The organism is Paenibacillus sp. 10L310 (assembly GCF_056395745.1).
In genome coordinates, this window is sequence record NZ_JBFTKC010000002.1 from 288,358 (window position 1) to 346,028 (window position 57,671).

Annotated in this window: 52 protein-coding genes (2 of these 52 only partly in view); 3 read left to right on the plus strand and 49 right to left on the minus strand. The window is 44.2% G+C overall.

The window, feature by feature from the left end; all coding sequences use genetic code 11:
• From AC1DE7_RS06885 to AC1DE7_RS06930, 10 genes are all read right to left on the minus strand, one after another.
• Positions 1 to 797, minus strand: the 5' portion of a protein-coding gene (locus AC1DE7_RS06885) for a sensor histidine kinase (protein WP_101314053.1). 565 nt of this gene lie to the left of the window's left edge; only the first 797 of its 1,362 coding nucleotides appear in the window; its start codon is at positions 795 to 797; its stop codon lies off the left edge, out of view.
• Entirely contained in the window at positions 794 to 1,468 is a 675-nt protein-coding gene (locus AC1DE7_RS06890; RefSeq protein ID WP_024634381.1) for a response regulator transcription factor, read from the minus strand. Before AC1DE7_RS06890 ends, AC1DE7_RS06885 begins: the two co-directional genes overlap by 4 nt.
• 162 nt (positions 1,469 to 1,630) lie before the next feature.
• Positions 1,631 to 3,718 (minus strand): serine hydrolase domain-containing protein, encoded by a 2,088-nt coding sequence (locus tag AC1DE7_RS06895; RefSeq protein WP_477533994.1) that lies wholly within the window; start codon positions 3,716 to 3,718, stop codon positions 1,631 to 1,633.
• A gap of 32 nt (positions 3,719 to 3,750) precedes the next feature.
• Positions 3,751 to 5,208: an alpha/beta hydrolase family protein gene (locus tag AC1DE7_RS06900; RefSeq protein ID WP_101314051.1), complete on the minus strand. Its 1,458-nt coding sequence runs from the start codon at positions 5,206 to 5,208 to the stop codon at positions 3,751 to 3,753.
• A 39-nt stretch (positions 5,209 to 5,247) separates the two neighbouring features.
• The gene (locus AC1DE7_RS06905; protein WP_477533995.1) at positions 5,248 to 6,168 is read right to left on the minus strand and encodes an alpha/beta fold hydrolase; all 921 of its coding nucleotides are present in this window, start codon (positions 6,166 to 6,168) and stop codon (positions 5,248 to 5,250) included.
• A gap of 193 nt (positions 6,169 to 6,361) precedes the next feature.
• Entirely contained in the window at positions 6,362 to 7,348 is a 987-nt protein-coding gene (locus tag AC1DE7_RS06910; RefSeq protein ID WP_477533996.1) for an alpha/beta fold hydrolase, read from the minus strand.
• A gap of 216 nt (positions 7,349 to 7,564) precedes the next feature.
• Positions 7,565 to 8,935: a sensor histidine kinase gene (locus AC1DE7_RS06915; RefSeq protein WP_477533997.1), complete on the minus strand. Its 1,371-nt coding sequence runs from the start codon at positions 8,933 to 8,935 to the stop codon at positions 7,565 to 7,567.
• Positions 8,932 to 9,606 carry a response regulator transcription factor gene (locus tag AC1DE7_RS06920; RefSeq protein ID WP_282321525.1) on the minus strand — a complete coding sequence of 225 codons (675 nt, stop codon included), beginning with the start codon at positions 9,604 to 9,606 and terminating at the stop codon, positions 8,932 to 8,934. The genes AC1DE7_RS06915 and AC1DE7_RS06920 overlap by 4 nt, the downstream gene beginning before the upstream one ends.
• Before the next feature lie 73 nt (positions 9,607 to 9,679).
• Positions 9,680 to 10,213 carry a GNAT family N-acetyltransferase gene (locus AC1DE7_RS06925; RefSeq protein WP_282321526.1) on the minus strand — a complete coding sequence of 178 codons (534 nt, stop codon included), beginning with the start codon at positions 10,211 to 10,213 and terminating at the stop codon, positions 9,680 to 9,682.
• Positions 10,214 to 10,258: 45 nt separating this feature from the next.
• A complete protein-coding gene (locus tag AC1DE7_RS06930) occupies positions 10,259 to 10,864 on the minus strand; it encodes a TetR/AcrR family transcriptional regulator (RefSeq protein ID WP_047842851.1) in 606 nt (201 codons plus the stop codon).
• Between the two features lie 282 nt (positions 10,865 to 11,146).
• On the opposite strand from AC1DE7_RS06930, the gene AC1DE7_RS06935 reads away from it, so the two are divergent.
• Positions 11,147 to 12,586 (plus strand): DHA2 family efflux MFS transporter permease subunit, encoded by a 1,440-nt coding sequence (locus AC1DE7_RS06935; RefSeq protein ID WP_076249946.1) that lies wholly within the window; start codon positions 11,147 to 11,149, stop codon positions 12,584 to 12,586.
• A gap of 98 nt (positions 12,587 to 12,684) precedes the next feature.
• Here the strand turns inward: AC1DE7_RS06935 and AC1DE7_RS06940 are convergent, their stop codons facing one another.
• The 3 genes from AC1DE7_RS06940 to AC1DE7_RS06950 all read right to left on the minus strand — a co-directional run bounded on the left by AC1DE7_RS06940 (position 12,685) and on the right by AC1DE7_RS06950 (position 15,562).
• Positions 12,685 to 13,920, minus strand: coding sequence for a cytochrome P450 (locus tag AC1DE7_RS06940; protein WP_477533998.1), 1,236 nt, complete (start codon positions 13,918 to 13,920; stop codon positions 12,685 to 12,687).
• Between the two features lie 215 nt (positions 13,921 to 14,135).
• Positions 14,136 to 14,423: a hypothetical protein gene (locus AC1DE7_RS06945; protein WP_477533999.1), complete on the minus strand. Its 288-nt coding sequence runs from the start codon at positions 14,421 to 14,423 to the stop codon at positions 14,136 to 14,138.
• Positions 14,420 to 15,562 (minus strand): NAD(P)/FAD-dependent oxidoreductase, encoded by a 1,143-nt coding sequence (locus AC1DE7_RS06950; protein ID WP_477534000.1) that lies wholly within the window; start codon positions 15,560 to 15,562, stop codon positions 14,420 to 14,422. The genes AC1DE7_RS06945 and AC1DE7_RS06950 overlap by 4 nt, the downstream gene beginning before the upstream one ends.
• Positions 15,563 to 15,857: 295 nt before the next feature.
• Between AC1DE7_RS06950 and AC1DE7_RS06955 the strand changes: the two genes are divergently transcribed.
• Positions 15,858 to 16,673, plus strand: coding sequence for an AraC family transcriptional regulator (locus AC1DE7_RS06955; RefSeq protein WP_339286765.1), 816 nt, complete (start codon positions 15,858 to 15,860; stop codon positions 16,671 to 16,673).
• Here AC1DE7_RS06955 and AC1DE7_RS06960 read toward each other — a convergent pair.
• From AC1DE7_RS06960 to AC1DE7_RS07010, 11 genes are all read right to left on the minus strand, one after another.
• Positions 16,670 to 17,311 (minus strand): HAD family hydrolase, encoded by a 642-nt coding sequence (locus AC1DE7_RS06960; RefSeq protein WP_127548321.1) that lies wholly within the window; start codon positions 17,309 to 17,311, stop codon positions 16,670 to 16,672. The two genes, AC1DE7_RS06955 and AC1DE7_RS06960, sit on opposite strands and share 4 nt — an antisense overlap.
• 39 nt (positions 17,312 to 17,350) lie before the next feature.
• Positions 17,351 to 17,944, minus strand: a complete 594-nt coding sequence (locus AC1DE7_RS06965; RefSeq protein WP_477534001.1) for a DUF1349 domain-containing protein — start codon at positions 17,942 to 17,944, stop codon at positions 17,351 to 17,353.
• A 94-nt stretch (positions 17,945 to 18,038) separates the two neighbouring features.
• Positions 18,039 to 19,283 (minus strand): MFS transporter, encoded by a 1,245-nt coding sequence (locus AC1DE7_RS06970; protein WP_101314042.1) that lies wholly within the window; start codon positions 19,281 to 19,283, stop codon positions 18,039 to 18,041.
• An 80-nt stretch (positions 19,284 to 19,363) separates the two neighbouring features.
• Entirely contained in the window at positions 19,364 to 20,395 is a 1,032-nt protein-coding gene (locus AC1DE7_RS06975; RefSeq protein ID WP_036608226.1) for a zinc-dependent alcohol dehydrogenase, read from the minus strand.
• A gap of 42 nt (positions 20,396 to 20,437) precedes the next feature.
• Positions 20,438 to 21,745 (minus strand): aminotransferase class III-fold pyridoxal phosphate-dependent enzyme, encoded by a 1,308-nt coding sequence (locus AC1DE7_RS06980; RefSeq protein ID WP_036670800.1) that lies wholly within the window; start codon positions 21,743 to 21,745, stop codon positions 20,438 to 20,440.
• Between the two features lie 37 nt (positions 21,746 to 21,782).
• Entirely contained in the window at positions 21,783 to 22,937 is a 1,155-nt protein-coding gene (locus AC1DE7_RS06985) for a glycosyltransferase family 2 protein (RefSeq protein ID WP_315372923.1), read from the minus strand.
• A 346-nt stretch (positions 22,938 to 23,283) separates the two neighbouring features.
• On the minus strand, positions 23,284 to 24,897 hold the full coding sequence (locus AC1DE7_RS06990) for a DUF4179 domain-containing protein (RefSeq protein ID WP_477534002.1): 1,614 nt from the start codon (positions 24,895 to 24,897) through the stop codon (positions 23,284 to 23,286).
• Positions 24,881 to 25,399: an RNA polymerase sigma factor gene (locus tag AC1DE7_RS06995; RefSeq protein ID WP_036670797.1), complete on the minus strand. Its 519-nt coding sequence runs from the start codon at positions 25,397 to 25,399 to the stop codon at positions 24,881 to 24,883. The genes AC1DE7_RS06990 and AC1DE7_RS06995 overlap by 17 nt, the downstream gene beginning before the upstream one ends.
• 243 nt (positions 25,400 to 25,642) lie before the next feature.
• On the minus strand, positions 25,643 to 26,209 hold the full coding sequence (locus AC1DE7_RS07000) for a TetR/AcrR family transcriptional regulator (RefSeq protein WP_036608234.1): 567 nt from the start codon (positions 26,207 to 26,209) through the stop codon (positions 25,643 to 25,645).
• Between the two features lie 201 nt (positions 26,210 to 26,410).
• Complete coding sequence (abc-f, locus tag AC1DE7_RS07005) at positions 26,411 to 27,889, minus strand: ribosomal protection-like ABC-F family protein (protein WP_477534003.1); 1,479 nt, start codon at positions 27,887 to 27,889, stop codon at positions 26,411 to 26,413.
• A 391-nt stretch (positions 27,890 to 28,280) separates the two neighbouring features.
• Positions 28,281 to 29,120: a MerR family transcriptional regulator gene (locus AC1DE7_RS07010; RefSeq protein ID WP_477534004.1), complete on the minus strand. Its 840-nt coding sequence runs from the start codon at positions 29,118 to 29,120 to the stop codon at positions 28,281 to 28,283.
• A gap of 139 nt (positions 29,121 to 29,259) precedes the next feature.
• On the opposite strand from AC1DE7_RS07010, the gene AC1DE7_RS07015 reads away from it, so the two are divergent.
• A complete protein-coding gene (locus AC1DE7_RS07015; RefSeq protein ID WP_405159266.1) occupies positions 29,260 to 30,765 on the plus strand; it encodes an MFS transporter in 1,506 nt (501 codons plus the stop codon).
• 157 nt (positions 30,766 to 30,922) lie between these two features.
• Here the strand turns inward: AC1DE7_RS07015 and AC1DE7_RS07020 are convergent, their stop codons facing one another.
• The 25 genes from AC1DE7_RS07020 to AC1DE7_RS07140 all read right to left on the minus strand — a co-directional run.
• Entirely contained in the window at positions 30,923 to 31,306 is a 384-nt protein-coding gene (locus AC1DE7_RS07020; protein WP_477534005.1) for a hypothetical protein, read from the minus strand.
• Between the two features lie 142 nt (positions 31,307 to 31,448).
• Positions 31,449 to 32,054 carry a pentapeptide repeat-containing protein gene (locus AC1DE7_RS07025; protein ID WP_340029586.1) on the minus strand — a complete coding sequence of 202 codons (606 nt, stop codon included), beginning with the start codon at positions 32,052 to 32,054 and terminating at the stop codon, positions 31,449 to 31,451.
• 252 nt (positions 32,055 to 32,306) lie between these two features.
• The gene (locus AC1DE7_RS07030) at positions 32,307 to 32,915 is read right to left on the minus strand and encodes a GNAT family N-acetyltransferase (RefSeq protein ID WP_076327706.1); all 609 of its coding nucleotides are present in this window, start codon (positions 32,913 to 32,915) and stop codon (positions 32,307 to 32,309) included.
• A gap of 32 nt (positions 32,916 to 32,947) precedes the next feature.
• Positions 32,948 to 33,310, minus strand: coding sequence for an Asp23/Gls24 family envelope stress response protein (locus tag AC1DE7_RS07035; protein ID WP_076327707.1), 363 nt, complete (start codon positions 33,308 to 33,310; stop codon positions 32,948 to 32,950).
• 163 nt (positions 33,311 to 33,473) lie between these two features.
• The gene (locus tag AC1DE7_RS07040) at positions 33,474 to 33,950 is read right to left on the minus strand and encodes a hypothetical protein (protein WP_477534006.1); all 477 of its coding nucleotides are present in this window, start codon (positions 33,948 to 33,950) and stop codon (positions 33,474 to 33,476) included.
• The gene (locus tag AC1DE7_RS07045) at positions 33,947 to 35,965 is read right to left on the minus strand and encodes a S9 family peptidase (protein ID WP_477534007.1); all 2,019 of its coding nucleotides are present in this window, start codon (positions 35,963 to 35,965) and stop codon (positions 33,947 to 33,949) included. Before AC1DE7_RS07045 ends, AC1DE7_RS07040 begins: the two co-directional genes overlap by 4 nt.
• 21 nt (positions 35,966 to 35,986) lie before the next feature.
• Positions 35,987 to 36,916: an ABC transporter permease gene (locus AC1DE7_RS07050; protein ID WP_036670788.1), complete on the minus strand. Its 930-nt coding sequence runs from the start codon at positions 36,914 to 36,916 to the stop codon at positions 35,987 to 35,989.
• A 16-nt stretch (positions 36,917 to 36,932) separates the two neighbouring features.
• Positions 36,933 to 37,850: an ABC transporter permease gene (locus AC1DE7_RS07055; RefSeq protein WP_017688654.1), complete on the minus strand. Its 918-nt coding sequence runs from the start codon at positions 37,848 to 37,850 to the stop codon at positions 36,933 to 36,935.
• A 102-nt stretch (positions 37,851 to 37,952) separates the two neighbouring features.
• Positions 37,953 to 39,518, minus strand: a complete 1,566-nt coding sequence (locus AC1DE7_RS07060) for an ABC transporter substrate-binding protein (protein ID WP_477534008.1) — start codon at positions 39,516 to 39,518, stop codon at positions 37,953 to 37,955.
• On the minus strand, positions 39,515 to 40,726 hold the full coding sequence (locus tag AC1DE7_RS07065; RefSeq protein ID WP_282321539.1) for a M20 metallopeptidase family protein: 1,212 nt from the start codon (positions 40,724 to 40,726) through the stop codon (positions 39,515 to 39,517). The genes AC1DE7_RS07060 and AC1DE7_RS07065 overlap by 4 nt, the downstream gene beginning before the upstream one ends.
• Positions 40,723 to 41,475, minus strand: coding sequence for a FadR/GntR family transcriptional regulator (locus AC1DE7_RS07070; RefSeq protein WP_127545888.1), 753 nt, complete (start codon positions 41,473 to 41,475; stop codon positions 40,723 to 40,725). Before AC1DE7_RS07070 ends, AC1DE7_RS07065 begins: the two co-directional genes overlap by 4 nt.
• 188 nt (positions 41,476 to 41,663) lie before the next feature.
• Positions 41,664 to 42,377 carry a glycosyltransferase family 2 protein gene (locus AC1DE7_RS07075; RefSeq protein WP_477534009.1) on the minus strand — a complete coding sequence of 238 codons (714 nt, stop codon included), beginning with the start codon at positions 42,375 to 42,377 and terminating at the stop codon, positions 41,664 to 41,666.
• 151 nt (positions 42,378 to 42,528) lie between these two features.
• A complete protein-coding gene (locus AC1DE7_RS07080; RefSeq protein WP_036608277.1) occupies positions 42,529 to 43,626 on the minus strand; it encodes a Gfo/Idh/MocA family protein in 1,098 nt (365 codons plus the stop codon).
• A 14-nt stretch (positions 43,627 to 43,640) separates the two neighbouring features.
• On the minus strand, positions 43,641 to 44,564 hold the full coding sequence (locus tag AC1DE7_RS07085; RefSeq protein WP_477534010.1) for a helix-turn-helix domain-containing protein: 924 nt from the start codon (positions 44,562 to 44,564) through the stop codon (positions 43,641 to 43,643).
• A gap of 24 nt (positions 44,565 to 44,588) precedes the next feature.
• Positions 44,589 to 45,593 carry a Gfo/Idh/MocA family protein gene (locus AC1DE7_RS07090; protein ID WP_477534011.1) on the minus strand — a complete coding sequence of 335 codons (1,005 nt, stop codon included), beginning with the start codon at positions 45,591 to 45,593 and terminating at the stop codon, positions 44,589 to 44,591.
• A gap of 493 nt (positions 45,594 to 46,086) precedes the next feature.
• Complete coding sequence (locus AC1DE7_RS07095) at positions 46,087 to 46,611, minus strand: DUF5412 family protein (protein ID WP_405132432.1); 525 nt, start codon at positions 46,609 to 46,611, stop codon at positions 46,087 to 46,089.
• Positions 46,612 to 46,709: 98 nt separating this feature from the next.
• Positions 46,710 to 47,357 (minus strand): restriction endonuclease, encoded by a 648-nt coding sequence (locus tag AC1DE7_RS07100; RefSeq protein ID WP_157116112.1) that lies wholly within the window; start codon positions 47,355 to 47,357, stop codon positions 46,710 to 46,712.
• Positions 47,358 to 47,527: 170 nt separating this feature from the next.
• The gene (locus AC1DE7_RS07105) at positions 47,528 to 48,604 is read right to left on the minus strand and encodes a hypothetical protein (protein ID WP_477534012.1); all 1,077 of its coding nucleotides are present in this window, start codon (positions 48,602 to 48,604) and stop codon (positions 47,528 to 47,530) included.
• A 75-nt stretch (positions 48,605 to 48,679) separates the two neighbouring features.
• Entirely contained in the window at positions 48,680 to 49,471 is a 792-nt protein-coding gene (locus AC1DE7_RS07110) for a hypothetical protein (RefSeq protein WP_074094931.1), read from the minus strand.
• Between the two features lie 284 nt (positions 49,472 to 49,755).
• Positions 49,756 to 52,548 carry an alpha-mannosidase gene (locus AC1DE7_RS07115; RefSeq protein ID WP_477534013.1) on the minus strand — a complete coding sequence of 931 codons (2,793 nt, stop codon included), beginning with the start codon at positions 52,546 to 52,548 and terminating at the stop codon, positions 49,756 to 49,758.
• Positions 52,549 to 52,566: 18 nt separating this feature from the next.
• Positions 52,567 to 53,391 (minus strand): carbohydrate ABC transporter permease, encoded by an 825-nt coding sequence (locus AC1DE7_RS07120; protein ID WP_036608291.1) that lies wholly within the window; start codon positions 53,389 to 53,391, stop codon positions 52,567 to 52,569.
• 22 nt (positions 53,392 to 53,413) lie between these two features.
• Complete coding sequence (locus tag AC1DE7_RS07125) at positions 53,414 to 54,280, minus strand: carbohydrate ABC transporter permease (protein WP_477534014.1); 867 nt, start codon at positions 54,278 to 54,280, stop codon at positions 53,414 to 53,416.
• 67 nt (positions 54,281 to 54,347) lie between these two features.
• On the minus strand, positions 54,348 to 55,727 hold the full coding sequence (locus tag AC1DE7_RS07130; protein WP_315372530.1) for an extracellular solute-binding protein: 1,380 nt from the start codon (positions 55,725 to 55,727) through the stop codon (positions 54,348 to 54,350).
• Positions 55,728 to 55,805: 78 nt separating this feature from the next.
• Positions 55,806 to 57,107, minus strand: a complete 1,302-nt coding sequence (locus AC1DE7_RS07135) for a glycoside hydrolase family 125 protein (protein WP_282321549.1) — start codon at positions 57,105 to 57,107, stop codon at positions 55,806 to 55,808.
• Positions 57,108 to 57,330: 223 nt separating this feature from the next.
• Positions 57,331 to 57,671, minus strand: the final stretch of a protein-coding gene (locus AC1DE7_RS07140; protein WP_477534172.1) for a GntR family transcriptional regulator. 832 nt of this gene lie beyond the right edge of the window; 341 of the gene's 1,173 nt are visible here — the last part of the coding sequence; the start codon falls outside the window, past its right edge — the gene reads right to left on this strand; it ends in the stop codon at positions 57,331 to 57,333.

Here is a 57,671-nt window from a genome sequence, read left to right on the forward strand (position 1 = left end):
TCGCTTCTTTCGTCATCCGGGAGGTCTACCTGCTTGAGCGCTATAGCAAAACCGGAAATGGAAGTGAGCGGAGACTGAACTTCATGGGACACGTTTGCTACGAATTCCCTACGCATCTGCTCAAGCTGCTTTAGATCGTGCATCATTTCTTCGAAACTACGAGCCAGAGCACCTATCTCACCCTTTTGTTTAATATTAAGCTTGACATTGAAATCTCCGGCAGCTATAAGCCGGGTCGCTTCTGTCAGCTTTTTGATCGGTCTCACCAGAAACATAGCCGCAATTAGTATCAATAGGCTTCCTGCTATTAACGAACAAATCATAAAAGTTAAAACAAACTTGATGAGAAATGAGGTGGAAGAGGAAGTGAGGGGCTCTACAAACATTGCTTTGCTTCCCATTTCAGTTTTTATCGGCAATCCCAAGAAGAACGTATCGATCCCATTGAATTGGACCCTTTCCCCATCCAGCACTTTCTTCACTTGTTCCGTCGTCACCGGGAAAGGATGTTGTTCTTTAAGTTCTCCGTAGGATTGGAATTGATCCGTTGCTTTATAGATTCGAATGTGATAGGAATTGAGTTGTTTCATTTCACTTATAAACATTTCTGCTTCATGTAACGGCAATGTCTCGTAGATGCGGACGATATCCTGGCCAAAGTCAAGCAAGGAGCCTTGTAAGTTTTCGTTTAATTTATCTTGAAATATCCAGGTTGTAGCAAGAAAAGAAAGGATTGTGCCCCCAATCACGGAGACCAGAAAGGTCAGGACTACACGTGTATAGAGGGAGCCGGTCACTCTTGCACCTCTAGCCGGTAGCCAAGTCCCCGCACCGTTTCGATACGAAAATCGGAGATATCGGCAAAACGTTCGCGTAGACGTTTAATATGCACGTCTATCGTTCGATCATCGCCAGTATAATTAATTCCCCAAACTTGATCGATTAATTGCTCCCGCGTATAGACTTGTCCCGGTAATCCAGCAAGTTTATACAATAATTCGAACTCTTTAAGCGGCAAGGTGAACGACTCTGTACCCCTCAGGACCTTATAAGTCTGCCGGTTCAAAATAACGTTTCCTAATTGGATGGTCTGCGTTAATCCTATACGGTATCGTTTCAACAGTGCCTTGACGCGAGCCATCAACTCAAGCGGATCGAATGGCTTCGTCATATAGTCATCTGTCCCGAGCTGAAATGCTTGTACTTTCTCCCAGGTCTCGTTTCTTGCCGTCAACATTAGTAACGGAAGATCCGGATTGGCTCTTCGAAGTTCCTCACATAATGCCCAACCGTCCATGACTGGCATCATAATATCAAGAATAACCAAATCGACTGGCGTGGAGGTATAGATAGCCAGGGCTTCCTTTCCGTCTACGGCGTTGATGGTTGTAAATCCGTCGTTGCGCAAAAATAAACAGACGAGTTTGCGAATGTTCGCATCGTCGTCAGCAACCAATATCGTAGGCAACGTTTCCACTCTCCTAAAAAAGAATAATTCTTCAGTTGAGCAATAGCGAAGAATTCTAACTGAAGTGACAAACTAATTATAGTTAAATTGAACAAAAGCAGCCGATTACTTTGATCGGCTGCTTTCTTAGTTTCTTTCATAAAACTAACTACGGCACAACATCTATTTTAATGAAATTTCAAATGTGGAATCCACGTCACCTGCAAATACAATGCGGCCGTTCTCTGGTAAAACAACCTCGTTCACACCGCTGACTACGGTGTGATTAATACAAATACCCTTCTGATCATATACGGCAAAGGCGCCAGTTGCAGGCATTTTAACCGTCATGACTTTCCCTTTCACCGTTGCTGGTATCGAAAACCATCTGGCATATCCGTCTGCTTGAATCGTTGCTAGAGATTGTTTACCCGAATAGAGTGGTTGTACCATTTCCTCACTGGCGTATATGCTACCAACGGCTGTAATGTACTCTACTCCGTTCTTTTTAGCAAAATAAATCTCCTTTGTATCACGTCCAGCCAGGCCAGGGATTTGCAGCTCCGTGACTGCTTCGTTTGCTCCAATAATCTTAGTATTGGATACATACCCAGGCGTCTCTTTGTCCAAATGAATAGGGAGAATTGGTGCCGAATTGAGATAAACCGTTGATGTATATTTCTCATTCAGAAGGTAATATTTTTTACCTTCACGTTTCTCCCATGAGGCCGTAATATCCTGGGATAATTCATTGGCTTCCAGCTTTTCCATTTTATATTCGGAGAAAGCCAATTGTCCAAGTCCTGGTAAGGATATATAAGATCGATACCACAGATAAGTCATTCCATTCTTCTCCTTAACAAATTTCAACTTTTCCGTGCCTTCATCGTTAACAAAAGTACCATCTGCTGTATAGGTGTATTTTTGAACCGGATCACTTGGAGCTGAAGGTGTGGATACAGTCATTTGTCCAGCAGTATTCATTTCGATCTTCTTAACCGAATTATTGCCGCCATATATACCTGCATTCGTGGCTATTTCTTTAGGTATATCTGCCTTCACTGGAACACCAAACGATTTTTCCGGCTTCCGTTCTGTAATAATGCCCTTTTCCTCAAGTGCGCTGAGTAATAATTCACTCGCAATGAACTGATCTTTGGCACTTGTCCCACCTGATGAGGTAACGGCTGCAGCCAGATTATATTCCGGCAGTACGACTAATGATGAGTGATACGATATGGTATCTCCACCTTTTGTTACTGCCTTGATACCGTATTCACTGAATGGGTACAGATTTACACTATCCCACCCTAAACCGTAAGATATAGACGTATCGCCACCCTCTGGCCACATGCCTTTTTTGTATTCTTCTTGCGCCATGGCTTCTACAGACTTATCGGTAAGAATGCCTTGGACCTCTCCCGTGAAGATTTGTGAAAACTTCGCAAGATCTTCAGCGGTGGAATAAATGCCTCCAGTAGCGATAACATTATAATTCTCTTGTGGAAGCTGACCCTCATACATAGGAGAATAGATTCCCGCCATTGCTGCCGTGTCAACCACATCCTGTGGTGTTTTGGTATGTTTCATGTCCAAAGGTTCCGTAAAATATTGGTGTATAAAAGCTGTAAAACTCATGCCGCTAACACGTTCAACCATAATCTCGGATAACGTAAACCCATCGTTACTATACACCGAGAACGCGCCCGGATCTGCCTTCAGGTTTTGACTTGCCAATTGATCCAGAAACGTATCATGTGAGTACGTATCATTATCCCCGTACAATGTGGCATTGCTGCCCGTGCCTCCCAGCAGACCGGAAGAATGATTCAACAGCATGCGTGGTGTGATTTGTTTGTAGCGATGATCTTTCATTTGAAAATCAGGTATATAGTTCACAACAGGCAGATCCAAATCCACCTTGCCTTCTTCAACTAACTTCATAACAGAAGCTGTGAGGAACATTTTACTCGTTGATCCTATGCCATAGATTGTATCGGGCGTAAGAGGCACCTTGTTGTTGTTATCGTTCTTGCCTGTCTGACCGGACACCACAATCTCGCCACCATCGATAAGGGCATATTGCAGGCTTGTGATTCCATGCTTCTCAGTGAGTAACTTGGCTTTCTCCATCACCGTTTTCTTGGTTGGTTCATACGTATGATCACTGCTACTTGTAGTAGGCGCAGCCATTGCAGACATTGGAGCTAACATCGTTAATGCCAGCGTTAACACGGCGATTGAAGTGCGTTTTCCCTTTTGTCGTCCCATTCACATCATCTCCTGAATTTTAAGTGTTTTGGTTATTTGATTTCTTCTGGGTCTACAAATTTCACCTCCGGATACAAGTCGTTTGGTCCCTGAATCAGATCTCCACCCGTTCCTTTCAGTTGCTTGTTAAAGAAATCGAGTACATATTGATTTACGATGTTTGATCCTCTTTTACCATTGATGTCTCCTGTAATGCCCGACAGTTTAACCAGCTCTGAATAGAACTGAAGGTCCGTGAAATTGAAGTGCTGGGTTCCTTCTACATAGATCACTTTTCCCCCATGATTCATAACATTTTTCATAATGTGCAGCTCATCTGAAAGAGATTTAGTTACTTCATCATCCGAATTTCTATCTATTTCAAAGTTGGCGAACCACTCTTCAAAACTTCCCGATCGGATGAACATAAACGGCTTGTTTATATCATCTCTATTTTCCACTTCATATAGTGATCCATCCATATTAACTCCGGCCTTGATTCTCTGATCTAAATACGTTGCATTAAACGCGGTTGCACCCCCGAAAGAATGCCCCATCGCGCCGATGTGATCTAGATCGATTTTTCCTTTAAACTGACTTTCGATTGCACCTGAATTCAACTTTTCGATTTGATCGATTACAAACTCCACATCTTTCGTCCATATACTCCCTGTTTTTGTACGTTCATCTAGTGTAGTCGTACTTTTTTTGTAATCCGTTACACGGCCATCTGGAAAAAGGGTAGCGAAGGTGCTATACGTATGATCGATGGTGACCACGATATACCCATGACTGGCCAGATTCTCGGCCTGTGATACATGTAGAACTCTACTGGTTCCCATACCATGAGATAGTAGTACCACGGGATAAGGACTTGTAGAAGGTAATATTTCAACATTTTCATAAGAGTTGGTTTGACTATACTTCAAGTAGTCGAGCAAAAATTCGGGCAGTTTTAAAGAATTAGAGAAGCTCTGAATATACTTTTTGAACATTTCTTTATCTTTTGGAAACAGCGTGTCACGCTTGTTATTATTGCTGTTTTCAGTTGGGTACCAAACTTGAACCATTAGTTCTCTCTTATCGCTTTGATCTTCAGTGAAGATTTCGTCTCTGTTCTGGTCTGTTAAATGAAATGTTTGAGTACCCACCTTCTCTGGACCATCAAGCTTCGGCAGATTAAAAACAGGTAAGTATACAGACAAGACGGTAGAACCAACAAGCAGAATAACGATTAAGGAAGATAAACTATATTTCAAGAACTTCCCTATTTTAAGATTCGCCATCTTATCGGAATGTCTGAATAAAACGATGATTATGAATAGAGCCGTCATGATATATACCAGCAGCAACTGCCATCTGTATCCCTCAACAAACAATTGAACTAATAATATAACGCTACTTCCTATACCCAAACCCAAACCTATTTTCTTTGCACTTCTTTTAATAAATAGTAGGTCTATGAGTAACGCGAAACAGGATAGTACTAACAGTATCTCAAATAATCTCAATTGAATTCCTCTCTCTCATCACGGACTTTTACAGAATTTTCACTTCGCTTCGTTCATGAATGCTCTAACATCTTTTGCTATTTCTTTGAATAACGTATGGTGCAAGTAATGTTCGCCATCCATGGTGATTACTTTCCCATGTACTGAATCTTTGATCTGCCCTTCATGCAGCGGTATCCATCCTTCTACACCTTCATTATTCGCTTGTACAAAGAGAAGAAGTGGCAGGTCTTTAGGGAAGGTTAAACCTTGGGCTCCTTTAAAATTGGAAGCAATATGGTCCATTTCATTCAAAGTCGTGGAACTGTTCGAGTTTTTATTCGACAGCATGTTCATCTGCTCTACGGTATGTTTATCAAATGCGAGTCCAGCATAGGGGTCACTACTAAATTTGACCACCAATCTTTGGAGACCTGATTTTTTAAGAAATGCGAACGTTTTAGTAGGTAATTTGGCATCCATACCCGGTTGTGTTGAAACACTGCTATCAATTCCGACAAATGCCGTGACCTCATCCGGATATTTGTTCACATAATCAATGCCATAAATGCCTGCAATGGAGTGACCCATGAGCATGTACTGATGAATATCGAGTTGCTGCAGAGCTTCATGAACTTCACTTACGATATTCTCTGTGGTTCGTTCTTTTTCAGTAGCATCACTTAACCCATACCCGAATGGCTCAACCGCCACAACTTTGTAATATGGTGATAGTTCGTCAATGAGCAGTTTAAAATCAAGCGCTGGTGCTGCTGTTCCAAAACCAGGCAGAAGTACAATCGTTTCCTTGCCTTCACCTTGAATGAGTACATTCATATTTTTCCCGTCTACAGATACATGCTGACCATAGGAATCTATTTTCTTGGCCTCTGAATTACTACTGATCACATTGGTGATATAAACAATACCTAGAAATAGAATAATGGCGATTACGATTGCTCCTACTATTTTCAGTATCATGTTTCTCACTTTTTTGGCCTTTGATCTATTCTTTGTTTTCTTTTCCGCTGGCTGCGTCGTCAGTGTTATCTTCTCCTGTCTTGAACTGATAGTTCGATTGTCTTTTTTGCTGCTAATGAAATCTTATCCAATGAAAATGTACTCCCCGTGACGTCAATATGAACTGAATATGAACAAGCCAATTCATTTATATTTACTGCTGCGTCATAAATCCCCTGAATTTTTCAGCAATTTCTTTGGGATGGGAACGATACAAATAATGATTTGCTTCCAGCAGCACCACTTCACCACGCACAGAGTTCTCTATTAACTTCTCGTGTTCCGGAACCCAATTGTCTGCTGCCGGATGATTCTTTTGAACAAAGAAAAGAACTGGAAGATTAACAGGGAAAGTTAGTTGTTCAGATGTTTTAAAGTTGGAATACATACTTTCTGCCTCATTTAATTGCGTGGTATTATACATATTTTTGCGTATCAGAATGTTCAATTGTTCTTTCGTTTGCTCATCATAAGGCAGTCCATCATAAGGGTCAGCACTCAGTTTCAGTTGCACTCGGGCGAAACCCAAGTTGCGGAACCATTTAATCGGTTGTGTATCTGATGAATCAATCTTCTGTTCACTTATCGCTGGAACACTGCTATCCAGCCCAACATATGCACTTATTTCATCTGCATACTTGTTCACGTAATCCAGGCTATAGATCCCCGAAATGGAATGACCCATGAGGATATAACGATCAATATGTAGACGCTGTAACGCTTCATGAATTTCACTGACGATATTTGCTGTGCTGCGTTCCTTTTTGGTCTGATCACTCAATCCGTAACCAAAGGGCTCAACAACGACAACTTTATAATATGGAGATAACTCGGAGATAAGAGGTTTAAAATCAAGCGCTGGTGCCGCTGTTCCAAAACCAGGCAGAAGCACAATCGTTTCCTCGCCTTCGCCTTGAATGAACACATTCATATTTTTTCCGTCTACGGATACATGTTGACCATACGGTTCCATTCTTTTTTGCTCCGAATAACTGCTGATTTTATTGACGGTATATACGATAGCTACAAAAAGTAAGATTGCTATAATGATTGCGCAAAGTACTTTAAACAAAATGCTTAACACTTTCTTGGTTTTGCTTTTACTCTGGACTCCTCTGTCTGCTTGTAGATTCACATTCATCTGCTCCTATCCTCATCTTTATATTGGCCTGGCAGGCCGCTTAAGAAATCCTAATCAAGAAAGATGTACTCCCCATGACCGGAATATGAACGGAGTATGAACAAGCAAAAAAAATGTCCTATGTAACATACAAGGAAGCTTGCATGTTACATAGGACATGAACATTCGGTTTAGATAATCCGATGGATATTCTATTCATTGGCCTAACCTGTGAGCCTAACTATCCGTTGGTGGATGGATGGGCAACGTAATCATAAAGGTCGTGCCTTGACCAGGTTCGCTTTCCACTTGGATGTCACCCTGATGAAGGGAGACGATCTGTTTAACGATAGCAAGTCCCATACCACTCCCGTCATATTTGCGGCTGTGGGAACGATCTGCCTTGAAAAAACGGTCGAATATACGCTTCTGATCTTCCAGGGGAATTCCAATGCCCGTGTCGGATATTCGAACATTCACATTTTTGAAGTCCTCTTCGATACTGACTTTAATCATACCGCCATCCTTGGAAAACTTGATGCTATTTCCGATGATGTTTGTCCATACCTGATTTAACTGATCGTGATCAGCCGTAACCTTCACGTTCTCCAAATCAAGCTCGAAATGAATGTTGCGCCCAGACCATTGCGGCTGAAGCGCCACGATGACCCGCCTGATCTGTTCATCAAGGCTTAAGGTGGTGAGCCGTAGTTGCTGTGACTGCGATTCAAGCAAACTCAGCTTCAGCAGGCTATCGCTCATTTTGGACATTCTTTTTGCTTCTGAGATGATAATATCCAGGTAACGGTTTCGTTCTTGTTCTGAGAGATTTACTTGCTTCAGTGCCGAAGCGTAACCGGATATCGAGGTGAGCGGAGACTGAACCTCATGCGAAACATTGGTAACGAATTCCCTGCGCATCTGCTCCAACTGCTGAAGATCATGCATCATTTCTTCAAAGCTGCGGGCCAATGTACCAATCTCCGTCGTTTGTTTAATGTTCAGCTTGACGTTGAAGTCTCCAGCTGCAATCCGTTTGGTCGCTTTGGTCAATTTTTTGATCGGTCTAACCAGATATACAGAAGCAACCACAATCAACAAACTTCCTACAATCAAGGAACAGCTTGCAAAAATCAAGCCAAACTGGACCACAAAAGAGGCTGAGGGCGGTGAGAGTGTTTCTAGAAACATCGCTCTTGTACCCGTTTCCGTCTTGATCGGTAGCCCCAAAAGAACGGTAGCGATACCTTTAGGTGTGTCCTGCACAACCCCTCCGTTTAACACCTTCTTGAGTTGATCCGTCGATACGGGGGATGATTTATGTTCGTTAAGCTTCCCATAAGACTGGAACTTGCCCGTTGCATCATAAATTCGAATATGATACGAATCAAGTTGCTTCATTCTACTAACGAATGATTCTGCTTCATCAGCAGGCAGCGTCTTATAAATCTGCACAACGTCCTGGCCAAAGTTGCGTATGTTAATTTGAGCATTTTCATTCAATTGATCTTCGAATATCCAGGTTGACATAAAAAATGAAATAATCGTGCCTGTGATGACTGACACCAGAAAGGTCAGAACAACACGAATATATAAGGATCTGATCATTCATAGACCTCAAGTCTGTACCCTAGCCCACGCACCGTTTCAATCCGAAAATCAGGTGTAGTGGCGAATCGTTCGCGCAGGCGTTTAATATGTACGTCTATTGTTCGATCATCTCCCGCGTAATCAATACCCCATATCTGATCGATTAATTGCTCACGTGTATAGACTTGTCCTGGTGTTCCAGCAAGCTTATACAGCAATTCGAACTCCTTAAGTGGTAACGTAAGCGACTCTGCACCTCTCATCACCTTATACGTCTGACGGTCCAGAATGACGTTGCCAAACTGGATTGTGTGTGTGGAGCCGATTTTGTATCGTTTCAGTAATGCTCGGACACGAGCGGTCAGCTCTAATGGATCAAACGGTTTGGTCAAATAATCATCCGTACCCAGTTCGAATCCTTTCACCTTCTCCCAAGTCTCTCCTCTCGCCGTCAGCATGAGTAACGGGAGGTCGGGATTGGCTCTTCGGAGTTCTTTGCACAGTGCCCAACCATCCATGACAGGCATCATAATATCAAGGACGACCAGATCCACTGGAGTTTCGCCATATATAGTGAGAGCTTCCTTACCGTCCGCAGCTTCCACTGTTGTGAATCCATCGTTTTTGAGAAATAGACAGACGAGTTCACGAATGTTCGCATCGTCGTCTGCAACGAGTATAGTAGCCATATGTTTTTTCTGTCCTCTCCGTTACGTTTAAATATATAGTCCAACTTGTATAGTAAATATTAAAACATCTTGCTTATAGTATATCCACAGCAAACATCGTATGTTCTTTCAACGTTCCCTGGATTGGCACAGGCTGTGACCCATTCTCCTTGAATCCTGCTTTTTGAAGGACACGAATGGAACCTGTATTATCGGGTACAGCGCCAGCTTCGATTCGAGTAATTTCAGTTTCGTGTTTGGCAAATTCCAGTACACATTGCAGGGCTTCGCTCATATATCCTTTTCCTTGATGCAGAGTATCCGTCACATAACCAACGATCCATTTTGGGGTAGAATCCAGTATGATCTCGAACAAAGAAATTTCACCGACGAGTTCATCCGTTGTATGTAGAAAAATACCAAAAGAATAGCGATTTCCTTCTTCTCTCTTCTTGTTCCAGCTCTCAATGAGTGACCTTTGCCCTTCCAAGCTGTAGAAAGACTCGTCCCGATCACTTGCTGATATGTTCTCTATTTCCCCACGGTTGCGAACCTGTAGATCCAGAAGCAATGCGGCATCATCCACATTCCAAAATCTCACATAGATACGTTCTGCACTATATTTCATCACATTATTCCTCCTCTATTAACGTTAGGTGCAATTGTAGCATGATTATATCAGGTCATTATAAGAGTACGAGCGGATCAACGAGAATTGTTTCGCCAGAAAATGCGGGGAATATGGCATATCATTACGCAACCAGGCAACGATGGTTCCAATCAGAGCCGAAGAACCGTACCATATTGCGATTTCTTTGTGAATGCCGGATTCTTCGAGTTCATCTTCCATCTCTACCCGATCAATTTTGGCTTTGACCAGCGTACTCAACAATTTAAGCAGTCGTTCGGTAAAAATCGGTGTGCGCTTTGTAGCAAGAACCACTTGATAGAACGAGGCGTTCTCTGCAAAATGCTCCAGTAACTTGACTAGAACAGGCCAAGCCTCTTCCGTTCTTTGTTTCTCAAAATGAGGGGCATATTCATCCACGATCCGTTCAATATTCTCAATCATCTCATCCGCCATCTTCTCCATCATATCCGTAATATCACGATAGTGCAGGTAGAAGGTTACCCGATTGATCGTCGCTCGTTCGGCAATTTTGTTGACTGACAACTTCTCAATATCCATTTCCTGCAGCAATTCAACAAATGCACCTCGAATTAACTGACGTGTTCGCAATATTCTTGGGTCCACGGCTGATTTCTTCTCGTCTTTCACGTGTATCCCTCCCATCAAATTTTAAACATTACAATTTTAAACAAACAGTCGTTTATTTTTGATTTACACAACAAATTCATTTTATTTGTAAAATAAACAACGAAAACACGTCATAACGTAAATTGTAATCTGTCCGAATATGTATATAATTCAATAAATACAATGCAAACTATACAACACGTTGTAAATTTAGTCACGTGTGGATTGAAAGGATGAAAAGGATTGAGTCAGGCTAGAGTACAAGAAGAATTATCCGTAAAGAAAGGCCCCATCCTGTTTATCATGATTTTGGGAGCCTTCCTTGCAACGTTGAATCAAACGATCATGAGTGTCGCTACACCGGAACTGATGGGTGATTTTAACATCTCCGCCGCAACAGCACAATGGTTAACGACAGGTTACATGCTGGTGAACGGGGTGCTTATCCCAATCACGGCCTACTTTATGCAACGCTTTTCAACCAAGCAATTATTCCAAGCTTCCATGTTTATTTTCCTGATTGGTACCATCGTATCTGCTCTTGCAGATAACTTTGGCACATTGCTGACAGGACGTATGATTCAGGCAGCGGGTGCCGGCATTATCATGCCGCTCTTGATGCACGTTATTTTGACCTTGTTTGCTCCTGAAAAACGAGGATCTGCAATGGGTATGGTTGGTTTTGCCATCATTTTTGCCCCTGCAATCGGGCCTACCCTTGCCGGTTATATCCTCGAGAACTACTCTTGGCAAACGATGTTCTATGGCATGATTCCATTAACTCTTATTGTCATTGCCTTTGCGTTTGTATACCTGAAGAATGTATCCGAACGGGTCAACACAAAGTTCGACACAATCAGTGTGGTGCTGTCCACGATCGGATTTGGCGCATTGCTCTATGGTTTCAGCAGAGCAGGAAGTCTGGGATGGTCAAGTGCAGAAGTTCTTATCTGCATTGCGGCTGGGATTGTTTCTCTTGCCCTGTTTACATGGCGTCAGCTCGTGTCTGAAACTCCGCTGCTTGATCTGCGGGCTTTCAAGTACAATATGTTCTCCCTGACAACGGTCATTAGTATCGCGATTACAATGATCATGTATGCTGACATGATGTTGCTTCCCTTGTATCTCCAGAACGCACGTGGTTACACTGCACTGGAGTCCGGATTATTACTCCTTCCGGGTGCGCTTGTCATGGGCTTCCTGATGCCAGTAGCCGGAAAATTGTTTGACCGATTTGGAGCGAAATGGCTCGCTGTTATCGGGATGGTGATCACCATCGTGACGACAATTGGTTTCATCGACTTAACGGATTCAACCAGTTATGGTTACCTGGTATTAATGTCTACCGGCCGCCGAATTGGTATGGCTCTGCTCATGATGCCGATTCAGACTGCGGGACTTAACCAACTGCCACCAAGACTTGGTGCACACGGTACAGCTATCTCCAACACCGTCAGACAAGTGGCTGGTGCTGTAGGTACTTCATTACTCGTAAGTGTCATGACCTCCCGTACAACGGCACACGTACAGGATATGATGGCGACTGGTGCAGCCAATGGTCTCAGTCAAAAACAGCTTGCTACAGAATCCATGATCCAGGGTATCAATGATGCTTATGTTGTTATCATCGGTATCGCTGTTGTGGGATTGGTCCTTTCCTTCTTTATCAAACGCACCAAACAAGCCAAAGAGGAAGAAATCAAACAAGTGGTAAGACAAAAAGTTTCTATGAATTCAAATTAAGGTGTCCAGCCTCATACTTGCTTCCATAACAAAGCGGCAGATCAAGACGTTTACGTCTGGTCTGCCGCTTTTTAGGTTGTGTCCCGTATGATTCCTTCTCACTCCGCAACGATCTTCACTGGCAGATGGGTCAATGACTGTCCCGGAGCTGAAGTGGCCAGATTATTCTCCAGATCAAAGGACTCCACCGGTTCAATCCGAGCAATCTTCTCCACAAATGCTGTCAAGGCAATGCTTAGTTCCATTCTTGCCAGCGGGGCCCCTAGACAAAAGTGTGGGCCATTACCAAAGGTAAGATGTCTTTTGTTATTACGACGATGAATATTCAGCTCAAAGGGGTCTTCAAACATCTGCTCATCCATATTGGCTGCACTCATCCAGGAGATGACAACATCTCCTTTTTTCAAATCCACTCCGAGCAGTTGATTATCCTGCTTTACTGTCCGATGCCGCTTGGCATTATGGAACCTATAACGAAGCATTTCTTCCACTGCGAGCGGAACCCATTCGGGGTTCTGCCTGAGTTGGCCATACAAGCTCGGGTCATCGTAGAGGAAGGAATAGAACGTATTTGAAACCATATGACTCGTTGTCTCTATACCGGCTCCAAGCAGAAGCATGGTCGTGCGAACAACCTCATCCTTCGTGAACTTCTCCCCCTCAACATCCACGTTCAACAGATCGGTAATGATATCCTCACCAGGATGAGTCCGTTTATGAACCACAATAGGATACAGGAATTGATAATACTCTTGAGCTGCAGTTTGCTTTTTCAGTTCACTCTCCTCAGCCGTCTTGGGATTGATGGGTTGAAACAGAATATCTACCCAGTTCTTGAATCGATGGCTGTCTGTAAGGGGGATGCCGAGCAGATCGGCCATAACCATCGAAGGCAGTGGAGCGGCCAACGCTTGAACAATATCAATGGTCGTATTTGGCTCAATATCGGCTACCAGCTGTTCTGCAATGTTGCGAATTCGTGGCTCCCAGTTTTTCAGACTACGCGGTGTAAAAGCAGCGGATAACAACGAACGACTTTTTTGATGACGGGGAGGATCGATACTTGATATGTTTAATTTGTCTGGAGGTGTGCCTTCATTGTTCTTTGCTCCAACGGCAATGGTCGTCCGGGTTCCTTCGGCCGAAAAATACTCATGATTACTGAGAACCTGCTTCACATCATCGTATCTGAACACATTCCATGTGTCTGTATCTTCGTGATAGTACACTGGTTGCTCAGAAAGCATTTTTCGAAACCAGTGAAGTGGGAAAAACTCTTCAGATCTCGACTGAAACCCCGTGATGTCCTCAACACGTATCACTTCTTTATACATTTGGAATCCACCTCTCAGCATAGTTTCGTGATTGGTTACATGGGTACCTGAATTGACAGTTCAGCACCTGATTCCATTTTATACCATTCGTTCATTTATTGATATAAACCATTTGAACTAAATCAGAAAAACCCCTTAATATAAGGGGTTTTCGTTTTATACGTATCGTATATTATTTCTGTCGATGTCTCAGTGAGATAAGCCATACGAGCCGATCAATCGCCTAGTTTCGCCAATGCTTCCTGTAGTTGCTCCAGTTGTTCAGACAGGGTTTCAATCAAGTTCTTCGTTTGGCTTACCTTCTCCATTAAGACTTGCTCTTCAGAACTGTCTTCCGATGCATTCCTGATTGGTGATGACTTCAATTCCGACAATTCGCTTTTGTATGTTTCTTGTTTCTCCAAAGCTATGCGCAGTTTTTCTTTTGTCGTACCGATCTGATGCTCCAGATATACGATATCGGACGAGTTCGCTCCATCGGATACACGTTGTGAATATGTCATGACTCACCTCTTTCAATTTCATCCATTGCTTTGCCAACAGTGTAGGACTCAATATCGATATCCAGCTCCATGCCGAGAGCTAGTTTCGCCAGTTGACTCCCGATAAAAGGACCCATGGTCAATCCAGAGGCTCCAAGTCCATTCGCGGTAATCAGACCTTGCCAGCCTGGGACAGCCCCCATTACTGGCAGAAAGCCAGGTGTGAACGGACGGAACCCAACTCTTACCTCCTGGAATGTGCTATTGGCTAGCCCCGGCGCCAGTTCCAGACCTTTATTCAAAACTTCCTGCATGCCCACTGCAGTGATTCTTGTATCATAACCCTCCACATCATTTTCATGAGTGGCACCAATCACGATCTTCTGTTGATCAAAGGCCAGCAGATATTGATCAGAAGGTGGCATGATCACAGGCCAGCGGCCTGTATCCTCCCCATCCGTGACATGTAGATGCATAATTTGTGCCTTTTGATAATGCACTTTAAAGTGTATGCCGAGTGGCTTCAGCAGTTCGTTGGCCCATGCACCTGCACAGACAACGACTTCATCTGCCAGGAAACTCTGATCATTAACACTCACACCAATGACCCGATCTGCTTCGAATTGAAGCGTGGCGTCTCCATGGATCACTTCCGCTCCATTTCGCTGTGCAGACCGGATCAATGCATCGCGCAGCGCTCTTCCATCTATACGTGCAGCACCACTGATATGTACCGATTGATAACGTTCATCCAGCAATGGAAAACGTTCACGGGTTTCTTTGTCATCTAGAGGTGTAATGTCGCCAATCTCCGGCGCATCTGCTTTGCGAAGACGGGCCCGCTCTTCCATCTTGTTGATTTTGTCCACGTCCGTATGAATACTAAGCGCGCCCACTTGAGCATAACCGGTTTCCGTTTCTCCTTCGGCTTTAAGCTCCGCTATGATGCCAGGATAGAACCGCGCACCTGCCTTGGCGAGCTGATACCAGTCCTGATTGCGACGCTGTGACAGCCATGGACAGATGATACCGGCAGCTGCATCCGTTGCCTGTCCTATATCTTTTCGATCTACGATGATGACCTCTGCGCCATGTTTGGCTAATTGATAGGCTGTTGATGCCCCCAGAATACCCGATCCGACTACGATGACTTTCTTCATGTTTGCATCCCTTTCCTTAATCACTCATTCGTTATAGCGTATACCGTTTCGCATTCTGTTGGCAAGGCAGGCGTACTTTTAGATCCATAAATAGAGGCTGATCAGACTACAGTTCATACTCATTCATCCAATTAATAATCGTTGAAGCATTTATATGAAAACGTTTTATATATTGCTCGTCATTAAATTAAAATTATTCCATTTATGTAATATAATTCTTTCTAGGTTTCTTTTAACACTGTAACCACGCCACTTACGCACATGATCCTTTAACGAAAAGAGGAATAACACGACGATGCCGAAACCTAGTATGGGGAATCCGCTGGATACCGATATGCCGCTCATGATTACAGGGCAAAACCAGTTGACCGTTGATGAATTGATGAATTGGAGCGACCATTCGCGGGATTACAGCATTGTACAGTGCATCGGAGGAACAGGGCGAATCGCAGCAAAGAATCATGAATTTTCGATCAAAAAAGGGACCGCTCTCATTTTGTTCCCGGAGGTAACCTACCGTTACCACAATCTGAGTGATTCATTACGATTTGATTGTCTGTCTTTCAATGGCTATTTATTGCCACGGTTCTTGCATACCTTGCAGATCGGGGAGCTGCGCGCCTTCAAGCCGGATGGAATGCTTCATATCCTGTTGCGTGAAATTACGTTGGCGCTGCAGTCCCGGCACAAGGATCAGATCTGGCACGTATCCGCATTACTGTACATGCTTTTGGTCAGATTAACCATTGAAGGTGAACGCTATAGTGCTTACGAACGTTCTGATGCCCGATTAAGATTGGATGAACTCATTACTTTTATCAAACAAAATTATCATGAGGATATTTCTCTCCCCTTGTTGGCTGAGCAGATGGACGTTACCGAGCAGCACCTCAATCGGATATTCAAAAAAGAATTTCAAATGACTCCATTGGAGTATCTGATGCGATATCGGTTGTTGAAAGCCAAGGAAATGCTCATCGAAAATAACGCTACGACCGCTCATGAAATAGCCAAAGCCGTTGGTTTCAACAGTGCCAGTTACTTTGGATCAGTGTTCAAAAAATACGAAGGGATCTCCCCTATCGAGCTACGCAAGCAGTATCTGGATTAAAGCGCCTCCATATCGATCTCGGCCAGCGAGGATAACCGCAGTTCATGCATGGCGAATTCCAGACCACGCGTTACCTCGTTAGGTACGATGATACAACGAATACCTGCCGCATTGGCTGCCTTCAAGCCATTAGGTGAGTCTTCGAACACAATCGCTTCGGAAGCCTCGATCCCAAGACTCTGGAGAGCAAGAAGGTACAGTTCAGGGTCCGGTTTCACTCGTTTCACATCCTCGGATGTATGAACGACTGTGAAATAATCGAAAATGCCTAATTTCTGCAAGTAACCATGCACCCAGTCCCGTGTGGAGCTGGAAGCAACCGCTAGCTGAATCCCCTTTTCCCTCGCAGACTGAAGCAATTCATATACCCCCGGAAGAATGGCAGCCTGTCCCAAATAGACTTCGTATTTCTGTTCAGAGAGAAGTTTGATATGATCATGATCTATCTTTTTTTGGAGCGCTTGCTCCAGATACAGAAATGGATGAAACTCCTCAAAGGATGTCCCCACATTTTTCGACCATAGCTCCAGACCAAGTTCCACTCCGTGCTCTTCATAAATATCCCGAAACGCATAATACCAAGGTGTCTCTGTATCAACAATGAGTCCATCAAAATCAAATATAAATGCTTTTACCATGAACCTGTTCTCCCTCCAGTGATCGGCCAGGGGAGCGGATTAGAAACGTGCGGTCAAGTCCGGATGAGTAACGTTCACGGATAAAAAGTGACACGTACAGCCCGTTCCAGTCGGCGACTGAACAACTAATCCAGCTCGAAGTTCCCCTTGTATCGGCATGCCGAAATAACGAATTAGTTTCCACTCATCCCCATCGGGTGAATAAAAGAATGATATGCAGCCCTCTACTTTGCGTATACGCAAATAGGGATTAGGTATGGAGACTTCCACCGAATTACAATCATCGGATGAACCATCACGTGTCACCACCGACACGATGGTAGGCACTTTTCCATCATACTCAAAACAAATTTTGCACCAGTTACGATCATCCGCCATCACCATCAGGCATCCGGAATCATATTGATTTTTCATATCAACGGTTAATTGGGTTGTGATTTCGAAATCGCCAGGCACAGGCATGGACAGAAATGGTGCGGTTGCACGAATGTGCTTGCCCGCAGGGTCTTGGAAAAAGTCGGTGTCCGCCTTCGCTTCCACCAGCACACCTCCCTGATCGGTATAGGACCAGCTTTCGGGTTCGTTCATCCAGCTCCATTGCTTCCGCGCTTCTGTTGTCATTACGTTAGTCATTTGTTAGTAGCCTCCCAAGTTAAAATATGTTCTAGAGGTAGTTCTATTTTTTTCTGTACTACATATTCGCTCCAGATACAGTAAACCCCTTTTTCTACATATTTTTGTAAGGTTCCAGCACTTGGGAGTGCTTTTGCGGATCTGGCAGGAAGAACATAATGACCATGAGTACGACATATAGACCAAGAATGACACTGAACAATAGTGTTGGATTGTGATGGTAGAGCAGGCCCGTCAGGTAACCGGATGGAATGGCTGTAAGCGTCATGACGGTCTGCACGGCCGAGAACATATCGGCTTTCTCATGCGTACCCAATCGGTTCATCAGCAGGGAATCCCGGTACGTCTGCAAAATGAAGTTCCCCGCAGCAAGCACGATTAGCGTGAGAAACAACATGCCTATATTCCCCACAGGGATCAACAGAAACAGAATGGCTCCGGCCGTGCTAAGCACGATGGAAAAACCAACATACTTTTCTTCCGAACGCCGTTTCAATCGCGGAATGATGACCAGATAGAGCAGCATGACGGTTACCGCAGTCACTACTGGGATAAACGAAATAACACGGTCATCAAATTTCAACTGTTCCTTGAAGAAAATGACCTGGAAGAAATTCAGCTGTAAAATCAGATTGGATAACACCGTGATCAGAATAATCGGAAAAAGTCTTCGTTTGTAGAACGATTTTCCAAACAGGCGCAGACTGGAACCCAAGCTCTGAAGCACGCGGGTTTTACTATGCAATCCCATAAGTTCCTTGCCGACCTCGGTCTCATCCGTGTATCGGTTACGAATGAAGAACATGGCGGTCATGAGGATGCCCCCGACAAAGTAAATAGTGGCGAGTGTAGGCACAATACCATAATCAGCAATGACCACCCCGGCAATTGGCGTGAGTACCCCAGCCCCTGTAATAATCATGTTGAGAATGGCAAATACCTTGGAACGTTTGTGTTCCTCCACATCCTCTATGATCAGACAGTTAAAGGCGACCGTTACAAACTTGGATGTTGCGTTCAGTAAGTAGGCGATCAGGAACAGCCAGAAGTTCTGGGAGAAGGCCCAGATGAACATGGGAACACTCCAAGCAAGCAGATCAAAGATCAGTGTTGTTCGTTTCCGGCCCAGCTTATTCGTAATGGAACCCGCAAACAATTGAAAGATAAAGGCAAAATAAAGATTCACCGAATTGATTAAACCGATTTCTATGTCCGAAAGTCCGGCTTCCTTCATATATAAAGGAGCGTAAAAGAGAACGATCGTGCCCGGAATGGCCCATACCGGTTCGAGTAAAATGGAGTAGCGTGGATTCTTCGGCAAATCTTGAAGCAATTTCAATCGATATCCCTTCCTTCTGCGGTTTTCACCGCTGCGAATTCAAACTTCTCGCAGCGGCAAACCCGCTAATGTCTACATGCTTATAGGATAAGAGCTGTTTTGACCGAATTCATCGGCAACTTCTCTCCAGTGTGCATGTCATAACCAATCGTTCCATTAAAGGCCTGTTCATAATCACTCAGCAGTTCCTTGGCTGTCACCATCTGTTCCAGTTCCGGGATGCTTTGGGCAAATTTCAGTGCCGTACTGATCATCGAGTGATTAGCAACTGCACCGATGATACTAATGCCATCATTAATCACGGCTGTTGATTTGAACGTCACCTCATAGCTGTCGTCATATCCCATAGGAATAATTTTGCCGCCTTTGGCAATCAGCTCAAACCCTACATGAAGTTGGTTACCAACCGCGTCCACTACAATATCAAACTTTTTGTTATTATTGATCTCGTATACTTTATCCAGTGTCAGATCCTGAGGATAAAACACATGATCCGCGATTCCTGAAGCGAACTCTTTGCGGTATGGATCAACTTCCGTACCTACAGTAAGCCTTGCCAATCGTTTGCTAACAAGTTGACACAGGGAACCGATTGCACCAGAACCGAGGACTAGTACAGAGTCACTTGGCTTAGTCCCTGCCTTCATGAACGTCTGAAGTACACATCCCAGTGGTTCGATCATCATGGCCGTTTCCCAACTCATGGAATCCGGGATGGCATAGATATACTTTTCGTCCCCGACAAAATATTCAGCAAAGGTTCCGTGTGTCGTCATCCCTACTTGATAGTCATCAAAATTCTCGCAGTAGATGAACAGACCCTCACGGCAGTATGAGCAGGTACCGCAAGATTGCGTGGGATCAACCAATACCCGATCACCGATCTTGAAACCACGAACGTCGTCGCCCACCTCAACCACTGTGCCTACGCCTTCATGACCAATGATCGTTCCTTTATTCGCCGGCACTTTGCCTTTGACAATATTCAGATCTGTCCCGCAGATGCCGGAACCATAGATTTTAATTTTTACCTGGTTTGGCTTTTGAATGGTTGGCTCCTCAATCTCCTGGTAAGTCACCTGTTTGAGATCCTGATATACGAGTGCTTTCATTGAATAATTCCTCCTAGTCGATTGTCGATTATGATCTATGGATTAAGCTTCAAACGTTTTCGAAAGTTGCATCGCATGAAGATGTTCCTGCTTCTGAATCTCTTTCCAGTCTGACAGGATCTGTAACAGCGCTTCCTCGACCCACAGCAATTCTTCCCGTGTATGGGCATCAGAGAAAATAAAGTAACCCTTGGTGAAAATGCCGAAGTGAGCCATTCTCTTCACCATGAACTCGCGGAAAGGGTCTGTCTGGAAGTTATCTTCAGCCAGGGATTGAATGCAGAAGCTTGCATACGTCCCTCTCACTTCCAATTGATCCGTCAATCCGAGTAATACAAGTTCAGATTCCAGACGATCCATGATCCGGGTTGCCGGATCACGCCAAGTCGGCCATACTTTCGCATTTTTCATTAATCGTTCACAGGCAATGGCTGCTGCGAGCGCTGTCGTTTCACTGGAATGGGCATTACTGAATCTGACCTGTCCTGACAAAGACATCAAGTGCTCAGGCCCCATAACCGCTGCGAGCGGTAAACCGTTGGCCATACCTTTAGAGATACAGAGCAGATCAGGCCAGATGTCATATTCTCCTGCTGTAGCCTGCTTGCCCATTCGAATACCGGAAGTTACCTCATCGAATATGATAATGATGTCCAGAGACCGACATAGGTTTACGGCTTGCTCCAGCGCGTCCTTTTTCCACTCGTTGGGGCATAGAACAATACATGCGATATCCTCGGGAGACGCGGTAATCTGAGCCTCAATTCGCTCCGTAGTAGGCTTGTTAACCCAGATCGTTGAACGCTCGATATCCACCGGTATGCCACGTTCTTTTGTCTGGCCACCATAATAACCGTAGGCAGACCAGTCGTGCCACCCATGATAAGCTGTCGCAATAACCTTGCTTTTGCCACTAGCGGCACGGGCCAGACGCACGGCCCCACTCACTGCATCGGCACCACTCTTGGTGAAGCGCAGCGATGGATAACGCCCCTCGAACCGCTCCAGAATCAACTCGGCACATTCAAGCTCGATGTCGGCAGGTAAAGAAAAGCTTGTCCCTTTTTTCAACTGGTGAATGACGGTTAGTTGGACTTCATGTCTGGCATGGCCCCATGGCGCCGTACCCATGGCCATTTCGCAATCCAGCCATTCATTCCCGTCGATATCTGTAAATCGGGAGTTGTAAGCCTCTGCACAACATACGGGTGTATGCCCGGGAAATAAACGTTCAGGTGCTTTGGCTAAAGTGCTGCATCCGCTCGGAATTACCTTTTCGACTTGTTCCAACCACTCCAGATTCCGGGTAAATCGTACGGCACGATCGAGCGTGCTCTCTTTTTCTTTCACCTTAAGTACCTCCCTGTTTATTTTCGTTGTGAGTGAATTACCGAACTTTGGTTCCAGGCCAGCATCCATCGTATATGCGATCCATCGTGATCACATTGCCATACAGATCGATGATCAGATCCTTGGCTCGATGAGCATGTCTCATCTCAATCCAGTAGCGGTTCTCCAGCAAACGGGCGAAATTGTCCACCAAAAACAGTAACCGGTTCTCACTATGAATCAATTCCTTGCCCAGTACCTGTGGCAGCCAGATGGCCCCGTTGGAATTAAAGCGGTTTGAATAGTCCCGTACTTCGGCTACATTTGCAAATTCGGCTTCCTCCAGCTTGTTCCAGAATGTATCGGCATCACTTCGAACCTCGGCAAGGTCAATCCCGACAATCGGCAGATGCTGGTATTCCTCTTGGCTTTCCAGCTGTGCTTTCAGATGACTGAAAACGAATGGCCACACATCAGCCTCGATTTGACCGCCCCACTTTTTCCAGAATCGTGCCAGATTGTTCTTCCGGTTGAAGTTGCGGTGAATGCCGCTGCTGCGTTCCCAGTGATATGCTTGAATATTCGGATTAATGACTGTATCGTATCCGGCAGCTCGTGCCCGCATCTGATAATCAAAGTCCTCGTATCCGTTAAAGAACTTCTCATCGAGGTTGCCGATGGTCTCATACACCTCCCGCTTCATGCCAAACATGGCAAACACCACCAGTTGAACAGAGAAGGTTTCTTTTGGGATATCATCAGGTGATGCGTTCAGGAACAGGTGTCGGCCGATGGTGTCCGCAAAAGCAATGCCGCAATGCTGCACGCCTCCTGTTTGCGGATACAACAGAACGCCCCCAATCATGCCAATCGTAATATCGCTATCCAGTGTCTCTTTCATCATCGGTTGCCAGTTCGGTTGAAGAATGGTATCAGAATCCAGGAAGAAAATGTATTCTCCCTTGGCAAGACTCAGTGCGCTATTAATCGACACGGCGCAACCGAGTGGAAAATCATGCTGAAGAATCTCGATGGTCACACCTTCTCTTACGTCTTGCTTCAGTTTATCCAGATGTTGAAAGACTGCTGAGCCGGAACCATCGTTGATGAAAATAATCTGAGTGGATGGGCTTACCGTCCGGAGTAGCGAATCTGTGAACAGGTTCAAAATGTTATAGTCCTGGTTGACTGGCACAATAATGGTGTAAAGCATGGAATCCCTCCTGATTTGGGTTGATGGAATGAGTAAATAAGCTGATTTTGAACTGCACAATTGAAGGTATTTCTGCCCGGCCCCCTCACTTGAATATTTTGTCTTTATTTGGTAATGATTTGAATCTACTAGAAATTTATATCATTTTTTGTAAACTGAAAATCTTAAATTCTGAACTCTGTTAATATTTGAATATGTGAGAAAATCAAGTTTTTGTAGCTTGCGCACTGAGAAACGCTGTTGTGAACGCAAAAAAACACCCTCAGAGAGTCTCCGTTCCTCATGTAACGGATTCTCTCTGAAGGTGTTAAATTGTTCATCAAGCTCAAATTATGAATCACTTTATCTACAGTTGAATCTCTACATTTTTGTCCGGATCGCTGTATTTATAGATGCCCGGATTCAGTTCAATATGTCCATCAAATGGAATATCTTTGTAGGTGTCTATATGAATTTTTACAGGTGTCATCCCTTGGGGGTTAATTTCAGGAACGACTTCTTTGCCATTGATCCGAAGCATTGTTTGGTTAACACCTCTGAAACTAGGCGTTTTGGAATATGACTCTACAATTAATTTCTCCCCATTCTTATAATAAGAGAATTGTATTTCAAGTCCATCGACAGTGAGTTTGGTGTACTGCTTTTGTTTCTTGGGTTCATTTAAATGAATCCAGTTTTTAGTTGTATCTCGTTTCTGAACAATGGCATCTTTTAAGATGAGTTTCATTGGAACATCAGACCAGTTTTGATACCACTCAGGAGATTCAAAATGAAACAATTGCTGATTATTTTCAGAACGCCCCCCTTTCGTGGTTTGCACCCCTGTGATTGTTTTATCATCTATAATCATCTGAATCGATTTATATTGAACAATACCTTCTGTATATGAACCTTCTTCATCAATTAAAATCTGAAGATTCAATGGAGTAATCACAAGTTGATCTAAAGTAACACCGGTTTTTGCTTGGAATTCAGGATTGGTATACAGTTTTTTCGTATATATCGCCTCACTTGCTTTTTTCCCATTTGCGACAAAATCGAATTTCCAAGTACCTGTCAATCGTTTTGCTGCTTCAACATAATTGAAATGAAGGTTCGCATTCGCCCAATCCGCTTCCGATATATCAAATACCTGTTCAATCAACAATCCTTTTTCTTCGTTAGGCAAGATGGTCGGAATAGCATCTACAACCTGGGCCCCGGTATGAACTCTCAAGTGAGGATTGACGCTTTCCAAATCTGATGCTGCTACCTCGACTTTATAACGGATGACCGTTTGATTATCTGCATGTCTAACCGATTCAATATGAATCGCCGGAAACTGTGAAACACCAGTAACCATTGATTCTCCAGTATGTTGATTAGATTTCAGGAAAATATCCCTATCCCGATAAAGGATAAGATTCTTTGCTTCGAATGTAAACTCTTTGGTACCACCTTTTAAAGTATCAGCTGTTTCATAGATCCCAATGAGTTTCTGACTATCAGGATCGTGCCCCAAATAACCATATACGTTCGCTCTCGCATCGGATCCTCCTATTATAGTATTTTCCTCAGTCGCAAATCCACTATATGGAGAAAGATCGATTGATGTGTCCAGAGATATGAGCATTTTCATTTTTTCTCCATCTGTTACAACACCGCTTAAATTCATTGTCACACCTGAATTAGCGGACTGAAGATCATATTGCTGACCGATACCATTATTTATTGCGCTTGCAACGCCCCGGCCTCCGATTCGATCCCAATCAATCGTCATACTGGCGAATACAGGAATAGCAACAAGTAAGAAAAAAGTAAAAATGATGCTTATAGGAATTGCTTTAGCTCGATATCCAGCAGGCTTTTGTGAAGAATTCAGATTGACTCGTCGTTTATGTGCTTCTTTTTCAATGGTTGTCCACATCAAGTCATAATCCGGAGGAGATATGTTTTTTTCCTTATTAGAATACTGATTCATTATTACTCAGCTCCTTTAGTTGAGGTTCAACCATTTTATTGAGAAGTTTTAACCCTTTGTTTAATCTGGATTTTGCAGTCCCTTCAGGTATGTTCATAACTTTAGATATCTCAGGTACAGTCAAATCATTGATAAATCGAAGGACAACAACCATCCTAATCTTGTCAGGAAGCCCACTATATAATCCTCGTAGCTCTTCTTTTGTTTCCCTATGGTACACACCCTCTTCCACAGGGTTATAACTCTGGGATTTGGACAACAAATAATGCCGCATTTCTTTCAACCATCCAGATTTCCGTCTTCTCATAACGTTATGACACTCATTTGAAGCAATCCGCAATATCCATGATTTCATGTTCCTTACCTTAGTTCTGTCAGCCAAAATAACTTTGACAAATACTTCTTGGCAAATGTCCTCGGCATCTGCTTGATTCTTCATCAGATAATAACAGAAGTAATAAACTTGCTCTTTGTACAATTCAAAAATTTCTCTGTCAGTCATTCTATCCCCCCCTTTGCCGTGTTTTCATTAATAAGACAAATAATGTTATGTAATCGTTCATTTTGTTTATAGTTGGTTTTGCTAAATTCACGGATACCTAGAATAGATTAGTTCAATATCGCTGTTTGAACAGGTCTATATACATGTAAACAAGCAAAAAAAGCCGCTAAATTAGCGACTTTATGAAATCATTTGGTCATCGAGTAACGAGCTGATGCTGTTGAGTTAATCTCACCCCTATTTTCATCTCTGCTTAAATCCATGATAAAACGTATCCACCACAAGCGCAGGGGCTGCTTTTCTCGCGATATGACCACTTACAACCTGCTGCCACGTCAGGAACATGATGGAATACAGCACATCGACAATCCAGGTTTTATCGAGATCGGAGCGGAAATAACCTTTCTGTTGTAACAGACCGACCGCATGGAGTACCGGTTCTCTTAGTTTCAGATCTGCTCCCTCAATCTCGGGATTATAGTTAATGGTGGTGTCATGAGCCAGAAAATAAATTTTGTCGCCTAATGGAATCAGCGCCTCGATCAGCTCAGGTATGTACTTTTCACAGTGCTCCTCATCCAGTTGGATTTCTTTCATGGTCTCACTGACCACCTCGATTGCGCGTAATCCGAGATATACCATGAGCTGTTCGCGGCTTTCCACGTATCGATGTAACGTAGCGATCCCGATTTTTGCAGATTCTGCAATCTCATTCATGGATGCATTCGGTTTTTCAATCAGCAATTTGGTGGCCTCGTCCAAAATGGAATGAAGCCTGGTTTGTTTGATTGTTGTCATTTCCTTTTTCATTGGTATTACACCTCTTGGCGAATTAGTCTACAATTGATCTAGTCATCCATCATATGATTGGATGAGATTATAAAATTATAGCATATATTCTCACGATATCGCATTTTGAACGTAACAAGTCACCTCTTATATATGTACTATAAATATAAAGCTTAAAAGCCGCCATTTGGCGGCTCTTAACATGGTTATCTTTCACGTTACTTACAGTTCGATAATTCTTGTTGCAATATTTGTACAAAATTCACGATCATGCTCTACAAAAAGCAGGGTTGGCGAGTATTCCAGCAATAAGTCTTCGATCTGCATACGTGAAATGACATCTACAAAGTTGAGTGGTTCATCCCAAATATGCAGATGAGCTTTCTCACTAAGACTTTTAGCAATGAGCACTTTCTTTTTTTGACCTGCGCTAAACGTTGAGATATCTTTCTCCAATTGCAGTCTGGAAAAATCCAACTTTCGAAGTATCGATTTAAACAGGCTTTCATCAACCCCCTGTGTGGCCGCATACTCAGATAAATGCCCTCCGAGATCGGACGTGTCCTGCGACACATACGAGATTTTAAGCTGATGATCCTTACGGAAAAGACCTGTATAAGGGATATCTTCACCACAGATCAGTTTAAGAATGCTTGATTTTCCAGATCCATTTTTACCGTACAGGGCAATACGATCCCCTTTTTCAACCGTGATACTGACATTCTTACACACCGTATTGGAGCCGTATGATATCGACACATGTTCCAATTCTACAAGTTCCTGCTTGTGAAAATCCAGCTGATGAATCTGTAAACGTTCTACACTCTCGATGTTCTTGAGAAGTTTGGATTTCTCTTGAATCGCAGATTGCTGCCTTTGTTCGATATTTTTGGAACGTTTCATCATTTTGGCAACCTTGTGCCCAATATATCCTTTATCCACCTTGGAGCCGGAATTTCTCGTACCATTTTTGGTCTTTTCAACTTCATGCGACCATCCACCGGTCCTTTTGGCTGAATCGGATAAACGCTTGATATCCTTTATTAATTTCTCATTACTCGCAAGTTCAAACTGATCTTGCCTTCTTTTATTTTCCCACCAAGCGGAGAAATTGCCTTTCTGAATCTCGATGTTACTTTTATTGATGGAAATGATATGGTCCACGCTGTGATCCAGAAACGCCCGATCGTGAGATACCAAAATAAATCCACTCTTGCTACCAAGATAATTACTGACGATTTGTCTTGCATGGAGATCAAGATGATTGGTAGGTTCATCTATGAGCAGAAACCGATTATCCTTCAGGAACAAAGCAACCAGCATCACCTTTGTTTGTTCTCCGTTGGATAACGTATCAAAAGGCCGATACAACACATCTTCAGACACTTTTAACAGGTTAAGCTCGCGCACAACTTGCCAGTGTAGATATTCAGAATGAATCTCGCCGATGACATCAACGGTCATGGCTCCCTTATTTTCTACCTGGAAAGGAAAGTATTCAAAGCTAACATTCGCAGAGATATGTCCGCTGTATTCATATTTGCCAAGCAACAGATTGAGGAAAGTCGTTTTGCCTCTGCCGTTCCTTCCGGTAAAACCCAATTTCCAATCGGAGTCCAACTGAAAACTAACATTTTCAAATATATTATCGTAACTGCCTTCATAAGCAAAGGTCAGGTTGGTAACGTTGATTAAAGACATGCATATCATCCTTTTTATGTGAAATATAAAAGTAAACTGACGGGATTTCACCATAGAACATGGCATGGATTCCCTCACTTTAATATTTGAACATAATCAGAATTTAGATTCGCTTATACAATAAAGAAACCTGGCGATAAACCACTCAGCGCCAAGTAGATCTATGCATAGGAGGACAAAGTGTCGGATTCTGATTAGTCATATTGTGAACCATGCCACTGTTCATGTTTGTTGACAGGTCCACATAAACATCCACAACCTCTAATTCAGTCATGACTCTATCCCCCCTTTGAAAGTTCAAAATTTAATACAGAAAACTTAACATGGAATACGACATGGGTCAAGACACGGCAACCTCAATCACTTCCTCCGCGTCTTTCCGCTTCCTCCTTCAATCCACCGTATTATCAGCCTTACACACCTCTACGTAAATTTTGATGATGTACTCATCGGGATTACTTTCTGCAAAATAAGTGAGTAGGTCCAGTGCATACACATGTCCACAGACTTGCAGTCCCTCTTTTTCTATCTCCTCTTTCATGAGGGAATACGTCTCCGGCATGCTTTCGTATGAACCTCGATGATTCATGACGGCATACATCCCTTTTGGCTTAATCCATATCGTTTCCCCTGAAATGGGAGCTTTTATTTTGTTGCCAAAGTAATCCGGATAGTATTCTCCTGCCTCATAGTGCTCCTGAGTTAAGATCGTCCATACCGGAAACTCATAGTCGATCATCTGTTCATCACAATGGGTCCTGTATTCAATGAACTTACGGAAGAATTCCTTATCCCCATCCCCTTGCTCCAGTTGTACAGCAATAAAATACTCCAGCTCACATTGTTCGATATGCAGCCCTTCAGGAGAAGCATCCGTGGCTTGTTTCGTCATTTCAATGGCACCACTTAGCAGCTTTTGCATACGTTTGATTCGTTGTTGCTCCAACTCAAGTGCCTTTAATTTCTGTTCAAACAACTCAATTAACAATGGTGTATTCTGATTTTGAATAAACGACTTAATCTCTTGGAGTGAGCTTCCTGCCTTCTTCAGCACATGTATGACATCCAGCACATACGTTTGTTGCATACCATAATAGCGGTAGCCCTTGGCATTGGTATATTCAGGCTTTAACAGCCCAATCTCGTCATAATGAAACAAGGTATGTTTGGTCACTCCGCAGATCTTGGCAAATTCACTGGTGGTAAAGTGTTGTGCGTGATGTCCAGCCATCTTTGGGCCCTCCATGTACATATGTAGTCTAAGTTTTATCAATATAAATGCATTATAGTCTGTAAAGAAAAGTTTGACTATAGGGTTACCCGATAGTTTAGTCTTGAATTGTAAGTTATTCATATCGTCGGAGGGAAACATGTCTAAATTCAAACGTTGGATGATTCTTGTTATTGTCTCAAGTGCACTATTACTCATTGTGATGGATATGACCATCTTGTACACAGCCCTACCCAGCTTGACCTATGATCTCGGTGCATCTGCTTCGGAGAAATTATGGATTCTGAACGGTTACTCCCTTGTCATGGCGGGTCTTCTTCCTGCAATGGGAACACTCGGGGACCGTCTTGGTCATAAAAAAATATTCACCCTGGGCTTGCTCGTCTTTTCTGCTGCTTCTCTTGCTGCTGCCTTTTCTCCAGTACCGGCTATGCTGGTCATGAGCAGAATTCTTCTAGCCGTAGGTGCCTCCATGATGATGCCAGCGACATTGTCGATTATCAGAGTTACGTTTACGAATGAGCGAGAACTCGCACTGGCAATCGGCATCTGGGGTTCCATTGCATCAGGTGGTGCTGGATTGGGACCGATTGTTGGTGGACTGCTTCTTCAACACTTCTGGTGGGGTTCTGTGTTTCTGATTAACCTGCCCATAGCCATTATCGCGTTTGTATTCGCCTTGAAAATAATCCCTAAACATCAAGGGGATGCGTCGAAAAAGTGGGATTTCACCAGTTCCATTCAGATCATGATTGCCATGGTCGGAATTATCTATTCCATTAAGGAATTCACAAGACGCGAAGGATCTCTGACACTCGCTATCATAGCTGCTGTGATCGGTGTTCTGTCCCTGATCATCTTTATTCGCCGTCAGAATAACAGTCCCAATCCGCTGCTGGATCTGTCCTTATTCAAAATCCCAAGATTCAGCACCGGCTTTATTACCGCACTGGTTGGCTTGTTTGCACAAATGGGTGTGCAATATATGGTCACTCAGCGGCTTCAGCTGGTGGAAGGCATGTCACCTCTTCAGGCTGGACTATTCACCGTATCCATACCTGTTGCAGCACTCATCGCCGGACCTGTTACGGGGGCCATTATGCACCGTGTGGATGTTGTATATATCAAAAGCTTCACTCTCTTCATCTCTGCCCTTGGCATGGGTACGTATCTGATGTATTTCAATGCTGGGTTCACTGGGCAGATTCTCGGTTTGGCACTGCTTGGTGCAGGTCTTGGATCAGGCATGACCGCTGCATCACATTCCATTATGAGTTATGCCCCACCACACAAAGCGGGTATGGCCGCTTCCATTGAGGAAGTGGGTTATGAGCTGGGCGGAGCATCCGGTATTGCAATCATCGGAAGCATGTCGACCCTTTTCTACACACTCGCTATGAAGATTCCTGCGGGGATTAGTGTGCCAGCCAATGCGAAGGACAGTCTGGATGAAGCGCTTATTGCTGCCGAAAGCTTGCCTGTTGCGTCTGCTGAATCGCTCAAAAATGCCGCCTTTGCTGCATTTGACCAATCCTTCTTTGTTGTCATTGCAGGTGTGACCGTATTTCTGTTCATTGCTGCTCTGATTATGAGTTGGGTTGCTGTGCGGTTGAAACGAGCCCCAAAGCACAGCGTTAAAACGTAATGAAATTCACTTCATGAAACAAAGCGAGGTATATACGAAAAATGTCAAAAGAAGAGGATTAACTCAATTAAATTAACGTCAAAAACCATTACCTGAGTTGTTTCAGGTAATGGTTTTTGATATGCCTGATAACCGAAGCTTACCACCTTGCTGCACCTCACGGAAGGTAGGCATCCTCTACCTCAACTTTTCGTTCATTCCCCATCGCAATGTATCTTACGTTAATGACATTTCCTTTCTGAAAATGGGGAATATGTGTGATTGGAATATAAGTCTCTACAATTGTTGGGAAGGTGCGGCCGTCAACTTGGGTTACAGTCAGATCCAATCGCACGCCAGGCCTTCCATCCCTACTGGATGATGTCTGTACAATATCATGAATTATTGCTTCTGTTGGAATTCCGTCCATCAGAATGCTCTTGCGAAGGTGATGTTTCTCTTTATTGTTACGTAACAGTTTAAATGCCATAATCGTAGTGATCGTGCCTGTTGTAAGCCCAAAGACAATAACAGCAACAAAAATAATTAATGTGACGGTCATGATAACCTCCTTTTAGTTGAAACTTATGTTAACTACTTCTTGTTTAGATCTCTTAATCCTGCCAATTTGCTTGAATGGGAAAGCTTTAACGTCAAAAAAGCCGCCTTAAGGGCGGCTTCATGCTGTGTATGTTCAACTCAACTTAGTCTACTTTCGCACCATACGAGCGCACAAACATAACGGCTTGTTCGCGATCCAAACGTACGCCTTTGATATCCAGTGATTTCAGATCGATTCCTTCCAGGTTAGCCCCTCTAAGATCGGCCCCTTGAAGCTTGGCTCTGCTTAATACAACTCGGGTAAGATCACAGTCTCTCAAATCCGCTTTGGTGAAATCCGTGTCCGTAAAGTCAGCCTCAAAGAAACGAATTCCTCGCAGATCCTGTTTCCCCAAACGCGTATGTCTCAGATTTGTATAGGACCAATCGCCGTGACTTAGTGTGATGCCATCCATTTGCGCACCTGAAAAGTCTGAGCCTGTCATCTTGCAGGAGCTAAATTTGGAAGCAAAGAGATTCGCACCAAAGAAGGTACAGTTTTCAAAAGCCGATTCCGTATGAATCGAACCATTCATGGAAGCCCCTTTGAAGTCACACTCGATAAAACGACAGTTACTCGTTTCGATTTCTTCCATAGAAGCGTTCATAAATGTACACTGTTTGAAAACACAGCTTATGAGTTCTCCATAGCGCAGGTCACGTCCCTCAAAATGTACTGCTTCATATTCCTGATCCTTATATTGATACACTGGTTACACCCCACATTGTATATTTCTCCGTCTTTCTTCATTAAATGAACTTTTTATACTATACCACACCCCTGTCAAGTACCTGCTTAAACACCCACAAAAGTCAAGTTACTTTTTTTATGAGAAAAATCTGAAAACTAAAAAAGGAACGCATAAAGCGCCCCTCCAGCTCACACTTTTAACTGTTCCAATATGGGCTTATATATATGAAACTCTCCAGTTAGCTGCTTGTTTTATTCCTATAAGAAAGCATTACACCAGTTTTTTGGACATCCTGTATAGGGATAACGAAGGTTTATTAATTTCTCCTACTCTCTGGTATCCCAAACGCTCGTAGAGTTTAATAGCTAGTAGGTTTTCCTTTTTAACCGTAAGTGAGGATTTGGACAGACCTTGTGTTATAGCTTGCTCCTCAGCAAAATGAATGAGCTGTGTTCCTACACCAAGTCCTCTGCTTTCTGGCAACGTAGCCAATGTCCCGATGTGGTACTCGTCGTTCTCCGCTTCTTTTAATGTCACCATGGAGTAGAACTCTTTCCAGTGTTGGAGATTATACTTAATCAAGCTCCATTTCCGAAGTTCAAACAGCTTGGAGAACGTTGGCAAAGCAAGTTTGTTCATTATAGTGGTCGGATAACATACGATCATGCCCAGCGTTTGGTTACCCATTTTAGCTTCATAAGCATATTGGTGACTGAATCGGTTCTGATTTGAACGCCATAACTTGTTAAATGTTTTCTCTATAATGCCTTTGTCCTTGGTACCTGCAAGCGAATAGGCCATATATTCAAGTGCCATCTGATTTAGTTGCCCGCCGACTAATGATTGTGGACTGGCTTTTGTTATGGAAATCTTATTCATCGCTGTCACTCCTCTAGGTAGCTGAAATTGGACTAAAGCTTGGCAACAGGTTGGTTGAATGATAACCCCTCAACGATCACATTCACCGTATCAATGGTTAATCCGGTCAGCTGTTCCACATGTAATCTCACATTGTTTTGCAATTCCCTGCAGACTTCATGCACTTTTGTTCCATAACAAACGACAACCTTTACGTTTATCTCCAGTCTTGATTCTACCTTGCGGATATCTATGCCATTTTGTAGACTTTTCCCGCTCCACTTTTTGGTGATGCCCTCTATAAGTCCTGTCGACATGGAGGAAATCTCACTGGTGGTATTCGCAATCTTGCCGACAATTTTGGAGATCACATCATCCGATATTTGAATTTTTCCCAAAACATTTTGAATGGACATCCTAGGTCCCCCTCTTTACACCCGCATTTTTGATAGATAATAATATCATTTAATATAAATATAAATCATATAAAGTCAAATTTCAACTTTTGAATTGAGTCATCCTCATTTCTACCTGTACATAGCAAAAAAACCGCGATCATCGCGGCTTCTTCTAGTCATACTATGGGAATTTTAATTGAATACGGACAGGAATGCAGGAAGATAACTCGCTATCTGTTCTGCCTTCTTCTGCCTGCTCTGTTTCTTCTGCTTGTACGATCCACTGCCTACCGATTAACGTTTGCAGCAATTCAATCTCTTCTGCGGTCAGACGAATATGCTTCAGAGACAACTCATCTTGAACGTAATCCCGATCCACCTTACGGTCAAACCGGAAATCGAGCAATCGTTTCAACCCGTTAATATGCAAAAACTTGAACTCATAACCTTGACGTATCGCCTTTTCCCAATCGTCTCCGATATCAGTTGCTGTCTGTAGTCTTTCATCAAAATCCATCGTGGATTCCTTAACCAGAGGCAACAAACGGGAATAGTCTCGACGTTGTAAACATTCAATAATCACTTCTTTTGATTCTCCACTTGTCAGTACATTTTCTACAAGAAGCCCTACAGGAATGGACAGCTGAGTTCGACTCATTGCTCGCCCTCCTCATTCCCGAGGTACTGATTGAACCAGGCATTCACCTGCTCGAAGCTATCGATCCGTAATGAAGGTTTACCGCTTTTGAGTAAACTGTGGTTGGAACCCGGGTAACGAATCAGTTTGGTCTTTTTGCCATATCGTTTTAGCGTAGTATATAATTCCTCCGCTTGTGCAATCGGTGTCCGATAGTCCTGCTCTCCGTGCATGATCAGAAGTGGCGTCTCAATGTGATGTGCATGGGCAAGAGGTGAGCGAGACCACAGGAATTCAGCGTTTTCCGCCGGATTACCACCAATGACTCCCTCGACATAGGAAAGTCCGATATCACTCGTTCCATACATGGACAACCAGTTGGAGATGCAACGCTGGGTTACAGCCGCCTTGAAACGGTGGGTATGCGCTACAATCCAGTTGGTCATCACTCCGCCATAACTGCCACCCGCTACACCCAGACGTGATGCATCAAGGAAATCATATGTAGCCAGGGCATAATCAACAGCTTCCATCAGATCCCGGTAATCCCCTCCGGCAAAGTCACCACGGCAAGCTCTGGCAAACTCCTGACCGTATCCCATACTTCCGCGAGGATTGATCCACAGCACAGCGTACCCTTGCGCAACGAGTGTCTGCATTTCATGACTGTATGTACCCGTATACATCGCGTGGGGTCCACCATGAATCTGCAAAATCAATGGCAGTTTCCCATTGGTGTCACGTATTGCCGGTGTGGCTAACCAACCTTGAAGCGGCCATCCATCAGAGGACTTAAACTCTACACGGACTGGCACATTTACAGCCAATTCAGCCATGAATTCATCATTTCGCCGGGTGAGTCTGAACATTTCACCACTGTCGATATCCACGCGATATAACTCTCCAGGGTGTTCAGCAGTCAACGCAGCGATTACCAGCGACGAACCATCTGGCGTTAAGGTATACTGATACACATCCTTTTCACCAGCGCCCGTCACAGATTGATATTTCCCATCTTCTTGAATGCGATACACGTCCACATTCCCGTTATCTGTTCCGAGTACATATACACCACGTTCCGGATGCTTATTATCCATGAGTGGAGAAGGTGACGCACCTGCCGACTTCATATCTCCAAGCGCCGCGTTACCAATCTGCATATCTAATTGAGGTGCGATTGGCCTGGGTATACCTCGATGAACGGGGACAGCGTATAAGCTGTTGTGGCTCCCGCTTCCATACTCACGATCACTGGCGATCAGGATCAGCTGTTGCCCGTCGGACGAATAGGAGAATTGGCTTATCGCCAGACTGGAATCCGTCACTTTGAACAGATCACTCTCTCCCAATCGAATGCTATATACATCGGTAAAGTAAAGCAGATCCGCATCAAGTTCCTCGTCCTCTACTTGCTTCGAAATGAAAGAAAGCTGCTGGCTATCTGGCGACCACGCCGGAGCGCTGATATTCCATAGCCCGGAAGTCACCTGCGTGATTTCCCCGCTTTTGATCTCATATATAAACAACTGGCTGTATTGACCGTCCCACCAGCCAGCCCCTTCCGCCTTCGGCGTTGTACGCTCGAAGACTTTACCTCGCAGCTCAGGTACAGACTCCTGTTGGACGTCTGCTTTCTTCTGTTGGTCCTCCGGTTGTACTTTGCTGGTAAACGCAATGTACTGCCCGTTCGGCGACCAGATATAACTCAATATTTTACGTGCGGGAGATATCAGCATGACCGGCTCTTTTTGATCTGAATGGAGCGTCCATAGTCCTTTGCCACCATCCACTGAGCGAATGAATGTGAGCTGTGTGCCATCCGGCGACCAAGCAGGTGAGGAATCTTTTGTTCCATCCGAAAGTGCAATATCTTCATCACCATCGAGCGAAATCCCTCGAATTTGTGTATTATATTCGTTTTTATCCTGATCTATGGTCTGTTCCACATAAGCCACTTGTCCGTTAGGACTGATCACCGGCTGACTTATCCAACGGTAGTGACTCAGATCCTCCGGCATAATTGGTCTTTGATTCATAATGATGGCTCCCTTCTCCGTTTATTTATGGGTTGTCTCCGTACGTGGATCAAGCACATCACGCAGCCAATCTCCAAGGAAAATAACACCGAGTACGGTAAATGTGATCGCTAGTCCCGGGAATGTAGCGACCCACCAGCTTGTAGCAACGTATTGTCTGCCATCACTGAGCATCCCTCCCCAGGATACATCAGGTGGTTTGATACCCAGGCCCAGGAAACTGAGTGAAGCTTCCATAATAATCGTTGTGCCGACATTCATACCGCAGATGACGATAAAAGATGAAAGGATATTCGGCAGAATGTGTTTCAGAATCAATCTTCCATTCTTCGCGCCAATCGATCTGGCCGCATGAACAAAATCACGCTCTTTGATACTAAGAACCTCACTTCTTACCACACGGGTGAATGGAACCCAGTTCGTCACCCCGATGACAAAGATCAACGTTGTAATACCCGGGCCAACAATTGCCATCACAACAAGCATGAACAGAATGGTTGGAATCGCCATGAATGCATCACCTACACGCATGATAACAGCATCCAGCCATTTCCCGTAGAATCCGGATACCAGCCCCAGAATCGCGCCAATAATTCCTGACACAATCACGGCACCCATCCCCACGATTAAGGAAACTCGGGCACCATATACAATTCGACTCCACATGTCTCTGCCGAGATTATCGGTGCCCAGCCAGTATTCGGCCGTTCCGCCCTCAAGCCATGCTGGTGGTTTAAGTCGGCCCAGCGGATTCACCGCTGCCGGATCATGACTTGTCAATAGAGGTGCACCTATGGCAATTAACACAACCAACAATACAAGCACAGCACCAAACATTCCGGTCTTGCTGATGATCAGTTGTTGCCAGATATAACGAAATCCCGTTGGTGCACGCCCATTGTCTTGTTCCTGTTCTGTACCCGGAATTGGCATTTCATTGCTGCCTGTCATATGATTGCACCTCCTTCTAGTCGTATTTGATGCGCGGATCAAGTAGCCTGTAAGCTACATCCGTCAAGATGTTGATTACTACAACGATAAAGGCAATGACAAACACCGCTGCCTGTACAATCGCCATATCATGTGTGTTGACTGCAACGACCAGCAACTGACCCAGTCCAGGCCAGGAGAATACCGTTTCCGTAATCAAAGTGCCCCCGATCAGACTTGTAAACTGCAAACTCATAATTGTCACGACCGGAATCAATCCGTTCCGAAATGCATGTTTTACAATGACAACCATCCGGCCAAGCCCCTTGCTACGAGCTGTTCGAATATAGTCCTGGTTGAGAATCTCCAGCATGCTGGAGCGAATCAGTCGGGTCATCTGCGCAGCCAGTCCAACACCAAGTGTAAAGGCCGGCAAGATCAGATGTGACAATCCTCCGCGACCAGATACCGGCAATACGCCCAGCATGACGGAGAACAAGAGGATAAGCATAATCCCCATCCAGAAGTTTGGCATCGCCTTACCAATGACGGATATTCCTGAAATAATGAGATCGGTAAACGTATTGCGTTTGACAGCTGAAATGACTCCAAGTGGCACAGCCATAAGTACAGCAAAAAACATGGCGGCTACAGCCAGTTCAAAGCTGGCAGGCAATCTCTCCAGCACAAGCTCTAACGCAGGCTGATTGTAGCGAAAAGATTGACCAAAGTCTCCCTGTATCGCACTGCCCAGAAACTTCACGTATTGCGTATATAAAGGCTGGTCCAAACCAAGTGCCTGCGTCAAGACAGCACGATCTTCAGCGGTAGCCGTTTCAGGCAACATTAGCGCAACCGGATCACCGGTGACTCGAACCAAAATGAACACAATTAATGAAACAATGAACAGCACCGGAATGATCTGCAGTAGTGACTTAAGTACGTATTTGCCCATTCCTTGTTCACCTCCCTTTTAAAAAAGAACGGCAGGAACATGGTTATCCAGTCCCTGCCGTTCACGGCCTATCTTTTCAATGACCGGTTGTTATACCCGATGTTACTGTGCAACAGGTGTAATCTCGTCAGCATAGAACATCTCGTCACTGCGTGGCGCGAAGTTCACTTTAGCATTTGTTCCGTAGACACCTTCCATTTGGTACAGATATACGGCTGGGCGTTCTTCAGAGAAGATCTGTTGTACTTGCTGATACTCTTTCTCACGAGACGCAGGGTCCATGTTCACCAATGCCGATTGAAGCAGTTTCTCTACTTCAGGGTTGTTGTAATCCGACTCGCCTTTTGCTTCTTCCAACATATAACGATTGTAGTTATTCGAAGCATCGAACAAGGAGTTACCAATACCAATCATGAAGATTTCTTTGAATGATTTGGAGCTGTAACGTTCACTGAATGCACTTGCTTCCAGGACATCCAGATTGATTTTGAATCCGGCTTGTTCCAGCATTGCTGCAACAACTTCAGCCTGTTCTTTGTATTGTGCGGAAACGGAGATAGTCATCTCGGCTTCACCTTCCGCATAGCCAGCTTCTTGCAGCAACTGTTTGGCTTTTGCTTGATCATAAAGTGATGTTTTGTACAATGAAGGATCAGCACCGAAGTTGCCTGGTGTTACGGATGTGCGGGTTACGATACCTGCTCCGCCGGCAATGCTGTCCACGATCCCTTGTTTGTCGATAGCCAGGTCAATCGCTTCACGTACTTTCGGATCAGCTGTGATGCTACCTTCTGTCTGACGGAATATCAACTGAAGCACACGCTGGATTGGCGCTTTGACAATCTTCTTATCTGCTTCGCCTTCGATCCGGGCAATGTCAGTGGAGGGAATGGAAGACGCCACATCTACACCACCAGCAAGCAATTCGGATACACGTGTGGAGGCTTCAGGAATAACGCGGAATACCACTTCATTCCATTTTGGTTCACCGTCAAAGTAGTTCTCGTTTTTTACTAGTTCCACACGATCATCTTTGGTCCATTTACTGAACTTATAAGGGCCTGTGCCTACTGGTTGTTTCAGGAAAGCATCGAATCCTTTATCCGCAATATATTTTGCTGGCAGAATGCCTGCTCCCATTTTGGACAGACGGTTCAGGAGCAACGGATCTGGACCATCTGTGATGATATCTACGGTATAGTCATCCACCACTTTAACTTCTACGATATTTTTGAAATAACTGTTTTGTTTCAGTGTCTCGTTCTTGGCTACGCGCTCCAGCGTGTATTTTACATCTGCTGAAGTGAATGGATCGCCATTGTGGAAGGTAACACCTTCACGCAGCTTAAATCTCCACGTTGTATCATCGACTTGATCCCATGATGTCGCAAGTCCCGCAACTTTTTTCTGTTCACTGTCATTTTTGATCAGATAATCAAAAACGTTGACCAGAACCGCCTCACTGGAAGTGTTGTTGTTGTTGTGCGGATCGAAACTCTCAATATCGGTTGCCGCAGCAACGGTCAGTGTTGTACTTGCGCTTCCACTGCCCGTTCCTTCTGTTGCGGAACCATCATTCGTGCTTGTCGATTTTCCTCCGCAAGCGCTGAGTACCATTACGACTGCCAGTAACGTGATCCACAATCCTGTCCATTGTCTTTTTTTCATTGTGATTGCTCCCCCTCAGAAGTTGTATTCCGTGCCAAAAATTCAAGTGCTACTGCAGACAACATGCCCACACCATAAGGCATCGCTGTCTCATCAAGATCAAACATGGGATGGTGGAGTGGATAACGAGTACGTTCCTCATCATTCCCAGATCCTAGTCTGAAAAACACACCCGGAATCTGTTCACAATAAAACGCGAAATCCTCGCCCCCTGTGGAGGGTTTGATATAAGTCCATCCCTTCTCCGCATTAACCTGATCACAAGTCTCTGTTAGCAGGTCAACCATGCCGAGATCATTCACGACAACAGGGTATCCATCGCCGTAGACAACTTCGCACCCAGCTCCGAATGAATCACAGACCCCTTTAACAACCTGCTCGATCAAAGCTGGCATCCGCTCACGAATGGCAGGTGAGAGTGTTCGAACCGTACCGATCATCTCCACTTCGGGGGCGATGGCTGTTCCCATATAACCTCCCGTGATTTTGCCAATCGTGACTACTGCCGGTTCAAGTGGATCAACCATCCGACTGACGATATTTTGCAATGCGGTGATGACCTGAGCAGATACCGCAATCGCGTCAATACCCTCATGCGGACGAGCTGCGTGGCCACCCTTGCCAAACACCTTGATAATCAAGGGATCAGCTGATGCAAAAGCAACGCCCTGACTTACGCCCAAGGTTCCCGTGTCCTGTCCAGGTGTCATGTGTAATCCTGCGATGGCATCAACCTTTGGATTCTCCAGAACGCCGTCCTGGATCATGGCTCTTGCACCTGCAAGTCCCTCTTCTGCTGGCTGGAAAATAAATTTGATGTTGCCTGACTTCGGTCTTCCAAGACCAGTAAGCAGTTGGGCGGCTCCCATCAGGATGGAGGTGTGAGCGTCATGCCCACACAGATGCGCTTTGCCTTCTACTTGCGAACGGTATTCCACCGCTTTCTGATCCTGGATTGGCAAGGCATCCATGTCTGCGCGCAAAGCAAAGGTTGGTCCGTCGGTCTCTCCGCGAAGCAGGCCTGTAACCCCGGTCTGTCCGACATTGCGTGTAACTTCCAACCCCAGGCTTTCCAGATGCTCAGCTACGATAGCAGATGTGCGATGCTCCTCATAACCGATCTCCGGATGCTCATGTAAATCTCTGCGCCAAGCACTTAACTGGGCTTGTAGTGGCTGAGCCAGCTGTATTAGTTCTGAACGATTCATTTGCTGTCATTCCCTTCATTTTTGTCCGATTCAGAAACCAAACGGGCATAGATTGCATCCGCTGAGAATTCGATATGCCTTTTCATCGTCTCCTTAGACTTAGTGCTATCATGGGCTTTCAATGCTTCAAGAATCTCCATATGTACACCGTGGTTGACGGTACGTATCCGGTCATCATAAGGCATCAAGTCAAGCGCCGGATTAATTTTCGTCCGGATCTGTCTGACGGCTCTCTCGCAGTATGGATTCCCCGAAGCCTTGGAGATGGTTAGATGAAATTTCACATCCAGCGCCCTGAACCATTCCCTTGTGCAGTCTGGCTCTATACTTTGCTCCATGTAACCCTCAAGCAACTCCAGTTCGCCTGCGGTGATCCGCTCAGCAGCGAGAAAAGCTCCCTCTGGCTCGATGATGGTTCGATATTCGAACACCTTCAGCATCTGTGACCAATCCCGTTTAATTTCTTCTCTGGTCCGTTTATGCGAATTGGCTGTCAGAGGCAGTACAAATGTTCCGCCTTTGGCACCCACCCTTTTCTCTATCAAGCCTTTCTCTTCCAGTGAAGAGAGTGCCTCGCGAACAGTAATCCGGCTTACGTTAAAAATCTCTGCCAGATCTCGCTCGGCTGGAAGCTGTTCTTCACTCATTAATTCTTTCAAAATAATGGCTTCTTCCAGTTGTTCCCTAATGAACTCACTAACCTTTTTGGTGGATACTTTCTCAAAACGAAATGAAAACGTACTGGACATCTAAACACTCCGATCTGTATATGGTCTAGACCTTATACCATTAATATAATTCCGACTAAACTTATATGCAATACTTTTTTTCAAGTAAATTCATATTTTTTTTCTAACCACCTCCAAATTGAAGCATTTTGGCACAAAAAAGACGCATCTACACGCAGCAGATGCATCTTCGCTTTCGTTATTCTCCTCTATAACTTCTTATTGGCAAAGGGTCTGAAATCCTCTGTAACCGCAAGTTTTTTGCTTCCCCTCAGGTAAAAGCTGTCATCCGCTCTCCAGGTATGACTCTTTTTGTTCTGTCTGCGGTGATAGACATAATTGTAAGGAGAGGTTGCATACGCTTTGAACCCTCTTTTCCTGCATTGTCTCAGGAAGGTCACATCTTCCCCTATGGAACGGTCCGTGAAGCGGACTTTTTTCAAGATCTCTCTTTTGAATAAAATAGTACCCCCTTGTACAAATTCAACCGGTTTATTTTTTTCAGCTGGAGATCTGACCAACAATGTCTTGGATGCGCCCAAATAGATCAGGCACGAATGTTTACCCACAATATCACTTTTGGTCCGTCTAAGTTCTCTCACCTGCTCTGTTAAATAATACGGCGAATAGTAGTCATCATCATCAAATTTGGCTATCAACGAAAAGCGTGCCCTTGTCATGCCAGCGTTCAGGCTTTGTCCTAGGGAAATGCTCTCCGGAACTTGATATACATGAACATTGGCAAGATTTCGAACCCGGTTTTGGTATAAAGCCAGATTCATACTGTCATGATTCAGGACAATGATCAGCTCTTTGCTTTTATAACGCTGCCGACTGTAATTTTGCAGGATGTTATCAAAAAATTGCGGCCGATTGGTACATACAACAATGGAAACACCATGACCCATTTTGTGTTTAGTCAAGACATACCCTCTTTTCAGCTCATTTTTCTCTCATCATATGTGCCGAAACAGAGTCTGGTATGGACCAATAGCTAGCATCCAAAACACCAAAAACCCTCCGTCCCCAAATAACAGGACAAAGGGTTTTGTAATCTATTGTTTTAAGCCTTTTCTATGCTTCGCTACCGTTATTCAAGTACACAGCCTTACCTGTGCGAGCAGATTCATAGAGTGCTTCCAGGATTTGAGATACAACCAGCGCTTGTTTCGGTGTAACGACTGGCTCTTGATCGTTCTCAATCGCTTCAATCCACTTTCTCATCTCAACATCCGGTGCGCTCTCGCTCTTACCATCGTAGAAAGCTACCCCGCCTGCACTCAGTTCAATCTCATTGGTGTATAGACGGCTGAATTTCTCACCATTGATGCGCAGTCCGTTCTTCATATCCGCACCCGCTTCGCTACCGCTCAAGCTACATTTCGCCTCATCCACATCCAGTGAGTTCAGTGCCCAACTGGATTCCAGCATGATCGTTGCCCCATTCTCCATCACAATCATGCCAAAGGCCGAGTCTTCTACGGAGAATTGTTTTGGGTCCCACGGGCCCCAGGCATTGGCCGCATTTTCACGTTGTGAAAGCTCATGATAGGTCGTACCCAGCACAACTTTTGGTTGATAGTTATCCATCATCCAGAGCGTCAGATCAAGTGCGTGCGTACCAATGTCAATCAATGGGCCGCCACCTTGTTTCTCCTCATCCAGGAAAACACCCCATGTTGGTACTGCTCTACGTCTAATCGCATGTGCTTTGGCAAAATAAATATTACCCAGGTCACCTGCTTCGCACACCTTCTTCAAATACTGACTGTCTTCTCTGAAACGGTTGTTGTATCCGATAGTCAGTTTTTTGCCGGTACGTTCTGCCGCTTCCAGCATGAGCTGTGCTTCAGCAGATGTCTTCGCCATTGGCTTTTCACACATGACATGTTTCCCCGCTTCCAGGGCAGCAATAGAAATCTCGGCATGAGAAATATTCGGGGTAAGTACATGCACAATGTCCAAAGACTCATCCTTAAGCAATTCCTGATAATCCGTGTAGACTTCGGCTTCAGTAGTGCCATATTTCTGTTTAGCTTCATCCGCACGTTCCTGAACGATATCACAGAAAGCCACCAGTTCAACATTATCCAGTTTACTCAGACTCGGCAGATGTTTACCATTCGCGATTCCACCACAGCCAATAATTCCGATACGATATACTTTACTCATATATATATTCACCCTCACTTAAGTATTGGTTGTTTCATTTTACGAAAAGCCGACGGGGTCATCCCCAGACGTTTGCGAAATACAGCATGCAAATAGTTGGCATTATTGAATCCTGAAGCAAGTGCGATCTGTTCAATGGATACGTTACTTTCCTCCAGATTGCGGCACACGGAGCGCAGACGAATATCCTCCAGTACACGGCTGAACGGCATCTCCGGCTGTACTTGGTAGAAGATTCGCTGCAATTGTCTGCTGCTAATATGGAGTTTCTCAGCTACATGCTCCAGCGTGACCACTGAAGGGTGATTCGCCTCCATATACTGTACTGCATACTCATAACGATATACCGACATATCCCGCACAGGGGCTTCCGGTCGATTCCCCCCGGTGTCGTATGCTCGCACGGTTTTGAGTAATATGCTGATAACCAGTTGCTTGATCGACGTATAATAACCTAACAATTTCTGATCACATGCCTCGTAGGCTTCCAAAAAACAATGCATTGCCCGATGATAATCATTCACCGGAGTAAGCGGAAGCGTTCTCAGCTTTTCCATCGTTTCCTCGGATTCTGCTGCTTCCCAGGGATCGACATGCTCTCTTGGCTTGTGAACGATATCCACATGAAGACATAGTTCATCCATGTCCTCTTTGGCATCAGCCTCCTGATAATGAACGACACCTGGTCCAGTCAAATACAGCATACCTTCCGAGAGTGCATGTGTCTGATCATCGAGAATAACTTTACCTTTACCTCTCGGGATAAAATGAAACTCAAACTCCGCATGATTATGGAAATCCACAACTCTGCCCGCTGGAAAAGAAGTCAGATGAAATCGCATCACGCGAATCTCATAATGTCCCCAAACCATTAGAATATCCAGTCTCTCCAGGAGATCCTGCCGTTCAAGCATTTTCTCATAAGGATACAGGCTCAAGATTGCACACCTCCTTTATTAAAACTAACCCTTCAACTCTTTCAGAGTAATTCTGCGCCCTTCTTTGGCAGAGAGATTCGCTGCTTCCATCAAACGGGTCAGCTCCATAGCGATCTGCACGTTTTCAGTTGCATCCGTATCATTCTGTATATGTGCAACCCATTGATTGAATGCGCTTTCTCTTTGGTCTACCAAAGGAAGTTCAGTCCAGTCATCATATTGTCCCTGTGCTGCTTTCGTGCGAATCAATAACTTTTCTTCGGGTGTCCCATACAGAAGTGTACCTTCCGTACCATGAACCTCAATCGTAAATGGAGAATGGCTGTTCACAAAACCGGCTTCAACAACGCCGACTGCTCCAGAATCCGTAAACAAGGTTGCGACTGCATTATCTTCCACTTCTTTGCCTGTAATATATCCGAAGTTCGCATTAACCGCTGTTACTTCCTGACCCAGAAACAGTTTGGCGAGATACATTGGATGACAGCCCAGATCAATCAGCGCACCGCCCTGACAATCCTTCAGATCATAGAAGTGTTCAGGCAACCAGTTGGAAATTGCTCCATCATGTGATAAACGCGCTCTAACATAAGTCACTTCACCAAGTAATCMCTGGTTAAGGACATCCTGAATCGTTAACGTATACCCTGCATTCAGTCGAGGTAAGGATACTGTCACCTTGACGTTGTTTGCCTTTACCTCATTAAGGATTCTGTTGGATTCCGCCTGTGTCGAGGCAATAACTTTCTCCGTGAAAATGTGTTTACCTGCTTTTGCAGCAACGGTGATCACATCTTCATGGATGCGAGTTGGCGCATCTACAATAACGGCATCGATGTCATCCTTGGCCAGCATATCTTCGAGTGAAGCATAGAATGGTACGTTTAAACGTTCAGCCGCTTCCTGTCCGCGCTTAGCATCTTCATCCCACACAGCGGCGATGGCTGTATCCTCATGTTCCTGTGCCTGCTTGATGTAATCCCATGCGTGAACATGCCACAAGCTAATTTTTCCAATTCGAATGGTCACTGTTGTCTTACCTCCATAGGATATAAGGTGAATCTGTAAAATTTACACTCAGCCACTCCGATTGCAGTACCATCTTACGATCACTGTTATCCCCGTATTTTTTGAATCATTTCTTAATGGAGAAAATCCGGGGATAGCGTATGCTTCCGATGTAGCTTTCTTTCAGAAAGCTTTTAGGTGAACGCTTCGCTTCTACAGATTGGTTCTGCACTCTTCGTTTGCGTGTAAATGTTACATTCATCTTATATAATATTCTGACATTTATCTATAAGTTATCACAGACTTAATCTATTTTTAATAGAAACTCACGACAATAAATGTATAAAATCACGACATGTTTAACTTCTTCTATTCATTCATATAAAACCTCAAAGGATTTTTGATGATGATCACTTTCTCTTCTATCCATCTTTTTCTCGAAACGCAAAAAAAAAGCGAAACTCCGTAAAGGAATTTCACTTTAGCTATCAGTTAAGAAAAAAATCTTATAAAATTAAGGGCTACGGCGTACAGTTTCACCATTTAATAAATTAACTTTTTGATCATTAATTGAAATTGTATGGTTATCAACCCATTCCAAGTCTACCTGATCCGTCTTTCCCTCATAATAAAATACTCTTTTAAACCAAAGTGGGCCTTTTAATTCCCCCATAACGCCAAACGATCCCATGGCTCCAGCGTCAGTTTTATAGAAACTTATAGTATAGTGCTTATCTGGTGAATGTGTAGTCGTAAGTAATTGTTTGTACCCAGAAAATATCGATGTAAATGACAAAGCACCCAAAAGGATGAAGATCAATGCTAAGGATAGAACCGTTGAGATCCAACTTCTTACCTTCGTAGACTTGTTCAAATTATCTTTGAAACCAAGTATGGCTATAGCTAATACTAAAATAGAAAGAATTAGAATTACATAGTTGGGAGGACTAACTAGCCATTTATTATTCATATGAGAATATAGTGAGTACATCGAAACAAAGTACAAAATCAGGACTAAAATCAAAGCAATCCAGCTCATTTTTTTCACTAAAATTGAACCCCCTCTTCCCACTTAGGTTATGTATGAACAGTCAACGGAATCAATCATTTTTCTACTGAATACTATGCTATCTGTTTTCACTTACTCATCACTTTTTTTACATACTTTTCTGCCTTGTAATCTTTTCGAACCTCATGTAGCGTATTGCTATTCGCTTCCGACCAGGATTCAAGTATCATCCTCGGTTCCGCTTCAATGAAGTCACGCGCCTCAATCATATCACCGTCTCTAAAAGCCTCAATCACATGAATTAAGTCAGTTCGATCAATCAACTTTACAAAGTTAATACCAGCTAATGTCTCACACGACTCTGTGAAGTGGGATGAAGTAATTACGATTGCTTTCTTAGCCTTGTAATATCTCATGCAAGAAAACACCTCTTGTACAGCGCTGATGCCGACTGGATACTCTATTGAGTATCGCTTTGCTTGGATGACATTTCTAACACCTTCCCGATCAGTGAAAACTACGTCAGCACCAAAATCGCGACTTCCTAAAGTTTTATAAACCCCTGAATAGCCCAACTCAATTAACAATCTGTACAAGTACATCTCGAAACCAGAGCCATCCTCCATCTTGTCTATATCAGCGATAGTAATAGCTTTTAAGTCGTAATTTTCCTTAGTGAATCCCCCTGATCTCTTGTGTTTACGTGTTAAACTCAGAATCCAAAGGCTAAGTGCAATAATCACTACTACGATGAATACAAATAAAATATAAATCATTAGGTCTACCTCCATTACAACAAACTAGCACAATAATACCACATTTTTCTATATTGGGGATAAAACGAAATAGACATCCTCATTTTTAAAGAACGTGTTTTAACCCAAACTAAAAAAACGCCACAAATTGGTAAGTGACGTTTAGCTCTAAGGAAGTGTTTAAGGAGAATTTAATTTATTTTTATGGGATTCGTTAAAAGCATAAAATTATTAATGAAGCCCTCTTTTTGAAGAAATATGGCTTCCACTTGTTGCGTTTTCAAATCATAGAAATAAATCCCTCTTTCCTGATTTTCGTTTGCTTGTGTATTTTCTCCGAGGAAATAGAAACCCTGCCCGTCTTTGGACAAAAACAATTCACTACTGGCCTTAATGGGAAGGTCAATTTCGTTTCTTTCTCCTGTTTTAATATTAACCATACTATATTTAATTGGATACTTGTTGATATGCTTTGCAGTAGCAATAAGAATTTGGTCTCCCCTTGTTGATAAGGTTAGAATTTGTTCCTCCTCTAGTTCAATAACCTTGCGCGTCTGTTTAGAGATTGGATCTATCTCAATGATCGTATGGTTTGGAGGAACCATCGGAGTTTGCGTTTTATTGGACTCCTCCATATGATTATATTGCTCCTCTTCTGAATATTGGATGGCATAGGATTTTCTTGTTTCTGGATCATAAGAAATATCCCATGTTGTTGTATCCGAATCATTGTCATTCAATATGGTCATGTCTTGAGTTTCTTTATCAAAAAACATAACTTTGACAGGCCGTTCTCCGTTCTTAACAGCAGCCATAACTAATGTATGATCAACGGTATCCGGAATAATCGAATTGATTGCAAATAAGTCGGAGCTTAATTGCTGGGTGATCTGTGTTTTTATATCATAGGAAAACAATTCGTCACCCTTATCTTTTCCAGATCCCGAATAGTAGATGGTGTCTTCTGCTAATGAAGCCACTGTTAAGGGATATTGAGAGTTATAGGGTAAATCAGCTAATTTAGTTAGATTCTTAGTGTGGATATCATATGTGTATACTCTCATTACCATTCCATCATTGGTATCTTTTCCATTAACATACTCGGTGTTTGTAATTGAAAGATATTCATGGGTTTGTGGACCAATGGTTTGCATATCAGTCGGGTTCACTTTTTCAATTGCTTGTTTTTCGGAACTACATCCCCCAATGAAGAGAAGTAGGGTAATTATGACTGAAATAAATTTTATGATTGAAAAATTTTTTTTCATGATTCATCATCCTTTTCATTAAGAAGATACGATAAGGAGGCGAATATATCGCCCCCTTTATAAAAATCTTATAAATTAGAATGTATAGAAGTATCTTCCTTTAAACGATAGGGAGGAAGACCATTTTAGGTCGAAAAGTTCTACTCCAGTTTTCCAAATATCTAATGTCGCGTCTGGAAGCGCTCCATTATCTCTCTTAGTTACATTTGCAAATATATTATTATCCAAATTTCGCGCATCCAAAACTTGCTCATATTTAGGATTATCTATGTCTCCTCTTGTTGCTGCATCACCTTTTTTCAAAGTGTTACTGTTTTCGCCAGTTGTATCAGTAAAATTAGTGAATCGTCCCTCACCAAGAACAGTGCTCGTTGTAATTGTAATTTTATTATTGTTATCTCCATAAGTATAGGTTCCGGTTGCTTTTCTAGTGCCTCTTGGTAGGGCTTTATAAGCAGCTAATGCGAAGTCGTTCCCTTGAGGGAAAACAAACTCCTTTATGTAACCCTCGCCATCGTATATAACTTTCAAACCTGGCTGTGGAAGAGGGTTCTCAACTTTATATACAGGCAAATTTTTCGCTTCTTCTTTAATTTTTTCAATGAATTCTTCTTCAATTTTTAATTTATCAAGATCTATTTTTTGTGTGACACTCTTTGTTGTTTGACCTTGATAGACGGAAGGGATATTTACTGGTTCACCCTTTTCCAAAATAACCATCTGATTAGATCCGTCATACTCTAATATTGTTCCCGCCTGCATTCTGGTAGGAATTATACTAACTGACTCTTCTGAATAAGCGAAAGAAGCGACACTACCAACAAATAAGGATGCTGTAACTAATAAAGCTGAAACCACTTTTTTCATTTTTATATCTCCCTCTCAATTTTTAAATATATTTGAAAGCTGGCCAGCTATTCAAAACTCTATATTATGGTAAATAAGTATTTATATGGAATACAATATACTCTTTTACAAATTAAGTCAATAAATAAAATGTTAATTATTTGATTGGACAAAAGAACTTATACCGAGTTAACAAGCCGCTATATTAACGACCTTTAGTGGGTGATTATTTTGACTAACAAAAACCTCCTGCCCACGCTACCGTGAACAGAAGGTTTCTATAATTATCATATTCAAAAATCAACTCACCGTAACGCATACCCTTGTGTAACAATCTTGTACCCCGATACCGTCTGGCTATGCCCCTCCAACTTGCCCTTAACCCGTTCCAGCACATCGCTCTCATAAACGGAGGCAGTTTCGAATCCAGTTTGCACGTTCAACTCAACGGGTTCGGAGTTTAGATTATACCAGCGAGCAATCAAATCTCCGGTTTCCTCTGCGATCTTCAATGTGGAGAAGGCTAGTGACGAACCTTGTGCATTCCATGCCAGCCATCGCTTCGACAGAGGCAGTTCAACCTTATGCCCATCGGCACCGGCATGACTTTCTCGCTCAAATGTATACGCAAGTGCCCCTTGCTGTACAGTCGTCCACGGAATCGGATACACGTATGCGGATGCACATGCACCTGACTGTGCGGCATCGCCCGCAAATGGAATGATTGCATATTCCACGCTCTGAGGTCCCAGACATTGGGCTTCCGGTGTTTCAAACACACCCCAATCTCCCAACTCCGAAGAGGCACGCAGCAGCGTAACCGCAATCGTACTGCCCTCTTCATGCTGTAAAATCTCGTATTCATTCAGCCCTTTGTTTGCAATCATCAAGCCATGATCGCCATCGGTCACATGTACAAATGCCTGCTGATGTTGCGCATTACTCGGATTCACCCATTCTTTGGCCGGTGTATTGGAACGTTTGGCAATTTCAAAGATGGAATCTGCATAATGATCCTCTGTCACCAGTCCTGATGGAAAGAGTGCGCGCAGTCGATGATCCTTGGCCTGATTGTTAAAGTCAGATTTTACCTTGACCATATTACTGCCTGCTTCCAACGTATACTTTGTCGTAATCACAAGCGGAACGGTTTTCTCAACTCGCTGCGCCTTCCGTTCTGTAAAAGGAACCATTTGGCGCTTCTCCAGCTCGAACAGTTCATCTGCTCCAGCAGGAATATCCCAGAGTAATACACTTTCCATGACCACCCGATACGGAGATTGCTCCACAATCTGCAGGTCTGCCTTCAGATGCTCCGTGGTCAGCGTTGTCTCTCCCTCGGGTTGACGGTAGACATATTCATTGCCGATATCACCGGTATTCTCATATGAATTCAATCCCTGGTATACAGCACCTGAGACCTTATCTTCAATCGTTGCCGTACCATTCTCTTCAACCGTCACCCGCAATTGACCGTTCTCCATCATCATTCCCTGAACCTGGATGAGTTCACTCTTATCGGGCACTTCAGCAATCTCTGCTTGCTTCTCGACTGGAATGAGAGCATACGTCTTATATCCCAGCGAAGGTACATCCACCACCTGGAAAGTCACTCTTACTTTACGAGCCATATAAGGCTGTCGGAAACGATCCTTCGGAAGTTCATAGCCAAAATGCGCACCCAGATCCTTGATTTCTGCCGAGTATGTGCGTCCATCCGAATCGACCAGCTGATACACTGGCAGTGCATCTTTCTCCACCTTCTGCGCAAGCGCCTGAGGGTTAGGACCTTCCGGGAAAAATGCTTTGTCCACAATCAGGTCCATCTCAATGATTCCATTTCGATTCCAACCACTCGTGTTGAACACGGTAAACGGCACCGCTTCCTCTCCCCAAGCCTCAGCAGGTTGCACATGAATGGACTCAGCAATCGCCTGCGCACTCTGGGAAACCAACTTCTCTGCAAGTTGTCTGCTCTTGGCAAAGCGGGTCACCATCTCACGGTGAACCTCATCGACACTGCACCCACAGATGCTATCATGCGGGTGGTTCTGCATCAGCATCTTCCATGCATGTGACAACAGATGGTGCGGATAATCCTTTACCCCAGCTATATGGGCCATGGCGGCGAGTGGTTCGGCTACTTTTTCAAGCAACATCTGCCCCTGCTGATTCAACTGTTTCAGATAAACCCTGGCAGATGCCGTATTCACCAGTGTTCCCCAACCATCCGTATGCTGACTGCGAAGCTCGCCCTCAATGGTCGCCAGATGCTCAGGCACTTCCTTCGTAACCGCCTCAATGTAATCGTCAAAATTGGAGTGGATAAATTCTACATCAGGATACAACGCAGCCGCCGTACGTAAAGCCTCGGGCAGATCCGTCTGGATCGGCTGATGATCACAACCATTCATGAACAACAGATGTGGAGTCGAGGCAAACTTCTCGGCATCCGCCAGATTTTTATCCCAATAGGCTCGGGCTTTCTCCGAATCAACCGGAACCTCCATCCCATTGCAGTACCAATTCGCGAACAAAATGCCGAGCACTTCCGAACCATCCGGCGAACGCCAGATCATCTCGGAATAGGGAGATTCGTAACTATCCGCATCAACCACGGCATTATTGAATCCGGTAGGCTTTACCCCGCGTCCAAAGATCGCGTTATGAATATCCGCCTGTTGCAGAATCTGCGGTGCTTGTCCCATATTTCCAAACGAGTCTGGGAAGTATCCCGTCTTGGATACCACACCCAAGGGTCGAGCATCACGATGACCGATGAGCAGATTACGCAAGTTGGCCTCGCTGCTGGTCAGAAACTCATCCTGTAACACATACCATGGACCAAAATGAATGCGTCCTTCACGAATATAACGGTCGAGCCTCTCCTGCTGTTCGGGCCGAACCTGCAAATAATCTTCACGAATAATCGTCTGCCCATCCAGATGGAAATAGCGATATTCCGGGTCCTGATCAAGCGTGTCCAGCAGTTTATCCATCAGCTCAATGAGCAGTACATGATGGTGTTCATAAGGCATATACCATTCGCGGTCCCAATGGGTATGCGAGATGAGATGTGCCATCTTTTTGGTTGTCATGTTGCGTACCTCCTGTCATTAACCTTTGGTTGCTCCGCCCATGCTGAATCCTTTGGACATGTAACGCTGGGAGAAGATATATAGCACAACCGAAGGCATTGTATAAAGTAGTGAAAATGCAGCCAACCTGCCGTATTCAACCATACCGTGGCTGCCGAAAAATTGATAAATCGTGACCGATGCCGGAAGTTTCTCCGGTGTCTGGAGCAGGATGTATGGCACGAAGAAGTTGCCCCAACTTCCCGAAAAAGTAAATATCGCAATCGTTGCAATACCAGGCAACATCAATGGCGCCACGATTCGTCTCAAACTACTCCACACGGACGCTCCGTCAATCCATGCCGATTCTTCCAAATCGATTGGCACCGAATCCATAAAGTTTTTCATCATCCAGATGCCGTAAGGAAGTGAAGATGCAGTCAGGAACAGCATCGTGGCAATGATGCTGTTTTGCATTTTGAAGAACAGAAACATTTGAAATACCGGAACCATCACGGCAGTAATCGGAAGAGCTGTCATGAACAAAATGGATAACAGGAAGCTTTTTTTGAATCTCATTTCATAACGGGATAATGGATAAGCAGCAAGAACCGATACCAGAACAACCAATATCGCTTGCCCTCCCGACAGAATCAGGCCTACACCGAATGAACGAAGATTGCTCGAATCCCCGAGTACATCCTTGAAATTTTGAATGGTCCAGGTACTGGGCATTTTGATGCCCTGTTGCGCATTCGGGTCAAATGAAGCCAAAATGATCCAGAGCAGCGGCAATAAAAAACAGAGTCCTAGAAAGACTAGAATCCCGTACTGGATTTTGCGTTGAAGCCCATGTTTGACCATAGGGATCGAACCTCCTTCATGGTTACACTTTCACTTTCATGGATCGCATGTAGAACAGGCTGGCGATAATACCGATGAACAACAGAACCAGAGATATGGCTGTGCCGTATCCAAACTGATAGTTCACAAAGGCCTGATTGTACATGAAGATCGGCAAGGTTTGTGTCGAAGTACCCGGGCCACCACCGGTCATTGTATAGATCAGCGTGAACACACCCAGTGTCTGTAGAGTAACCAACATCATGTTGGTCACGATGGACCCTTTTACCATTGGAATCGTAATGTGTCTGACAATCTGGAACCCGGTGGCACTATCAATAATCGCAGCTTCTTCAACTTCCTTCGGGATATCATCCAGTGCCGACTGATAGACCATCATCGAAAAGGCTGTGCCGTGCCAGATATTCGCGATAATGACACTCACCATAGGGAAACTGAACAACCAGGAGACCGGATTCGCTCCAAACCAGCCGAGGATCTGATTCAATGAACCATTGTCACTGAAAAAGGCGACCATACAGAATGCCACGACAATCTCGGGTGTCACCCAACCGGCAATGACGATGATGCCGATGACCCGGCGGAACGTCACATTTTTCTCCTTCATTAGAAGGGCCAGAATGAATCCAAGCAATACCTGACCAATCACTGCGGAGAAGATGAGAAAGACCAGCGTATGCCAGACACTAATCCGGAAGTCCGGATCATGGAACATATTAATGAAATTCTGGAATCCGACAAACTCCAAACTCTTGGCTGCCGCCCCAGTCAGAGCCATATTCGTAAAGGCAAAACAGATCGTCAGAATGATGGGAACAATGAAAAACACAAGTAATAACAGTACGGAAGGCATGAGAAACAGAAATGAACCTGGTGCTTTCCTTTTCATAAGTCACTCTCCATTCGAACCGGAAAAAGGGGAGATTGTGCCTCCCCCTCCGAATATATCGATATCCTTATTTCTCTTCGATGCTGTCCGCGCCAAGGGAACGGGATACGTTGTCCTTCAATTGTGTAACTCCCTCTTCCGGCGTCAGCTTGCCAGAGGCAATACTCTCAACAATGCTTTGCAATTGTGCGGATACCGCTGCATATTGATCGTTCGCTGGACGGAAGTGAGCCACATTCAAAAGTTCCTGTGCTTCTTTTGTATATGGACGATCCGTATAACCTTCAACTTCTGTGGAATCATTACGTGGGCTGAGGCTGCCTTCCGCTACTACGCGTGCAGTCGCATTTTCCTTATTCATCAGAAACTCGATAAATTTCCAAGCTTCTTCCTTGTTCTTCGCCTGTGCAGGAACAGACCAGGCCCATCCTCCAGACATCGTAGTCGCTCCAGGTTCTTCCCCATTTTGTGTTGGGAATGGTGCAAAACCTATTTTTTCTTCAACGTTGGCGATTGGAGCAGCACCGTTCTCGGCCCATGTCGAACCTGCCCAGCTACCATCTACAGCCATCGCCAGTTTGTCTTGCGGGAACTGTTGCTGGAATGCAATACTGCCAGCTTGTCCATTCAGGGCAACCTGCATGGTTGGACCTGTTTTATCCGTGTTAAAAACTTGATCTATGAATTTGAAGGAATCCAGTAGCCCCGGGCTGTTCACGACCCATTTCTTGCTGGTGTCGTTATACAGCGTGTCCGTCGTACCATAGAGCAGCATTTCCAGTGTTTGCATGGTGACACCTTCACCGTTTGCTTTGCCCACGATCATATTAAGTGGCGTCACACCCGGCAGTTTTTGCTTGATCGTACGTGCTGCTTCAAGTACTTCTGCCCAACTTGCAGGTTTGAACGGAACTTCAAGTCCCGCCTGTTGAAACAGTTCCTTGTTGTACCAGATTCCGCGTGTATCCGAGGTAGCCGGAACGCCGTACACCTTGCCGTCTTCACCTGTAACTCCTGCCTTCAGGTTGTCGATGATGTGTTCTTCCCAATCGGACCATCCCTGAACCTGTGAATCCAGCGGCTCCAGATATCCCGCAGCAGCATCGGATTTGATGATCGACGTATCTTCAGCAATGACATCTGGCGCCGTATCCGGGGATTTCATTTGCAGAACCATTTTGGACGTATAATCGCCTTCACTTGCCAGTACAGGCGCAATGTTGATTTTGATATCCGGGTTTTCTTTCTCGAATTGATCCACCAAGCCTGATTGGAAGAATTTCGTAAGTGTATCTTCAGATCCTGAAGAACGGAACGATACAGTTACTTCCTTCTTGCCGTCACTGGTTGTGCCTGTGCTTGAGCTTCCGCCCGAACAGGCTGTAGTAAGAATGAGCAAGGATGTCATAACTGCTGCTACCGGCATTTTCAATGATATTTTTCTCATGATTCGCTCTCCTCTTGTCGGAATTCAACGAACTCCGAACGTTATGATGTACTCGCAGGTTATCTCTTGCTTCCCTATCTATTTCTGTACGCGGAATCCGCAATAATCCATAATCAGTTCACTAAAGAGCATGTTGGACCATGAAAACCATGGACGTGTATATTCATGTGGATTGTTGGCCGAAAAACCTTCATGGGTCAGTCCGGTATCCGCATCCGTCTTATGGATGAGCTGAAGCAATCGTAGTTTTTCATTGCGATCCTCTGTAGTCAGCCCCTGCATCGATAAAGCGATATGCCAGATGTACCCTTCCGGTGTATGCGGACTACCGATTCCCGCTGCTGCTGTTCCCTCATAAAAATACGGGTTGTGCGTGGATAAAATGAAACGGCGTGTATTCTGATACACCTCGTCGTTCTCCTCCACATATCCGAGATAAGGTAAAGACAGCAGGCTCGGCACATTGGCATCATCCATCAGATTGTGATTGCCTTTCCCATCCGTTTCGTACGCATATATGGTTCCATATTCCGGATGTTCAACGGTGCCATAATCCTGAATACCTTTGTTGATCTGTTCCTCCAACTGCTGAGCATTCGCTGCCAGCGTTTCATCCTCGAACACAGCTTCAGCAATTTCCTGTAGATATCGAAGCGCCACAACAGCGAACATATTGGAAGGAATCAGATAACCATATTCACATCGATCGTCACTGGGACGGAATCCCGACCAGGTCATGCCTGTGTAAGCTGTTTCAGTACCTCGTCCCTCTCGGGTGAGCGTATCGGTTTCGGGAGCATCCAGACGTTGGAATGTGTAGGGTGATTTCGTCTCATGATGCTGTTCCACTTGCCATAACTGCATGATGATCTGGGCTGCTTTACGGAACGTATCATTGAATTGAGTTGTTCTTCCCGTGTTCTTCCACAAGAGATAACTGAGCTGAATCGGATAAGCCAGTGAGTCGATCTCATACTTCCGTTCCCAGATCCAATCATTCATCTGCGTCAGGTCTTCCTGATGTCCTTTTCCACTCTCCGTCTCATTAAAAGCGTTTGCATAAGGGTCCAGGAGAATATATTTCAGTTGACGTTCAACCAGTCCAGCGATCATGTCAGCGATATCTTCATCCTCTGAAGCGAGAACCAGATAAGGTCTGACCTGAGCGGCAGAATCACGTAACCACATGGCAGGGATATCTCCCGTAATCACAAAAGTTGTTCCATCTTCTTTGCGCTGAATTGTGGTTGCCATCGTATTGGTAAAACAATTTTTAAACATTTGGTTGAGTTCCGGATAATCCGGCATACGTTTGTTAACCTGATCAATCATGTCGTATATCGAGGGGGAAATTTCTTGATCATCTCTGGGTGTCAGCATGTTGTCCTCCTTATGTAATCCAGTTTGTTAACCGCTTTCATCATCCTAAAACGAATATAATGTTATGTCAATATATTTATTTGTATATTAGCATGTTATTTTAATTTGAAGACACCAAATAATATACCATTTAAAGCAATTCTCCCCATTTTATCCGCACCAAAAAGAGGCCTCGTTTATACGAAGCCCCTGATTGAACACAATGAATATTAAGTTGTTATAATTAACCCTTTTGTTTCACCATACTCGTTGACTTACCCTTCACCAATCGGGCAGGTAAAACAACTCTGTTCACTGTCATTTCGTTGTTCTGCATACTTTGAAGCACCATCTCGAATGCCTGTTTTCCCATATCAAACTGGCTTTGTCTCATATGGGTTACACGGCTTCCTTCGGCAGCATTTGGACTGTCAAAGCAAATGATGGACATATCTTCTGGAATTCTCAGACCAAGCCGATCCGCTGCCTGTTCTGCAAGTAAAGCAATATGATACTCCGCAGCAAAGAGTGCAGTAATCTGGGGGTATTTCTGTAAATGTTCCACCAGTGTCTCCACATCACGGA

Coding starts and splice junctions, on each gene's coding strand:
- AC1DE7_RS06895 (WP_477533994.1), bottom strand. CDS start 3,718: ATGGGACGACAAAAGGGAAAACGCACTTCAATCGCCGTGTTAACGCTG.
- AC1DE7_RS06905 (WP_477533995.1), bottom strand. CDS start 6,168: ATGATACTGAAAATAGTAGGAGCAATCGTAATCGCCATTATTCTATTT.
- AC1DE7_RS06910 (WP_477533996.1), bottom strand. CDS start 7,348: ATGAATGTGAATCTACAAGCAGACAGAGGAGTCCAGAGTAAAAGCAAA.
- AC1DE7_RS06915 (WP_477533997.1), bottom strand. CDS start 8,935: ATGATCAGATCCTTATATATTCGTGTTGTTCTGACCTTTCTGGTGTCA.
- AC1DE7_RS06920 (WP_282321525.1), bottom strand. CDS start 9,606: ATGGCTACTATACTCGTTGCAGACGACGATGCGAACATTCGTGAACTC.
- AC1DE7_RS06925 (WP_282321526.1), bottom strand. CDS start 10,213: ATGAAATATAGTGCAGAACGTATCTATGTGAGATTTTGGAATGTGGAT.
- AC1DE7_RS06935 (WP_076249946.1), top strand. CDS start 11,147: ATGATTTTGGGAGCCTTCCTTGCAACGTTGAATCAAACGATCATGAGT.
- AC1DE7_RS06940 (WP_477533998.1), bottom strand. CDS start 13,920: ATGTATAAAGAAGTGATACGTGTTGAGGACATCACGGGGTTTCAGTCG.
- AC1DE7_RS06945 (WP_477533999.1), bottom strand. CDS start 14,423: ATGACATATTCACAACGTGTATCCGATGGAGCGAACTCGTCCGATATC.
- AC1DE7_RS06950 (WP_477534000.1), bottom strand. CDS start 15,562: ATGAAGAAAGTCATCGTAGTCGGATCGGGTATTCTGGGGGCATCAACA.
- AC1DE7_RS06955 (WP_339286765.1), top strand. CDS start 15,858: ATGCCGAAACCTAGTATGGGGAATCCGCTGGATACCGATATGCCGCTC.
- AC1DE7_RS06960 (WP_127548321.1), bottom strand. CDS start 17,311: ATGGTAAAAGCATTTATATTTGATTTTGATGGACTCATTGTTGATACA.
- AC1DE7_RS06965 (WP_477534001.1), bottom strand. CDS start 17,944: ATGACTAACGTAATGACAACAGAAGCGCGGAAGCAATGGAGCTGGATG.
- AC1DE7_RS06975 (WP_036608226.1), bottom strand. CDS start 20,395: ATGAAAGCACTCGTATATCAGGATCTCAAACAGGTGACTTACCAGGAG.
- AC1DE7_RS06985 (WP_315372923.1), bottom strand. CDS start 22,937: ATGCTTTACACCATTATTGTGCCAGTCAACCAGGACTATAACATTTTG.
- AC1DE7_RS06990 (WP_477534002.1), bottom strand. CDS start 24,897: ATGAATCAGTATTCTAATAAGGAAAAAAACATATCTCCTCCGGATTAT.
- AC1DE7_RS06995 (WP_036670797.1), bottom strand. CDS start 25,399: ATGACTGACAGAGAAATTTTTGAATTGTACAAAGAGCAAGTTTATTAC.
- AC1DE7_RS07000 (WP_036608234.1), bottom strand. CDS start 26,209: ATGAAAAAGGAAATGACAACAATCAAACAAACCAGGCTTCATTCCATT.
- abc-f (WP_477534003.1), bottom strand. CDS start 27,889: ATGTCTTTAATCAACGTTACCAACCTGACCTTTGCTTATGAAGGCAGT.
- AC1DE7_RS07010 (WP_477534004.1), bottom strand. CDS start 29,120: ATGGCTGGACATCACGCACAACACTTTACCACCAGTGAATTTGCCAAG.
- AC1DE7_RS07015 (WP_405159266.1), top strand. CDS start 29,260: ATGTCTAAATTCAAACGTTGGATGATTCTTGTTATTGTCTCAAGTGCA.
- AC1DE7_RS07020 (WP_477534005.1), bottom strand. CDS start 31,306: ATGACCGTCACATTAATTATTTTTGTTGCTGTTATTGTCTTTGGGCTT.
- AC1DE7_RS07030 (WP_076327706.1), bottom strand. CDS start 32,915: ATGAATAAGATTTCCATAACAAAAGCCAGTCCACAATCATTAGTCGGC.
- AC1DE7_RS07035 (WP_076327707.1), bottom strand. CDS start 33,310: ATGTCCATTCAAAATGTTTTGGGAAAAATTCAAATATCGGATGATGTG.
- AC1DE7_RS07040 (WP_477534006.1), bottom strand. CDS start 33,950: ATGAGTCGAACTCAGCTGTCCATTCCTGTAGGGCTTCTTGTAGAAAAT.
- AC1DE7_RS07045 (WP_477534007.1), bottom strand. CDS start 35,965: ATGAATCAAAGACCAATTATGCCGGAGGATCTGAGTCACTACCGTTGG.
- AC1DE7_RS07050 (WP_036670788.1), bottom strand. CDS start 36,916: ATGACAGGCAGCAATGAAATGCCAATTCCGGGTACAGAACAGGAACAA.
- AC1DE7_RS07055 (WP_017688654.1), bottom strand. CDS start 37,850: ATGGGCAAATACGTACTTAAGTCACTACTGCAGATCATTCCGGTGCTG.
- AC1DE7_RS07060 (WP_477534008.1), bottom strand. CDS start 39,518: ATGAAAAAAAGACAATGGACAGGATTGTGGATCACGTTACTGGCAGTC.
- AC1DE7_RS07065 (WP_282321539.1), bottom strand. CDS start 40,726: ATGAATCGTTCAGAACTAATACAGCTGGCTCAGCCACTACAAGCCCAG.
- AC1DE7_RS07070 (WP_127545888.1), bottom strand. CDS start 41,475: ATGTCCAGTACGTTTTCATTTCGTTTTGAGAAAGTATCCACCAAAAAG.
- AC1DE7_RS07080 (WP_036608277.1), bottom strand. CDS start 43,626: ATGAGTAAAGTATATCGTATCGGAATTATTGGCTGTGGTGGAATCGCG.
- AC1DE7_RS07095 (WP_405132432.1), bottom strand. CDS start 46,611: ATGAGCTGGATTGCTTTGATTTTAGTCCTGATTTTGTACTTTGTTTCG.
- AC1DE7_RS07100 (WP_157116112.1), bottom strand. CDS start 47,357: ATGATTTATATTTTATTTGTATTCATCGTAGTAGTGATTATTGCACTT.
- AC1DE7_RS07105 (WP_477534012.1), bottom strand. CDS start 48,604: ATGAAAAAAAATTTTTCAATCATAAAATTTATTTCAGTCATAATTACC.
- AC1DE7_RS07110 (WP_074094931.1), bottom strand. CDS start 49,471: ATGAAAAAAGTGGTTTCAGCTTTATTAGTTACAGCATCCTTATTTGTT.
- AC1DE7_RS07115 (WP_477534013.1), bottom strand. CDS start 52,548: ATGACAACCAAAAAGATGGCACATCTCATCTCGCATACCCATTGGGAC.
- AC1DE7_RS07120 (WP_036608291.1), bottom strand. CDS start 53,391: ATGGTCAAACATGGGCTTCAACGCAAAATCCAGTACGGGATTCTAGTC.
- AC1DE7_RS07125 (WP_477534014.1), bottom strand. CDS start 54,280: ATGAAAAGGAAAGCACCAGGTTCATTTCTGTTTCTCATGCCTTCCGTA.
- AC1DE7_RS07130 (WP_315372530.1), bottom strand. CDS start 55,727: ATGAGAAAAATATCATTGAAAATGCCGGTAGCAGCAGTTATGACATCC.
- AC1DE7_RS07135 (WP_282321549.1), bottom strand. CDS start 57,107: ATGCTGACACCCAGAGATGATCAAGAAATTTCCCCCTCGATATACGAC.